Genomic DNA, 57,671 nt, shown 5'->3' with positions numbered 1-57,671 from the left:
CCTAAAAATAATCAAGTTGATCAAGTAATGAGTACTTTTGGTCAAGGGATTGGTGTCAGTCAGTTTCAAATGTTGCGTATGTTTAGCGCATTTGCTAATAATGGAAATATGCTTCAGCCACATTTTATTAAACAAATAGTAGATTCAAAAAGTGGAGAAGAGACTCTATTCAGTCCAGAGATTGTAGGGCAGCCGATTTCGGAAACAACAGCTGAGACAATTTTAGAGTATATGCGTGATGTAGTTGAAAGTGAAGATTATGGAACAGCGTATGGGGTATATAACCTTGAAGGATATAATGTTTCAGCAAAAACTGGCACAGCGCAAATAGCTAATCCGATACAAGAAGGTTATTTAAGAGGGCAACATGAATATTTATACTCGAGCGTTTTATTATATCCTTCTGAGCAGCCAGAGTACATCTTCTACTTAACAATGAAACGACCTGAAAGATATGATCGAACTACTTTAGCAAAAATTGCCAATCCATTGATGGAATATTCAATGAAATTAGAATTAGACAGTAGATAATAATTTATTCGTATAAAATAAATATTTTACGCTATTAAAATTTTTTGGATTTTCAAAAAACTTTAATTTCTATAACAAATCTCTCACAATTTAAGAATAAAATTGAGAAAATGTTAAATAAAATAAGAAAGGAATTGTTATGGAAAGCATTAGCTCTTTAGTTCCTATTTTACTAGGAAGTGATATGAATGTTTACGGGATGGCTCGAGCTTTTCATGAAGCGTATGGTATTTGTTGTGACGCCTATGCTTCGCAACAGTTGGCCCCTACGAAATACAGTAAAATAGTTAGAGTTCAGTTAGTTGAAAATTTTCAAAATGAAATAATTTTTATTAATACTTTAAAACAATTAAAAGAAACAATTTATACAGATGCTAGTAAAACATACCTTTTAATTCCTTGTGGCGATGTATATGTAAAATTAGTTTCAAAATTTAAAGCTGAATTGGAAAATGATTATACGTTTAATTGTAATAATCTTAAACTGTTCAATACACTTTCTGACAAAGCAACTTTTTATGAAATATGTGAACAATATGGATTGCCATATCCCAAAACCCAAATTGTTTCAATGAATAAAATCGATATTGAAGAAATTATCAATTCTTTGGATAGTTACCCCGTTGTTCTGAAACCTGCCAATAGTATTCTTTGGTTATCAACAAAATTTGAAGGGAAAAAGAAGGCTTTTATAATTAAGACCAAACAAGAATTACATTCTATCCTTCAAAAAATAAAGTATTCTAACTATAGTGAGAAAATGATTATACAGGATTATATTATAGGCGATGACAGCTACATGCGAGTTGTAAACATTTATGTAGATAAAGGTGGAAGAGTTCAACTAATTTCTATGGGACAACCGCTTTTAGAAGATCCTTCTCCAGAAGCTATAGGCAATTATATGGCGATATTACCAGATTATGATGAAGCACTATTTCTTCAAATTAAGCAATTTTTAACTAGTATTCATTATAAAGGTTTTCCTAATTTGGATTTGAAGTATGATGAAAAAGAAAATAATTTCAAAGTATTTGAGATTAATCTACGTCAAGGTCGAAGTAGTTATTATAGTACACTGAATGGTTATAATCTAGCCAAAGTATTAACAGAAGACTTATTTTATAATTTTAAAGACGAAAAATTAATTGGTTCCGATGATCAGCTTCCCACTAAAATGTGGCTTGCAATACCAAAAAGGTTAATGACTAAATATGTCCCCGACTCTCCCAGTAAGAACTATGCTTTAGAGTTGATTAAAGAAGGGAATTATGGTTCGACAGTGTTCTATAAAAAAGATTTTTCTATTCGAAGATGGGTCTTGATGGCATATATGTATTCTCTTTATCGAAAAACTTATAAAAAGTATTTTGAAATAAAATGACACTATATTAAAAGATTGAAAGTAGGTAAGGAAATGAAAAAAATAGTTAAAGGTCTACTGCTAGCACCAATTTTATTCACTTTGGTAGCTTGTACGCCAGATGAACCACAAGAGAATGATAATACTGAAGTAGGACAGAACACCCAAGGAAGTGAAGGATTTTCAGCTAGTGAACGTGATCCTGAACGCACATTAATTGTTTATTTCTCTATGCCTGAAACGGGCGGAACGGATGCTGTTGCTGGCTCAAGTCGTGTAGTTACAGAAGAAGAGGAAGTACTAGGTAATGTTCAGCAAATGGCTTATTGGATTGAAGAAGAAACAGGTTCTGATACATTCCAAATCACAACCATAGACGAATACCCAGGTGACCACGATGAATTAGTGGCGCAGGGAGAAGCAGAAAATGAAAGTAATTTTAGACCAGAAATTGCCAATCATATTGAGAACTTAGAAGACTATGACACGATTTTATTTGGTTATCCAATTTGGGTTTATGATCTGCCAAGTGTTATTTATAGTTTTCTAGACGATACTGACTTTTCTGGGAAAACAATTATACCATTTAACGCACATGGCGGAAGTGGATTTATTGATACAAGAGAAATCATTGCCGAACTAGAACCAAATGCAGATGTTGAAATTGATAATGGTATTACTATTTCTAGAAATGATGTTCCTGATGCACAACAAGAAGTACTCGATTGGTTATCAGATATTGGATTTTAAGACAAACTAGAAATGAAAATTGACAAATAAACGACTTGTGGATGTAAAATCTATAGGTCGTTTTCTTTATTACTCATATAAAATAGATGAATATGTAAAAAGCATCAGCTCAATCAACAGAATAAAAATAATAGCTACTCTCAATAAAAGACGTAGCGAAAAAACTATGATTATGGAACTTTAATCAGTTATTTAAAATTCAAAAAATTTTATTGAAAGAAGGCAATAAATTGATTGAGACAAGAATAAATAAATTGAAATTTAATGCAAATACGTTAAAAATAATAGCTGTAATAGCGATGATTATTGATCATTCTGCATATTGGTGGGTTTCGAGTGGCTCGACTTCGTATCTTGTGCTAAGTGGAATAGGTCGAATTGTCGCTCCAATTATGTGTTATTTTGTTGCTGAGGGATATTTTTATACTTCGAGTAAGTTGAAGTACTTGGGTCGAATGTTTCTGTTTGCATTAGTTTCACATTTTCCATATGTCCTTTATTTTGATATGGATTGGTGGAGTGGTACAAGTGTCATATGGACCTTGTTTATGGGATTATTGGCATTAACTATTTTGAAGTCGCCAAAAATTCTATCAGTAGAAAAATTAATATTGATTATATTTTGTCTAATGTTAGTTAAAGATGCAGATTGGAATTATATAGGTGTATTATGGATTCTTGGTTTTGGATTTTTTCGCGGACGATTTTCATTGCAAATGGTTGCTTTTGTCGTGATTGGTTTTGTCTTATATCTATTACCATCTTACTTACAAGAAGAATCATTTATCTCCTTGCGTTTAGGTATGCTGTTATCCATTCCACTTCTTGCACTTTATGATGGCACCAGAGGGAAAAACTCGACTGTAATTAAGTGGGGATTTTATATTGCATATCCTTTGCATTTACTTATTCTGTTTATTCTTAGAAATTTGATTTGAGGGATGGATCAGTATGAAGAAATCTCGACTAATCAATATCTTCTTGTCGTTGACACTACTAATTTTTATTCTGTTAATTATGATTTTTTTTAAACAAAAAATAGAGAACAGTTCTTCAACTGATGAAGTTGCTTTTTCTGAAAGAAATGATAGTTCAGAAATTATGAGTAGTTTTGAATTAACTTCCTCTGATGAAGCAACTAGTTCAAGTGAAGTGCCTATACCTAATTCATACCAAGGTCCGTTTGAATTACCTATTCAAAATTCAACAGGTTATGCTTCTATTCAGCTTGAAGTAAAAGAAACATCCAATGTTAATAGTAAAACAACAGCTAGCTTAAATGCTGGTGAAGGATTTAAGATTTTAGAGGAAAATGCGGACTGGTGGCGGATTGAAACAGATAATTTTAAAGGATGGATATTGCATCGATATGCCTTTATTAATTTACCAGATGTTATTCCTAGTATTATTTACAATAATACCAATAGTTATTCTTCTATATTCCGTTCTCATGAGGAGTACTTACTATGGTAAAAATAAAGAATATTTATCAAGACAAAGCTACAAAAAAATGGTATTTCAGAGTGTATTTAGGAACAGATCTGGATGGAAAAAGAATTCAAAAAACGAAACGTGGATTTTCAACTCAAAGGGAAGCAAAACTAGCATTTGACAAATATATGCTAGCTCATGGATTTAGCCAATCAATTACTAACCAAATTGGATTTTCTGGAAAACAAATGACATTTGAAGAATTCTATCGTGTTCGATTTGTTAAATGGTATGAGAAACAAGTAAAACGTCAAACTGTTGAGAATGCTCAGTTTATTTTTTTTTTATCATTTACGGATTCAAGATATTACTACAAAAGATATTGAGGATTGGATGTTTGAACTAAGCCAAACAATCTCTAGAAATGCTAGACTTCAAAAAGATAAATCTACTTTATCAAAAAGTTATATCAATCGTATTCGAGGACATTTGAAAATTGTTTTAGATAGAGCTGAAAAAGAAGGCTTGATTGATAAAAATCCGGTAAATGAAGTTGCATACTTACCAATAGAAAACCAAAAAGTTGATTTTTGGGAAATTAGAGAGTTTAAAAAAGTTATGCAATATTTTGATCGAAATAGTATACAGAGTAAGCATAGAAAACTAGTCTATGAATTACTATTTTATACTGGTCTTAGAATAGGAGAACTTTCTGCCTTAGCTTGGAAAAATGTTAATTTAGAAAAACACCAAATTACTGTGGAAAGAACTTTAGTTTATTCAACTAAGAATGAATGGTATTTTTCAACTCCTAAGACAAATAATGCGTATCGCACAATTGGAATTGGACAACAACTCTCAAAAAAATTAAATGATTGGAAACAATTGCAGAAATTGTTAGGAAATTTTGAGTATGTTATTCAACTAGATGGTACGTTTACACCGCCTTATTCTTTTGCCAGTTGGTTAAAAGAAGCAGCAATAGAGGTTGACATTAAACCAATTAAGTTACATTCTTTAAGACATTCTCATGTAGCCTTTTTAATTGAAAAAAATGTACAACCTTTAGCCATACAAGAGAGAATGGGGCATTCCAATATTCAGATTACTTTAGGAACTTATGGACACCTCTATGCAAAAGCAGATGAGCGTGTCATAGCAGCATTAGATTCTTCACAATCAGAGGATGTTATTTTAGAAGTAAATAACGAATTGGTGTTAGTCTGAGTCTTCCAATTTTCTTCCAGTGCTAGTAGAAAGGTTATTAAATCAACGAAAAAATGTAGATTTTTCCAGTTGAAGATGTATAGGAAATAGAAGGTTCTTTAAAAAACGGCTTTTTAGCCGTTTTTTTGTATTCATGAGTTGATGAGATTGAAATCTTCAGATGACGTGAGACTGTCGAATTAGTGAATCCCGATTTTTATTTGTAATATATAGAAGCTCAAGATGGTAATTTAGAGCATTATGAATGAATATTTATACTGAGGAATTAAAAAAGGAATGTATTTAAAGAATAAGATCTCGTCAGCTTAAAAAAATTGATAATATCTTTCGAGATTAAGAGGACAAAAACTAGAAATTAAATCTATTGATTTAGGTGGTCAAGCTAACTAGTGATTAATCACAATACATTTTTTAAAAGAAAATGAAGGAATAGATACTCCAACATAAAGAAAAACAAGACCAAAAATATCCGAATAAGTTAGAAGAAAGGTCACTAAACCTAAGTGAAATTGTGACGAAGACCATTTGGACTGCCCTAGCAATTCTTCTATTATTCGGATATTTTATCGTTCAACGACGTATATCATAGTCCTTTGAAAAACTACCTGCACTGATTTCTCATAGAAGTACAGAATTCTAAAAACTATTTCTAAATTTTAGTGGACTAACACCTAAAAATTTTTTGAAAATTTTACAATAATAAGAGGCATCTGTAAATCCGGATTTTGTTGCAACCGCATAAATAGGTAATGATGTACTCTTCAATAAGTCTTTTGAAATTTCTAATCGATATAAAATAAGAAATTCACTGAAACTTATGTTCAATTCTTTTTTAAATAATCTACTTAGATACTGAGGATTCAAGTATAGAATTTCTGCCAATGTTTTCAATTGGATATTCTCAGTATAGTTTTCTTCCACATATTTTAATGCTTTTCTGATAATCTCATTTTTACCAATTTCGTTCATTTTTTCTGGAGAACTAATCGTTAGGTTTTCTTGATGTAAGGTTTCTAGTATAGTATTAATCGATTTTTTTAGTTCTTTTGTACGAATTGGTTTCACCAGATAGTCAGCAACTTTGCTATTAATAGCTTTTTGAGCATGTTGAAAGTCTGAATAGGCTGTTAAAATAATTGTTTTAACATTGGGTGAAAACTCAATGATTTTTTTTTGAGCAGAAAGACCATCTAATTCTGGTAGACCGATATCCATCAGTATAATATCAGGCTTAAACTGCTCGGCTAGTTTGATCGCTTCATACCCACTTGTAGCGGTACCCACTATGAGTATTTCTTTATAATTTTTCTCAATGATTTTTTTAAGAGCCTCTTTTTCTAGGTTTTCATCTTCTACAATAAGTAGTTTAGTAGTCATTTATGATTCCCTCGCTTTTATCAAACTGTTTGATGTCCGTAAATGCTGGAAAGGTGATTCGTACAGTAGTTGAATACTTTGCAAAATTTTCAAAAGTTAGACCATATGGATTACCAAAATGGTCCTTAATCCGTAAATGAGAATTGTTGACACCTAATCCAGGATGTTTTTTCTCAGTTGAAAATTTTAAAATACTTTTTTTGATAAAATTCGGTATACCAATTCCTGTATCGCTCACATCTAGAATAATTGTATCATTTACTTTTTTTACAGAAATAATGACTTTCCCACCTTTGAGAAGAGGTTCGATACCATGTATAATAGCGTTTTCAACTATAGGTTGCAAAATCATATTAGGAATACAGTAACGGTTGATACTATCATCAGTGATTATTTCGTAATCCAATCGTTCTTGATATCGTGTCTTTTGTATATAGAGGTATCTTTGAATGTTGGCAAGTTCAGATTCTAATGTAGGAAATTCTTCAGTCTGTCGTAAATTGTATCGTAGTAAATCAGATAAATTATAAATCATTTCTTCAGTCATTTCAGCATTTTCAGTTAAGGCAATTCTTGCGATACTGTTTAAAGTGTTGAACAAAAAATGAGGGTTGATTTGGGCTTCAATTGTTTTTAATTCAGCATTTTTCAGTCGTTTTTCAAATTCGAGTTTTTCATTCGATTCCTTGAGTAATTTTTGCTGAGCGATCGATTTCATGCCCATTTCTATGAGATAATTTGCAATCACCTCATAAAAATCGATGCAATCTTGTAAGTACTGTTCTTCAACTATTGCAATATTATTAACAGCTTCCTGGAGGCGCTCTTTATTTATATTTAATTCACTGGAGATTTTATCTACATTAATAGACTGTCTCGGATCTGTATCTGTTTCTTTACTTACTAATACTTGCCCGCCTAATACTGCTCCTAAAAGTTTTCCTTCCACTATTATTGGTACACAACAATCCTTTAAACCGAAAGAACAATCATAACTAATAGACTTATTTTGATGGAATGCTTTTTTTTCAGCTATTGCATCGCATTCCATGCATCTTTTGGCACCTACTTCTGTTGATCTAATCAAGTCGCAAAAGGAAGTGAAATTATTTAGATTTCCAACTGGTTTTCCTTCAGCATCAACAGTTACAACAGAAACATCAACTAAGTTAGATAATTTTCTCTGAACATTTTGCAAGACAGAAATATCGATCACATCAACCAAGTGTAATTCTTCACTTGTAATCATTAAAAATTCCTCCTATAGAGTTTCCTTATTATCAATTATAGCAGAACATTTTTTAAAAAGAATTGGGTTACGGAAGTTTTCTAAAAATTTAAAATGTCATGATTATTATATATGGTCTTAACAGTTATATTTAATTGGTCAAATACGTTAAATAATTAGTTAACAAACAACAATTTTAGAAAACGTTTTATCTGTATGCTTGTATTGTTAAATATATTTTATTTAGGAGGAATTTTTTATGGGACAAGAAGCATTAGGAATGGTAGAAACACGAGGCTTGATAGCTTCCATCGAAGCAGCAGACGCAATGGTAAAGGCAGCGAACGTGAAATTAGTAAAAAGTGAAAAAATTGGTTCAGGTTTAGTAACCATGCTTGTTAGAGGAGATGTTGGTGCTGTAAAAGCTGCAGTAGATGCAGGTACTTCAGCTGCTCAGGCTGTGGGCGAAGTGGTAGCCACACATGTGATACCAAGACCACATTCAGACATTGAATCAGTTATTTTAGAAAAAGAATAATAAGGAGTGTTGAGAATGAATGAAGAATTATTAGAAAGAGTTCTTTCGGAAGCTCAAAAAAGAGTAAATAATCAGACAGAATCTACTAATGAAGGAAAAGCCGTACATTTGACAGAATTTGTTGGAACTGCCATGGGCGATACGATCGGTATGGTAATTGCCAATATCGATTCACAGCTTCATGAACACATTGGCTTAGATCCCAAATATCGATCTATTGGATTTTTGAGTGCTCGTACTGGAGGAGCGCCACATGTTATGTCTGCAGATGAAGCAGTGAAGGCAACGAATACTGAAATTGTAAAAATTGAGATGGCACGTGATACAAAAGGCGGAGCTGGACATGGAGCGACAATTATTTTTGCTGCCGAAGATGTTTCAGATGCACGTAGAGCAGTTGAAATCACGTTGTCTGCTGTAGAGAAAAACTTTGGTAACATCTATTCAAATGAAGCAGGTCACATTGAGCTTCATTATACGGCTAGAGCTAGTCAAGCACTTGAATTTGGTTTTAATGCTCCTGTCGGAAAATCTTTTGGGATCATTGTAGGAGCTCCAGCAGCCATTGGACTATTGATGGCAGATACTGCAGTGAAAACAGCCAATGTTGAAATTGTTACTTATGCTAGTCCTAACGAAGGTACTGCTCGATCAAATGAAATAATTGTAACGATCACAGGAGATTCAGGGGCAGTAAAGCAATCTTTGATCAGTGCACAAGAGGTCGGTCTAGCCTCTTTGGAAGCATTGGGAGGTACTGCACCATCGTCTTCAACACCCACTTTGGTCTAGTCTGGAAGTGATTGAATGAAAAAGCAAATTTTTTCTGATGAAGCATTAAGAAAAATAGCACAACAACTTTTGTGTGAGCTCCAAAAGGAGAAAGAAGAAGTTAAGAATGACAAGAAAATCCCAGTTGGAATTTCTAATAGACATATTCATTTGTGCCAAGCTGATATTGAAATTTTATTTGGTAAAGAGGCTGTTCTAGAACACCAAAAAGATTTAGGGCAGCCAGGACAGTTTGCCGCAAAACAGACTGTTACAATCGTTGGGCCAAAGAATAGTATACACAATGTTCGTGTTCTTGGACCAGCAAGAAATGTTTCGCAGCTGGAAATTTCAAAAACAGACTCATTTCAACTAGGAATCCATCCTCCAGTGAATGAATCAGGGGATTTAACAAATGCGGCTTCAATTTTTGTGGTAGGACCAAAAGGAAGTGTTTTTTTGGAAAAAAATGTAATCATAGCGAAAAGACACATTCATATGTCTCCAACAGAAGCTGAAAAATTTAATGTCACTAATGGACAGTTAGTACAGATTCGTACGTCAGGTGAGCGTGAAATAATTCTATGTAATACAGTGATTCGAGTTAGAGATGACTTCAGACTGGAGTGCCATTTGGATACTGATGAGGCTAATGCGGCAGAGTTAAATACTAAAAATTCATTCGTTGAAATTATTCAAGCAAGATGAGGTGATAAGTATGATTGGCATAGAGCAACTCATAGAAAAAATCATCAACGAGCTTCAAATTCGAAAAAAAAAAATTTTGGTCGTATGCTTCGGAAGTAATTTAGAAGAGTCCATTATTTATGATCTTTTGGAGAGGGAGTACTTGAATTGTCAATATGAATTTGTTTTTTCAGACGCCTATAAAAAAAATTTTGATACGCGTAAATGGGAGCAATTAGGAAATACGATTGAAACCTATGACCAAAATATCCAGAAGCGACTTCAGTCTTTTGATTTGATTCTGATTCCTTATTTGACCCGAAATAGCCTAGCAAAATTAGCTGTAGGAGTTGCAGATACAGATCCGTTGTCAATAGTTCTTCAATGTTTATTAAATGGAAAGCAGATTTTGGCTTCCAACCATTGCTGGAATTTGGATACTGATAATGCTGCTTACAGAGAACTAAATAATAATTTTTTTCTGAAGAATCTCTATGAAGAATATCAAGCCAATTTATTAAATATGGGTGTTGATAGTTTGCCTTTGACAGCTTGGAAAGAAGCTGTTGAAAATTTCTTCGAAGAAGATGATTCACCGATCAAAGAGAACAAACAAATAGATTATTCTACAGACAAAATATTTACATTGAATGATGTAAAAGAAAATCCTGGCAATTTCAAACTATCTAAAAATAAAATGACGGATTTGGCAAAAGAATTTTTGCTAGATTTGCAAAATAAGGAGGAATGATACGTGTTATACGATAAGGACTTGCAATCGATTCAGGAAGCGAGAATTGCTATTGCAACAGCAAAGCAAGCTCAAGAAAAATTGGCTGAAATGACTCAAGAGCAATTAGATAAAATCGTTTGTCATTTGGCTAAAAAAGCAAGTGAAAATGCTACTTATTTAGCGGAATTAGCAAATAAAGAGACAGGATTTGGCAATGTTCAAGACAAAACACTTAAAAATAAATTTGCCAGTGAAAGTGTCTACGAGAATATCAAAGAGCTGCAAACAGTTGGGATTTTGAAGGATGACAAAGAAAATAAAGTACTTCATGTAGGGGTTCCAATGGGAGTGATTATTGGATTGGTCCCATCAACCAATCCAACGTCAACCACGATTTATAAGTCATTGATCTCAATCAAGTCTGGGAATGCTATTGTATTTTCTCCGCATCCTGGGGCAAAAAATGCCATTTTAGAGACGATAAAGATTTTAAATCAAGCGGCTGATGAAATCGGTGCCCCTAAAGGCATCATTTCGTCATTAACTACTTTGAGTGGTAAAGGAACAGAAGAGTTGATGAAGCATCGTGATACAGCCTTGATTTTAGCAACTGGTGGAGAAGCAATGGTCCGCGCAGCTTACAGTTCTGGAAATCCGGCTATTGGTGTTGGTCCGGGTAATGGCCCGGCATTCATTGAAAGAACTGCAAATATCCCAAAAGCTGTTTCAGATATCATCACGAGTAAAACATTTGATAATGGAGTGATTTGTGCATCAGAACAATCAATTGTAGTAGAGGAAATCATTGCAGACAAAGTAATCGAAGAATTTAAATTGAAGCATGCTTATTTTCTTTCAAATGATGAAAGCACAAAGCTGGCTGGTTATATTTTACGAGCAAATGGAACGATGAATCCCCAGATTGTAGGAAAAACCGCAGTAAAATTAGCTGAAATGGCCGGAATCAATGTACCGAATGACACAACTGTTTTGATTTCTTCACAAACGGAGGTATCGAAAGATAATCCATACTGCAGAGAGAAACTTTGCCCAATCTTGGCATTTTTCAAAGAGCCTGGTTGGATGGAAGCCTGCAGTCGATCAATCGAATTGTTAAACGTTGAAGGAAAAGGTCATACATTGTGTATTCACTCTCAAGATGAAGAAGTGGTGAAAGAATTTGCATTAAGAAAACCAGTTTCAAGAATGTTGATCAACACACCAGGCGCTTTAGGAGGTATTGGTGCGACGACTAATTTGGCACCAGCTCTTACCCTTGGATGTGGTGCGGTTGGAGGAAGCTCAACTTCAGACAATGTAACACCGTTCAATTTAGTGAACATTCGAAAAGCAGCGTATGGTGTAAGAGATCTTTATGATTTGAGAGAACCAGAAATCATTGATGAAAAACCATCGATACCGATTCAACTGGACGAGGATGTCTCTGAGTCTGAAATCAAAGAGCTGATTCAAATGGCCATTCAAAAATTATCAAAACTATAAGGAGGAAAAGCAGATGAATGAGTTTTCGATTCCGTCTAACGTAGTTTTTGATACTTCTATTGAAAGTTATTTCAATAATTGTCAAATGAATAAAATTTTTATTGTCTCAGATCCCATGATGATCCAACTAGGATTTATCAAAACAATTACTGAAATTTTGAAAAAGAACAAATTAGAATTTTTCATTTTCAGTGATATAACACCGGATCCTACTATCGAAACAATTGCGAAAGGTTTACTTGCAATGAACGACTTTGCCCCCAAGTGTTTAGTTGCAATTGGTGGAGGTTCAGCGATCGATACTGCGAAAGGTATGGTTTTGTCCAACTTTCAAATTGATCAAAACTATAAAAAACCGGAATTCATTGCCATTCCGTCCACAAGTGGCACCGGTAGTGAGGTAACTTCTTTTACGGTAATTACAAATGGGAAGGATAAGAAACCGTTTGTTGATAAGCGTCTGATACCAGATGTAGCTTTGCTTGACGTGAACTTGGTAAAATCTGTACCAGCCAAAATTACTGCAGATACGGGAATGGATGTCTTGACGCATGCTATTGAAGCATATGTCTCTACTAATTCTAATTCATTTACAGATGCGCTATCAGAGAAAGCAGTATCTTTAGTTTTCGAAAATCTGATTACAGCATTTAATGAACCTGAAAATTTGTATGCAAGAAAAAAGATGCATGAAGCTTCAGCTATTGCGGGAATGGCATTTACAAATAGTTCGTTAGGAATCAATCATAGCTTAGCACATGCGATTGGAGGACTTCATCATCTTCCCCATGGTAGAATCAATGCCATTTTGTTACCTGCCGTAATTTCTTTCAATTCAAAATCAGAAAAAGTTGGAAAATATCAAAATTTAGCAAAATTATTAGGCTTACCATCAAATACACTGGAAGAGGGAGTTAATAATTTAAAATTAGCTATTTCTTATTTAAATGAAGCGTTGGGAATAGAAAAGAAATTTTCCAGTTTTTCTATTTCTAAAGAAAATTATGAAAATGTTGCTAATGAAATAGCTGAATTAGCTCTAAAAGATGATTGTACTAAAACAAACCCTAAAAATCCTTCAATAGAAGAATTCAAACAAATCTATCTTTCTCTATATTAGATTTGTTTAAGGAAGAGAGTGAAAAATCAATGAACAAAGCTTTATATGGAGAATGTTTGGCAGAGGCGATAGGAACATTTGTCTTTGTATTGTTAGGTTTGGCTTCAGTAGCTATATTGATAGTGACTGGAACAGATATTTCATATGGAGAAATGGCAGTTGTATGGGGGATCGGGGTATCGTTGGGTATTTATATCGCTGGATTTGTTTCTGGCGCACATTTGAATCCGGCAGTTACGATTTCTCTTGCAATATGGGCCAAATTTCCTTGGAAAAAAGTGGTTTCCTACATCATCGCACAGACTATTGGTGCATTTGTTGCAGCTGCGACAGTATACGGATTGTTTAGATCGGTGATAGTCAATTATGAAGTCTCTAATAATATCGTCAGAGGAACAGCAGATGGTGTTGCTACATCAGGAATCTTTGCTACATCAGCAGGAGTAGACGTAAGTATGATCAATGCATTTTTTGTAGAATTCACTATTACAATGATACTGATGCTAGTCATTTTTTCCGTAACTGATGGAAAAAATGGAGGTGCACCTACTAGTGGACTACCGGCCATCGTCATAGGATTGACGGTAACGATTTGTGGACAGGCTTTTGGCACCTTGTCAGGATTTGCAATGAATCCTGCAAGAGATTTAGGGCCTAGACTGTTCACTTTGATTTCAGGATGGGGATCTCAAGCGTTGGGAGAAAGTTTCTATGGACTGATTGTACCGATTTTCGGTCCGATTTTAGGAGCGATATTTGCTGGACTCATCTACTTTAAATTAATTGTTCCATATTATTCTAAAACAGAAGCATAGAGAGGAGAACAAACATGACAGAAAAAAATGCACGTATCGATCGATTGATCGACCATTTATTTGAAAATGATCCAACTGTAGAGTCGGAAAGAGCTCTTTTAATTACAGCATCGTATAAAGAAACTGAAAATCAACCTATTATTATTCGAAGAGCGAAAGCTTTAGAAAAAATCCTTAAAAATATGAGTTTGGTTATTCGACCTGAAGAGCTGATTATTGGAAATTTAACAACCACTCCTAGAGGAACTCAGATTTTCCCCGAATTTTCTAATCAATGGTTAGAAGATGAATTTGATCGTATTGAAAAAAGAAAAGGTGATGTCTTTAAAATCTCAGAGCAAGTAAAGACAGAACTATCTGAAGCGTTTAAATACTGGAAGGGTCGCACTACTAATGAGTTTGCAACGGAGTTAATGTTTCCAGAAACCGTAACAGCAATGAATGCCGGAGTATTTACTGTAGGTAATTACTACTTTAATGGAATCGGACACATTTCTGTAGATTATCGCAAAGTTCTTGAGGTCGGCTTAAAAGGAATTAGAGAAGAGACATTGGCAGCATTCAATGCTTTGGATGCAGGTGATCCAGAAGCAGTCACTAAGTCTCATTTTCTTGAAGCGGTGCTTATTTCGATCGATGCAGTGATTGAATACGCTCATCGTTTAGCTAAATTAGCAAGCAATGAAGCAAACTCAGTAACTGATATGAAAAGAAAAGATGAATTGATCAAAGTCAGTGAGATTCTTTCTAAAGTACCGGAAAATCCAGCAGAAAACTTTTACGAAGCACTACAGTCATTTTGGATCATTCAGGCTGTTATTCAAATTGAATCTAATGGACATTCGATTTCTCCAATGCGTTTTGATCAATACGTTTATCCGTATTATTTACAGGATGTTGAAAACGGAAATCTTTCTGAGATGGAAGCTCAAGAATTACTAGATTGTTTATGGGTGAAATTTAATGACGTGAATAAAATTCGAGATGAAGCTTCAACAAAAGCATTTGGTGGATATCCTATGTTCCAAAACTTGATCGTTGGCGGTCAAGATGGAAAAGGCAGAGATGTAACGAACAAGCTTTCTTATGCTTGTTTAGAAGCAACCTCTCATACTAAACTACCTCAACCATCAATCTCTATTCGAGTTTGGAATCGAACACCAGAGACTTTGATTCATAAAGCTGGTGAAGTATCTCGATTAGGTTTGGGAATGCCTGCTTATTATAGCGATGAAGTGATTATTCCAGCGCTGGAAAATCGTGGTATCTCTTTGGAAGATGCGCGTGATTACGGAATTATTGGCTGTGTTGAACCACAAGTTGGAGGGAAAACGGAAGGTTGGCATGATGCAGCATTCTTTAATATTCCAAAAGTCTTAGAAATTACAATGAATAATGGCTATTCAGATGGTCAAAAAATTGGCTTGCAAACAGGAGATATTTCTTCTTTTCAAACTTATAAACAGCTGGAAGAAGCGTTTGAAAAACAGATGAAATATTTTGTTAAATTGTTGATCAATGCAGACAATTCAGTGGATGTCTCACATGGACAACGAGCACCATTGCCATTTTTGTCTTCAATGGTTGATAGTTGTATTGAAAAAGGAAAATCACTGCAGGAAGGTGGAGCGAAATATAACTTCACTGGTCCTCAAGGAGTTGGGATCGCCAATGCAGGAGATTCTCTAATGGCAATTAAAAAATTAGTATTTGAAGAAGGAAAAATGACTTTGCCTGAATTGAAACAAGTGTTAGACAGTAACTTTGGTAAAGATGAGATTCAAGCACAATCAAATCCGAAAGAACATTTATCAAATATTGATCTATCTGATCTTACAAGTGATAAATTGGTTGAATTATTGAAATCATTACTTTCCGGCAATGACGATTCAATAGAAAGTAAGCAAGTCACTGTTGATAAGCAAGAAGCTGTAGATGGAGAATATATTCGTCATTTATTGATCAACGGGGCTCCAAAATTTGGAAATGACGTTGATGAAGTAGATGAATTGGTGCGTGATGTCGCTTTGATTTATTGCGAAGAAGTTCAAAAATATAAAAATCCACGTGGTGGAACCTTCCAGCCGGGATTATATCCGGTTTCAGCTAATGTTTCATGTGGTTTAGAAACAAAAGCTTCTGCAGATGGTCGTTATGCTGGAGAACCACTTGCTGACGGTGTTTCACCAACCTCAGGAAGAGATCAGAGTGGTCCTACTGCAGCATTAAACTCTGTTTCAAAATTAGACCATCACATTGCTTCCAATGGTACCTTACTGAATCAGAAATTTCATCCTTCTGCACTGCAGGGCGAAACAGGATTGAAAAATCTTTCAGCATTAGTACGAGCTTATTTTGATCAAAAAGGAATGCATGTTCAATTTAATGTTATTAGTCGAGAAAAATTAAGAGATGCGCAAAAAAATCCAGAGAAATATAAGAATTTAGTTGTTCGTGTTGCAGGTTATAGTGCTCACTTTGTTTCATTGGATAAATCTATCCAAGAGGACATTATCGCAAGAACAGAACAGGCTTTTTAAAATAAGGATAGTGAGGTGGAACAAGTGAACGGAACAAAAGAAAAAAAAGGCATGATCTTCGATATTCAGCGTTTTTCTGTTCATGATGGTCCTGGTATTCGAACAATCGTATTTTTTAAGGGATGTCCTTTGCGTTGTGAATGGTGCTGTAATCCAGAAAGTCAAAATTTCCATCAAGAACTAATGGTTATTCCGAAAAACTGTATCAGTTGTGGACTATGTGCTCCCGCTTGTCCTTATGGAGCGATAACTTATACACCAGAAGTGACTATTGACCGAGAAAAATGTGTGAATTGTGGAAAATGCACGGAGGTCTGTTATAGCGAAGCGTTAGTAATGTCAGGAAATGAAATGTCTGTTTCAGAGTTGATCACCGAACTAAAAAAAGATGAGATCCATTATCGGAAATCTAATGGTGGCATAACATTATCGGGTGGAGAAGTACTAGGCCAACCGGATATGGCAGCAGAATTATTGGCGGCCTGTAAAGAACAAGGGTGGCATACTGCAATCGAAACGACAGGTTTTGCCAGACAAGAAACTTTAGAAAAAGTTCTCCCTCACACAGACCTAGTTTTGTTGGACATCAAACATTTAAACAGTGTGAAACATCGAAAATATATTGGACAACCCAACGACTTGATTTTGAAAGCAGCCAAAACTATCTCAGAATTTCCTGATATAGAATTAGTTGTTAGAATTCCTGTGGTACCAGGATTTAATGATCAACCAGAAGAAATAGCGCAAATTGCAGTAATCGCAAAATCTTTGCAGGCTAGTAAAGTCCATCTGCTACCCTATCATCCGTATGGATCCAATAAATATGATCATTTAGATAAGGAATATTTATCAGAAGATTTGGAGGCTCCATCAAATGAAAAAATGGAGATTCTTAGTGAGTTAGTTGAAGGAATTGGAATAAACTGCCAAATTGGTGGGTAATAAGAAAGGTGGGGAATCTGGTTTGAAAAAGATAATGGACGGAAATTTTGCAGTTGCTTATATTTCTTATGGATTTTCAGAAGTAGTTGGACTCTTTCCGATTACCCCATCTTCAAAAATGGCTGAACTTGTTGAAGAATGGTCAGGTAAGAATAAAACAAATATATTTGATGATGTAGTCACAACAACGATGATGGAGTCAGAAGCTAGTGTTGCTGGGAGTATGCATGGATTGCTTAAGTCGGGAATCCTGACTACAAGTTTTACATCTTCTCAAGGATTATTATTGATGATCCCTGCGCTATATAAAATGGCTGGTGAATTACTTCCAGGTGTTCTGCATGTTGCTTCGCGCTCAATTGCTACATCTAGCTTAAATATCCACGGAGATCATAGTGACGTGATGGCTGTCAGACAAACTGGAGCAGTCATGCTTTCTTCAGGTAGTGTACAAGAAGCAGCATTATTTGCTGCAGTAGCACATCAAAGTGCTATTCAAGGAAGACTTCCAATCGTTCATTTTTTTGATGGATTTGATACAAGTCACGAAGTAAGAAAAATAAATGTTCCAACTTATGACGAGCTAAAAAGACATGTGGATAGTGAAGCTATTGATTTTTTTAAAAGCCATTCGATGTCAAATTTTTCTCCGAGAGTGAGCGGTTCGATCCAGTCTCCTGACCTATACTTTCAACAGCGAGAAGCAGGTAACATAATGTATCAAGCAATGGAAAAGCTAGTAGAACAATCAATTGAACAATTCAATCCATTGTTTGGTACAAAATGTTCTACGGTTGATTACTATGGTAGTCCAGAAGCAACATCTGTCATTGTTCTCATGGGTTCTGCTCAGGAAATAGTGAAAGAGGCAATTGATTCAGAGTTTTTGAAGTCTAAAAAGATTGGGGTTGTGACGATTCATATGTATCGTCCTTTTCCTAAGAAAAAATTTTTAGACATTTTACCAACTTCTGTTGCAGAGATTGCCGTTTTAGATCGAACGAAGGAGCCGGGAGCAACCGGAGAACCACTACTTCTTGACGTTCAAAAAACGTGTTCTGAATCTGAAAGAAAAGTGAATATCAGTGGAGGAAGGTATGGTCTCGGAGGAAAGAAAATCACGGTTTCTCAGATTTGTCGGCTATTTTCAGAATTAGAAAAAACAAATAAAAAAAATGAGTTTACCCTTGGTATTACAGATGATGTAACGAAACTGTCGTTATCTACTTTTGATTTAAAGCAAAAGAATAATAATCATTCATTGTTAATAGAATTTTTGGGACTTGGCGGAGACGGAGCAATTTCAGGAGCCAAGGATTTCATTAAACTGATAGGAGAGAATACATTACTAGATATCAAGGCTGATTTTGAATATCCAGCAAGCAAAGCGAGAGACTTGACGATTGGGCGCTTATTGGTGAGCAACCAGAAAATTCAGTCTACTGATTACGAAGAGCCGTGGGACTTTATCGTGTGTGATCAGTTGCAATATTTAAACAACTATCAGCCCCTTGAGCAAATGAAAAATAATGGAGTGCTAATATTAAATTATAGTTTTACAGCAGATAGTTTGGAAAAGCAATTAAGTAATGCTGCTAAACGTTCATTAGCAAAGAAAAACATTGAACTATATGTTCTCCCTGCGAATAAGATTGCTAGAAAATTTGAGCTTGGACCAAAGATCAATACGTTGATGGTAAGTGCACTGTTATCAAAAATAAATCTTTTGCCATATCAAGAGTCTATTGAAAGGTACAAAGAACTACTAATGACTCACTCTTATATGTCAGTTGAAGAATACAGGGATTCAGTATTTACTGCGATTGAAGAAGGAATTGACAGTATGTATCAATTGCCAGTGAAGCAAAGCTGGCAGGATCTTAGTACAGAAAAAGCAAGCAACTCTGAAAAGAATTATGAAGCTAAAATCATTGAGCCGATAAAAAAACGTCAAGGAAACTCTATCTCTACACACGATATCATTGAAGCAAAAATGATCGATGGATCAATTCCTATGGGGAAAACTGAATTTTTAAATATAACTTCAGTTGAAGAACTTCCTTGTTGGAATTCTAGTCAATGTTACCAATGTAATCTATGTGCTACGGTTTGCCCACATGGAGTTATTCGACCTTTTGTCCATTCAGTAGAAAGTGGTGAAGGGAATTATCGCAAGAATACTGATTATGATTATTCTATCGAGGTCAATTATGAAAAATGTACAGGATGCTCCTTATGCGTTGAAGCTTGTCCAGCAAAAGGAAAAGCGCTTCAAATGAGAGAAATTGATGTTAGGAATATGGACATTCATAGAGAAAATTGGCTGAATACGGTTCATGAAAATGATAATTCAAAACTGATTTCTGAAAATCTGTCTTTAGACGAATCGCAATTTGTAGCACCTTTGATGAAGTATTCCACGGCTTGTGCGGGATGTGGTGAGACCCCTTATGTAAAACTATTGACACAATTGTTTGGGGAAAGATTGAGTATAGCCAATGCGACAGGATGTTCCTCTATTTGGTCAGCAACTGCGCCTTATGCTGCTTTTTATCAGACAAAAGATCAGACTGGTCCAGTTTGGGCAACGTCTCTTTTTGAAAATAATAGTGCATTTGGATATGGTATCGATCTAGGATTCAAAATCCAGCATCAGAAAATTTATAACCTCCTTGATGAAATTAAAAACGATAGACAGTATGCTGTATCTATTAGAAGATTAGCCGAAGAAATTTTAGAAACAGATGGGGAAAAAATTACTTCAATAAAAAGTTTTATAAAACTAATACAGTCTTCTTCTAATGAAAAATTAAAAAAAATCACTGACATGAAGCACTACCTAATAAAAAGGAGCCACTGGTTAATTGGTGGAGATGGCTGGGCGTATGATATCGATTTTGGCGGTTTGGATCATTTGATTTCTAAAGGTGAAGACTGCAATATTCTCATTCTAGACAATGAGGGATATGCGAATACTGGTGGACAAGTCTCAAAAGGTACGCCAATTGGAGCAAAAGTCAAATTTGCATCGAAAGGGAACCGTTTTTCTAAGAAAGATTTTGGTTATTATGCCATGCAGTTTGACAATGTGTTTGTGGGTCAAATCTCGTTATTTTCCCATCCAGCTCATGCAGTTGAAACGTTAAAAGCTGCCGAGGAACATGAGGGAGTTTCTATTATTATTTCCTATAGTCCATGCGTGTTGAACAAATCTGAATTATCAGCTGTCCAACTAAGTAAAGCTGCCGTTAAAAGTGGTTACTGGCCAATTTTTGTCTATCAAAATGGAAAGATGGAACTAAGCAGCTCACCACCAGATATTGATTCACTTAAGCATTATTTTAAAGCTCAAACAAGATTTGATTATCCAGAGTTCAATCAAGAAATTTTATTGAACTATTTTGCAGAAGCAAAAAAAAGATATTTCAATTACACTTTATTAAAAGAAATTGGCGAGATAAAGGGAAGTGAGAGGAATAGAAATGAGTGATGCTTTGGGAATGATCGAAGTGAATGGTTTAGTGATAGCGATTGAAATAGCTGATATTATGGTAAAGTCCGCGAATGTTGAACTTGGAGATCTAGCTCGTACCAAAGGTGTAGGATGGATGACTGTAAAAATTTTTGGAGATGTTAGTTCTGTCCAACATGCTATAGACACGGCAAAAAAAATTGCTGTAAGTAAAGATGGTTACGTTTCGAGCAAAGTTATCCCAAGACCTGTAAAAGGATTATTGGGAAATAAAGATTTGCAATCTGAGACAGATATCAGCGAATCCATTGATCGTGAACAAAATGAAGCTGAGAATGAATGTCAGGATCAACAAATCGATTCTGAAGAAGAAACGAACAATGGACTGTTCTTGACTGCAAACAAAAATGAAGGATCCAAAAAAAAGTTGAAAAATAAACTAAGAAAATTAAAATTTTTAGGAGGAAACGTAGATGAATGATGCATTAGGAATGGTTGAAACAAAAGGCTTTATTGGTGCAGTAGAAGCTGCAGATGCGATGGTCAAATCCGCTAATGTTCAATTGATAGGTTATCAGCAAATTGGTTCTGGTTTGGTGACCGTTTTAGTTAGAGGTGATGTAGGAGCAGTGAAGTCAGCAACTGATGCTGGATCGGCGGCAGCTTCTAACGTAGGTCAGGTAATTTCTGTTCACGTTATTCCTCGTCCACATGGAGATGTTGAGAAGATATTACCCAAATTATAATAGACTATAGAGGACTTTCATGTTCTCTATAATGCTTTAGAAATCTTTCTATGTATTATAGAGAACAAGAGGGAAGGGGATTTGATGAAGCAAGATCTAAAAAAAGTGAATGATATTTTGGTGGCTGTTCAAAATACAAACAATCAGAGAAAGACATCACTAAAAAAAGAAAAGAAAATCAAAGCCGGGGTGGATTTGGGAACTGCATCAATCGTTTTTATCGTGTTAGATGAAGATGATACACCTGTTATTTGCTTCTCAGAAGAGACTAGTGTAGTTAAAGATGGCTTAGTTGTTGATTTTTCTAAAGCAGTTCAAATTGTAAAAAAACTAAAAGAAAAAGCAGAAAAAGCTATAGGTCGACCAATTCTTTGTGCGGCGGGTGCGATTCCACCAAAAACTACTGGTAATAACAGAAATGTGGTGGGACATGTAATTGAAGCAGCCGAAATGGAATTGTCTGGTATTTATGATGAACCAGAAGCCGCAGCAAAAGTTTTGAATCTGATAAATGGAGCGGTTGTTGATATTGGAGGTGGAACAACAGGAATCAGTATTTTTGAAAATCAGCATCCTGTTTATTCTGCGGATGAACCAACAGGTGGTCATCATATGAGTCTCGTATTAGCAGGTAATTATCATGTTGATTTGGTTGAGAGTGAAAAAATCAAACGTGACAAAGAAAATTATAATTTAAATTTTCGAATACTTCGACCAGTAGTTGAAAAAATGGCAGTACTTACGCTAACGTTTATTCAAGACTATGGAAAGCCCGTGGATGAGTTGTATTTAGTCGGTGGAGCAACGTTATTTCCACAATTTGAAGAAGTCTTTGAAAAAATAACTAAGATAAAAATAATGAAACCAATTTATCCTCAACTTGTTACTCCGATAGGCATTGCCATGTTGAGCCAAGAATTTTAGAAAGTAAGGTGAACCAAAATGTATATAGGAAAAGTAGCTGGAAATGTTGTATCTACTCAAAAACATTCCTCATTGATTGGCTATAAACTACTAATTGTTGAACTACTGGAGAGAAATAATCTCGAAAAAACAGAAGAGATAGTGGCAGTGGATCTGGTCGGTGCCGGTAAAGGGGAATTTGTCTTGGTTGCCAAGGGTAGTTCTGCTCGTATGGCAACCAACAATTCAGAAGCACCTATAGATTGTGCAATTATTGGAATCATAGATACTTTTGAATGAAGGGAGTAATATTATGAAAATAGTAACATCTGAATCTGTGACAGAAGGACATCCGGATAAGCTCTGTGACCAGATTTCTGATAGCATTTTGGATGCATATCTTAAGGAAGATCCAGAGGCACACGTTGCAATAGAATGCATGATATCTAAAAATTTACTTCTGATTGCAGGTGAAGTGAAAAGTTCAGTTAAAATACAGGTTGAACCGATTGCTAGAAATATACTGATGAACGTTGGCTATACTTCTAATGAAATTGGAATAGACGCTCAAAAATGTATTGTACTTACAAATGTAAATCAGCAATCTACAGATATTGATTTAGGAGTGGCAAAGGAATCAGGAGAAGTCGGGGCAGGAGATCAAGGAAGTATGTATGGCTATGCCTGTTCTGAAACGGATGCATACTTGCCATTATCCATTTATTTGGCACATTCTTTAGTAAAAAAATTAGATGAATTACGACATTCAAAGGCTATACCATTTTTATTGCCTGATGGAAAAGCTCAAGTTTCAGTGGCTTATGATGAATTTGATAAACCTATAAAAATTACAGATATTGTTTTATCAGCACAGCATACCGAAGAGACACCGATTGAAAAGGTAAGAGAGGTTCTTCTAGAAAAAGTGATCAAGACAACCGTAGATGCTTCTTTGATAGACAGTACAACTCGTTTTTTGATTAACCCAACAGGAAGATTTGTAATCGGTGGTCCTTTAGGAGATACTGGATTAACAGGAAGAAAGATCGTTGTCGATACATATGGAGGAGTTATTCCGCATGGCGGTGGAGCTTTTTCTGGAAAAGATTGTACAAAAGTAGATCGATCTGCTTCTTATATGGCAAGATACATTGCCAAAAATATTGTAGCAGCAGGTTTAGCCCAACGTTGTCAGGTAGGCCTTTCTTATGCGATTGGCTATAGTAGTCCAGTAGCACTGGACATTGATACATTTGGAACTGAGTCTGTTTCTTCGGACCTTTTGAAAATACTTGTATTGAAAATATTTGATTTGTCACCTAAAGGGATCATAGAGATGCTCTCTTTAAATACTCCTGTCTTTAAACAAACTTCAGTATATGGACATTTCAATAGTAATACTAATTTTTCTTGGGAGAAAATAGATCAAGTTAAAAGTTTGATCTATAAAATAAAGAGAATAGAACATAACAAACTATAAAGTAAAAAAGGATTTTATTTTTGTGTGAGTAATCAGTAAGTAACGATGTACTTGCATTGATTCGATTTGAAAAAAACATTGAATCTACGAAAAAAGTAGTAGATTCAATGTTTTTCTTATTCAATAAACTTTAAGAGATTCTTTTTTCAACTTCAGCTAAGGAGGGGATGGAGGTTTGTCCACCTATTTTTTGCACAGAGAGCGCAGAAGCTCCAGAAGCTAATCTTATGATTTCCTCTAATGATTGTTTTTGATGTAATCCAAATGCAAAAGCACCATGGAATATATCTCCTGCACCGGTAGTATCTAGGACTTTTGAAGTAAATGCTGGAAAATGTTGAATTTGGTTATTTTTTTTGAACAGACTGCCGCGATCACCTATTGTGACAACGATAGTATTTGGATTTAGCTCAGATAACTTGGAGAAAATATTTTGAATTTGATCTTTATCAGTAAGATCTACTGATAATTGAGTATATTGATAAGCAAAGTCTTCTGAGCAAACAAGATAGTCAACGGCTTGAAATAATTCAGACAGTTCAGGTTTATACGTTCCAGCATCGATGATCGAAATAGCGTGTGGATATTTTTTCAAGGCTACCAAAGAGATATGCAGTTCGTGACCATCTACTAAAATAACATCTGGATCATTTTTAGGCCAAACAATTTCAAAAGGGCTATCTCTTAATGGCGCATTTAAAATGGTTCGGTTGCCATTGAGAGAATTGACGATAATGCAACTGACACTTGTTGGCTGGTCGTCCATCACATGAATAGTTGAAGTATCTGTTCCCACAGAGGATAAGCTAGACAAAATCTGCTTTCCGAATAAATCATTTCCGACACGAGCGATTAAAGATGTCTCGAGTCCCCATAAAGAGCACAGAAAGGCTGCATTTGCTGCTGGGGCCCCCATACATTCCTGGCGATCATAGATTCGATACTTTTGATTCTCAATAATTTGTTGTTCTAAGGAAAATGTTAAATCGTAAACTGCTTGACCTATACATAATATACTCATGCTTTTCCACTCCTTTTTTGGTCCGCTCTGCGCCAGTATCATGATTTTTTTGATGTTCGCTTTGCCTGTGATAGGAACTTATCTGTTCACAGAATGGATCGAACCCATCGTTGATCAGTCTGTTCTGAGTCCAATTGTCATTGCCATGACGCAGGCTCCTAATTTTGTACAAGATCTTCTGGTTGGTGATTATGGATTGATCACTTTAGGCTCGTACTCCTTTTTATGGGTATTTCCAGTTGTTTTTTTACTTAGTATCATGACGAGTCTGACAGAAGAAACAGGGCTGCAGGAGCATTTGACCACTGCACTTGATCCATGGTTACGAAAAATTGGCTTGACAGGAAGAGATCTGTTGCCTGTGATCACCGGCTTTGGTTGTAATGTTGTAGGTGTTTTTCAAAGTAGAGGATGCAGCAGCTGTACTCGAACAGCCTGTGTCTCTTTGATTGCCTTTGGTTCAGCTTGTAGTTACCAGATTGGTGCAACTCTTTCTATTTTTAATGCAGCGAAGAGTCCTTTTCTGTTCATTCCCTATCTTTTTTTACTGTTTTTTGTTGGAGCGATCCATACAAGGATCTGGAATCGTACTGTAGCAGTTGACCTTGCACGTGTTGCACCACTGCCTTATATCCAAAGAATCAACTGGCAAACCTTCTGGTGGAAAATCATTGGCTCGAGTAAACAGTTTTTAGTTCAGGCGATGCCCATTTTTCTGATTATTTGTATCGTAGCATCGATGCTACAATTACTTGATTTGTTGAATCTGTTCAATTGGTTTGCGTTTCCTCTATTGAAGCTTTTCTCTTTACCTGTTGAAACAGCACCTGCTCTGATTTTTTCTTTTATCAGAAAAGACAGCCTACTTATTTTGAATGAAGGTCAAGGAAGCCTGATGGCAAGTCTGTCTGTGTCACAGCTGTTCGTGTTAGTCTATTTAGCTTCGACCTTGTCTGCATGTCTGGTAACGATTCTTACGATCGGAAGAGAGTTGGGATGGAAAACTGCAGGTTCGATTGCTGGAAGACAAATCATTACCAGTATTTCAAGTGCAGCACTTCTGGCTTGGATTTTATATTGAGAAAATAGGTTGTTTGAAATGATTCTATCTGGAAGGAAGATCCATGAATTACAGGGGAATGAGCTTGTCATTGATCCATTTGATCCGAAACAGATCAACCCAAACAGTTACAATTAACGACTACACAACGAACTGGCTGTTTATAAGGAAGACACTTTGGATATGAAAAAAGAAAATCAATTGCGGTATATCGAGATTCCTAAAGAAGGTTTGCTTTTAGCACCCAACCAGCAAAGTCATGTAAATTAATACAAAGTTTTTTTGAAAAATAGAGAGCAATCTACATGTTCACTGTGGATGATTATATCCCTCAAGATCCTTTAGTTCGTAAAGTTTTAGAGTGATTCAATTTTTATATAACAGTTTCGAAGATCAATTAAATTAGTGAACAAAAAAACGAATGAAGTCTAATAGATGCTTGTTTTGTGTGATAGTATATTCGTATCATCGGTATAAAAGCGAATAAATCAACCTTTTCTAAGATTGACGGACAATTGTGAATTTGTTACGATGCATTCAACTTAGAAATACAAAACACGTTGATAAAGAAAGTAGCTTCTTTTTCTTTTACAAACAGAGAGTCCTAGTAGCTGAAAAAGGACGTTTAAGAGAAGAAGTGAAAATGGCTTTTGAGTGGTTCCGGTGAATCGAAAGATAAGTTGGAAACGGATGCTCCCGTTAAAAAGGCACAAGTATAGATTTTTGTACTTGATAAGGTGTTGATTGTGAGGTCAGCATGAATATAGGTGGTAACATGTATAAACCAATACATCCTTGGAAGAGACTATTCTTCTGAGGATTTTTTTGGTTTTAACAATAGTTGCTTACTAGAATATTAGTACAAGGAGGGGGTGAAATGGCAGGAACTGTATTATCAGATATTAGACACTACTATCAAATTTCGCAAGAAGAAGCAGCGCTTATACTCAATATTCCTTTGGAGGTATATAGATATTTGGAGAAGCAAGAAAATATTAACCGGAAAATTGAAAGTTTAACTGGTAAATTGATTGTTGTTTCTTATCTTTTCTTCTATTCAAAAAGAGATTTTACGAAAGTTTGAGAGCTCAAAAATAAATATTGATTCATACTAACCCTACCAAGAGATAATTGATGTTTTTTATACATAAAAGGGAGGGATAGTTATTTTCAAAAAAGGAGAAGAGTCTTTGATTGACATTTATAATGATATAACAGAATTAGTAGGAAATACCCCACTTTTAGAATTTCGACAATTAACCAAAGGAATAGGAACATCTGCAAAAGTCATTGGCAAGTTAGAATTTTTTAATCCCAGTGGCAGTGTGAAGGATCGAATTGCTAAACAAATGATTACTGAAGCAGAAAAAACAAACAGATTGACTAAAGGTGACAAAGTTATTGAAGGAACAAGTGGAAATACTGGAATTGGTATCGCAGCAATCAGTGCAGCAAGAGGGTATCAGTCAATCATTGTCATGCCGGATAATATGAGTAAAGAGCGCATCGCCATTTTAAAAGCTTATGGGGCAGAAATTGTTTTAACTCCTGGAGAAAAAAACATGGCAGGAACAGGAGAAAAAATTGCTGAAATTATAGAAGAATACCCCAACATCTTTCAGACGGAGCAAAGTGCTAATTTGGCAAATCCCGCTTCCCATTATCAAACAACCGGACCAGAAATATGGCGAGATACTGAAGGGAAAATCGATATTTTTATCGTAGCTACCGGTACAGGTGGAACAATTTCTGGAGCTGGAAAGTACCTAAGAGAAAAAAATCCAGCAATTGAAATCGTAGCAGTAGAGCCTGCTGGTTGCCCAGTTCTTTCAGGAGGAGAAGCAGGATTTCATAAAATTCAGGGAATAGGTGGCGGAATGATCCCACCAGTTTGTAATCAAGAAATCTATGATGAAGTCATTCCTGTTACTGACAAAGATGCTTATGAAACCGCTGTAAAATGTGGGAGAATAGAGGGTGTATTAATTGGAATTTCTTCAGGAGCAGCGCTTTTTGCAGCAATACAGGTGGCTAAAAGAAAGGAGAATAGAGGGAAAACGATTGTCGTGATAATAGCAGATAATGGAGAACGTTATTTATCTTCAGATTTATATGAATAAGGAGGAATTCGATGAAAAAGAAGGCTAAAGAAATTTTAGTAGCAGTGGTATTGATACTTGTATTTTTAGTTGGTTGCTCAACAAACGTAGCGGAGGAGAAAAAGGATTCAAATACACAGAATAAGGAAACGGCAACGATTGACAAGCAAGAAATAGAAACGTTGAAATATGGTATTACTCCGGGAACGATTCGGACAGCAATCGTTTTATTGGCGGACCATTTGGGTTACTTTGAAGAAGAAGGCGTAGATGTAGAATTTGTAGATATTTCAGATGCGCCAGCAGCATTGACTTCAATTAGTGCTAACAAAGGAGAAGTCGATATATGGGGAACCGGGATTGTACCGGGGCTGAATTTTATTGCCAATGGCTCTGATTTGACAATTTTTGCTGGAACCGCTGCAGAGGGTGGTGCAATTATTGCTAAAAATGAAGACATTGATGCCTACAAGGATTTATCAGCCTACGAAAACATTAAAATTGCAACTGTCAGGGCGGATACTGCATGGGTAACAGGAAGAGAAGTATTGAAAGAAAAAGGGATCGATGTCGACAGCATTGAAGTAATTGAAGTAGATGGTCAAGTAGCTGTTGCTCAGGCAATTGCCAAAGGAGAAGCCACATTAGGTTTTCTTCCAACAGAATTTGCCAAAAAATTTGAAGACCTTGGCGTAGGAATCGTTTATGAAGTGGGCGAACTAGCACCACTATATGTTTGCTGCCGTCAAATCACTTCGACAGCCTTATTAGAAGAAAAAGAAGATGCATTTGTGAACTTTCTGACTGCAAGCCTACGAGCTTCTGAATATTATGAAGATGAAGCAAATAGAGCAGAAATCATTCAATTTTTAGCGGATTATTCTAATCAAACAGAAGAATACGTCAATGAATATCTGTTTGAAAATCGAACAATCATGACTGTCGATCCCAATAAAAATGGTATAGACACCTATTATAGCTCTTTGGTAGATGCTGGTTACTTTGATGGGGATGTTGATATCAATGAACATGTAGATACCAACGTTTATAAGCAAGCTTTGAATCGAGTGGTTCAAAAAGAACCTGAAAATCCATTCTATCAATCTTTGGTGACAATTTATAATCAGAACAATAGTTAAGTAGGGATGAAGTATGAGTAAAATCAGAATAGAAAATTTAACAGTTGTTTATGAAGAAAACGGCATAAAACATGCTGCCTTGGAAAATATTAATCTGACCGTTCAAACAGGAGAATTTGTATGTATTCTTGGCTCATCAGGATGTGGGAAAAGCACTTTGTTAAGTACTTTAGAAGGATTACTGCCAGCTAGCAACGGAAAAGCATTCCTTGATAATCAACCAATCAAAGGACCGGGAATAGATCGAGCAGTTGTTTTTCAACACTATTCCCTCTTTCCGTGGCTGACAGCAAAAAGAAATGTCATTTTTGGTATCAACCAAAGTCAAAAGCATAAAAAACGTCATGAAAAAGAAGCAATTGCAGAAAAATATTTAAGGAAAGTTGGCTTACAAGAAGCAAAAGACAAATATCCTGCCCAGCTTTCTGGCGGAATGCAACAGCGAGTTGCCATTGCTCGGGCAATGGCAATGGATGCGCCTATTTTGTTAATGGATGAACCATTGGGAGCAATCGATCCTAAGCATCGCGAAGAGATTCAACAATTGGTAGCACAACTGTCAAAGGAGGAGCAGAAGACGGTCGTGTTTGTGACCCATGATATTGATGAAGCCATTTTGTTGGCTGATCGAATTATTTTTATGGAGCCAAGACATATAAAAAAAGAAATCACAATCAATTTGGAAAGACCGAGAGTCAGAGAAAAACTAATGCTTACAAATGAATATCATCAATTAAGAAAAGAGATTTCTTATTTATTTTACGAAAAAAATGATAAACCGACGAAAGGAAGGGATTTCTTTGAAACGACTTTTGACTAGAGGCAATTTCTTGTTTTTGTTTCTGTTGTCTTTGATTCTTTATTTTCCGTCTCAAGTGGGAGAAGAGAATCCCTTAGCTTTTATCATTGCTATTAGTGTGATTGAAGGATGTTACCTATTTTTTTATTTTAAGAAGAATGATCAAAGCACAACCGATGCCGATGTGGTTAGTCTGATCTATCTTTCTTTAGGAGCATGGGAAGTGATAGCAAAATTGGGAATCAGTCACCCGGTGTTGGTTCCTTCTCCAGAAAGAGTGTTTTATGTATTTATTGATCTTTGGCAGGATATGCTGTCAGGATTATTTAGTTCACTCAACCTTCTGTTATGGGGAGTCAATTTAGCTTTGATACTAGGGATTTCTTTTGGACTATTTGTTGGTTATTTGAATAGACTTAGAAAAGCAATCATTCCAATTGTTCGAGTGATTAGTCCAATTCCCCCGTTAGTTTATACGCCCTATGTTGTTGCAGTTATGCCTACATTTAAGATTGCTTCTATTTTTATTATTTTTTCAGCGGTTTTTTGGCCAACATTTTTGCATATGATTCGACGAGTAGGAAGTGTCGATCGTAAAATTATTGATTCTGCGAAAAGTATGGATGTATCCACCAGCACGATGCTTTTCAAAGTTATTCTTCCCTATACATTGCCAGATATCATTGGTAGCTTAGGTACATCAGTTACCTCTGCAATGATGTGTCTGACTGGTGCTGAACTCCTTGGAGCGAGTTCAGGCTTGGGTTATTTTGTAAGAAAGTACTCAGATTTTGCTGATTATACAAAGGTGATTGCTGGAATTATTTTTATTGGAATTTTTGTGACAATCCTTTTTTCAATCATTCGCTGGATCGAAAGAAAAACCATTAAATGGTCCTATTAACAAGGAGGAAAATACTATTAACAAAGAACTTAGAACAGATGGGCGATTTATTCGTCAAAACAATCAATTTACCACTCCATTTGGAGAAAAATCAGAGGAATTACCGATTACCCCTCATAAATATCGTTTGATTTGGGCGCCAGTTTGTCCATGGGCTCATCGGATAGTCATTGTCCGGAAGCTTCTTGGATTAGAATATGTGATTAGTTTGGGAACGCTAGACCCCATCCGACCTACTGGAATTGGTAGAATTGACTGGGCTTTTACATTGGATGAAGATCAGAGAGACCCAGTCTTACAGGTGCACTATTTAAGTGAATTATATAAAAATAGTGACCCTAATTATTCTGGTAGACCTACAGTTCCAGCAATAATAGATATTCAGTCTAAAAAGATTGTTCAAAACGATTACCATAACTTGACTTATTATCTTGAAAGAGAGTGGAAAAAATTTCATTGTGTTGATGCACCTGACCTATTTCCTAAAGCGTTAGAGTCAGACATTCGCAGTTTGAATGAGGTGATTTTCCATGAAATCAACAATGGGGTCTACAAAGCAGGTTTCGCTCAGTCTCAGGCATCTTATGAAGCTACTTACGAACTGGTATTCAATCGTTTAGACTGGTTGGAGGAACGTTTGTCTAAGCAACGTTATCTTCACGGTTCGCAAATAACGGATAGTGATATTCGCTTGTATGTGACGCTTGTGCGTTTTGATGCGGCTTATTATGCAGCTTTTCATGTCAATAAAAAGAGACTGATTGATTACCCAAATCTCTGGTCATATACGAGAGATTTATATCAGACCCCCGGCTTTGGCGATACAACAGATTTTGAAGCAATTAAGAAACACTATTTTTTATCGTTGCATATTACAGAAGAAACAAAATCAAAAATCTTGCCTAAAGGACCAGATGTATCTCTTTGGAATAAAGCGCATGATCGAGAAGAAAAATTTTCGTAAAAGATGAGGGTTTTGAGTAACTATTGATTTCAATTGTAGTGAAGCGACTTGTTGGAAAGCGAATTATTTATACAAAGAAAAATAAGGAAAGCGTGAAATGACAATGACTGAAAAAAAGAGGACTAAAAATATTGCTACTTCAGAAAATATTCATGAAATCAGTTCAACTGGAGCATTTGTTCGTCAAAAAAATCGTTTTGATACACCATTTGGCAATCAAGAAGGAGAACTACCAGTCGAAGCAGGACGTTATCGTATTTTATGGGCAAAGATTTGTCCATGGGCACATCGAGCAATCATTGCTAGAGAATTATTAGGTTTAAAAAATGTATTTAGTGTTGGTACAGCTTCTCCGATTCGTACAGAAAAAGGCTGGGATTTTTCATTAAATGAAGAGGGGGTTGATCCAGTTTTAAAGATAGGCTATTTGACAGAGATTTATGCTGAAACGGATCCAAAATATATGGGGCGGGCAACAGTTCCCACTGTTGTTGATATTATAGAAAGAAAAGTTGTCAATAACGACTATTTTCATTTAACAAACTACTTGGAAACTGCTTTTCAACCCTTCCATAAAAAAGGAGCACCGGATCTTTATCCAGAAGCTTTGCGAGAAGAAATCGATGCCTTCAATGATGTCTTATTCCATGAAGTCAACAACGGAGTCTACAAGGCTGGTTTTGCTCATTCACAGAAAGTTTATGAGGAAGCCTATGATATTTTGTTCAATCGTTTGGATAGTTTAGAGAAACGTTTAGCGAACCAACGTTACTTGTTTGGAAATCAACTTACAGATGCGGATATTCGTTTTTATGTGACTTTGGTGCGGTTTGATGTAGCGTATTATTCAGTTTTTCGTACCAATCGCAATCGAATCATAGATTTTCCGAATATTTGGAACTATGCTAAAGATTTATATCAAACAAAAGGTTTTGGTGATACGACTGATTTTGAATCCATAAAAAAAGGCTATCAGCTAGGAGATCCCTCAACGAATCCTTTGCAAATTTTAGCGAAAGGACCGGATGTTTCGATTTGGAACGAACCACATGATCGAGGAAGATTCAGCTAGAAGTGCGTTAAAAAATACAGGACAAACAATTTAAAAAAGCGGGTGAAGCGTTTGAGTTTTAAAAAATTTGTTACATTCAAAAACGAAATAAATAACGATGGCAGTGTAAGATTTCAGAAAAGTTTATTTGATCAACCTTTTGGAGACAAACCCGGAGAACTTAAAGTACTTCCCAATAAATATCGACTTTTGTGGATGCCAGCGTGTCCACATGCCCACAAGGTGGTGATTGTTAGAAAGCTATTAGGTCTCGATTCAGTTATCAGCCTAGGTGCCACAGGTCCTTATCGTACACCTGATCCTCATTCGTGGGTATTCAGTAATGATCCAGACGGAAAAGATTCAGTATTAGGAGTTAAAAGCATTGGTGAAGTCTACCTCAATGCCGATCCTACTTATAAAGGACGACCGACTGTTCCAGTCATTGTAGACATTGAAACAAAGAAAGCCGTTAACAATGATCATATCTGGTTGACGATTCAATTAGAAACAGCTTGGAAAGCATATCATAAACCAGATGCTCCTGATTTGTATCCAGAAGAGCATCAAGCAGAAATTAATCGTTGGACGAAAATTATTTATGAAGAAATCAATGCAGGTGTGTATGATGTTGGTTTTGCTCATACTCAGGAAGCTTATGAGAAAGCGTACGATCGTTTGTTTGCTAGATTGGATGAACTTGAGCAGCATCTGAGTGATAAAAAATATTTCTTTGGCGACCAATTGACAGATGTGGATGTTCGTCTGTATCCAACGTTGGTTCGTTTTGATTTGGTTTATTATCAACTCTTTAGAGCAAATAAGCGACGAATTAAAGATTATCCTCATTTATGGGCATATGCGCGACGACTGTACCAGATTCCAGCATTTCGAGAGTCAACGGATTTTGAGTTTATTAAAGACTCTTACTATCGTTCACTACATTTACGTAAACTCTTTGGCAATGAATACAATCGCTTGCCGAAAGGTCCTTCACTTGACGAATGGGATTATTCAGATGATACCGATGAAATTTAGGAAATAGTTATAATTCAAAAGAATGTAGATGCTCCTAGAAATTTATTTAAAAGAGTTTATGGCTGATTTGATTGGTAATGTTTCTTTTGTGATTCATTTATTATATATCATTTTTTTTAATTTGTTTCTTTACTATAAAAAGGAAAAGAAAACTTAGTGAATATAAGAATTTAAGCAAGATAGAATATTTCTATCATAAGAACGAAAAGTAGAATCCTATTTTTTAGATGATTGACGGACAATTGTGAATTTGTTACGATGCATTCAACTTAGAAATACAAAACACGTTGATAAAGAAAGTAGCTTCTTTTTCTTTTACAAACAGAGAGTCCTAGTAGCTGAAAAAGGACGTTTAAGAGAAGAAGTGAAAATGGCTTTTGAGTGGTTCCGGTGAATCGAAAGATAAGTTGGAAACGGATGCCCCCGTTAAAAAGGCACAAGTATAGATTTTTGTACTTGATAAGGTGTTGATTGTGAGGTCAGCATGAATATAGGTGGTAACATGTATAAACCAATACATCCTTGAAAGAGACTATTCTTCTGAGGATTTTTTTATTGGTTTCAGTAAATGTTGTCGTTAAAGCCTACAAGAAAGGAGAGAAACCGAAAAACGATTTTATTTAATACTCGTACATCGTTAGTGACTGTATGTAATAGACGTAGGAACAGACTTTCAATTTATTTTAAGAGCAATCATTATTTTTTAAGTGACATTTTTTTTAGAGAATGAACAGAAATACATCATGTAAATACAACAGTAAAGGAGAACAGCCAAATGAAGGAGAATAAAGTTGAAACCAGCCATTTTCAAGAAGAACAAACTGTGGATGAAACAAAAAACAGAGTGGTTCCAACTCATCAGCCAAGGTTTGATAGATTCAAAGATTCTAACCATAGTGTAGAAAGACTCCAATTAAATAATGAGGCGTATCACCAATTTGACAACTGGTATCTTGGAAAAACGCTGGCTTTGTTACAAGATGGTTTGAATGAGCACTGTATTGAAATTGACTCTATTGATATATAGCTAAGTATAAATGTTTAGAAGCAAGTAGTGTGGTGATCCTTACACACGTTACCAATAAAAACGGTCATAAATACTATAACAGTGAAGAAAGAGGTAAAAATGATGAAAAAAAACATGAGAAAACTAGCCGTATTAACAGCAATTACAGGATTTGGACTGACAATTCTTGCAAGTTGTGGATCTCAAGAGAGTGAAGCATCAGGAAGTGTAGATACGAACGAATCAGGCAAGACAGTCATCAAGGCAGAAACTATGGGATTACCTGCACCATTTATTGTTACAAATGATGATGAAACATTGGATGGCTATGATGTAGCAGTATTAAATGCATTGTTTGAACTTGATTCCTTTGCAGAGTATGAGCTTGATCTTCAGGTAAGTGAAAGTGCACTGATAGATGCACAGCAGGGAGTTGTAGACTTTACTGTAAATAATTGGAGTTACAACGAAGATCGAGCAAACAGTTACTATTTTTCTTATCCGTATACTAAATCTAGATATTCGATTCTTACTGAGAAAGGCAAGCCTATTCATTCTTTTGAGGAACTGGCTAAGTCAGATCTTGTTATTTTTGGAGGAGCAGGAGGGAATACGACAAATGCAATAGAAAGATGGAATGAGAATAATCCAGACAAGCAAATTGAAATCGAGTATACGTCAGAAGATCTTTCTGCGAAATTTCAGAAGATTGGTGCTGGTGGGTATGCAGAGATTCATGATAATCCAGTATTAGTTGCCTATGAAGAAGCCTATCCAGAACTATTTGAACAAATTGAAACGACGGAGCTTTCAGAGGAAGAAACTGCGAATATCACAGAAAGTACCACGTCCCATCTTCTTTTTGGGAAGACATCCCCACATGGAAAAGAGTATCAAGAGTTGTTTTCAGAAGGAATTTATGAGCTGTATCAAAATGGTACGCTACAGCAACTTTCTGATCAGTATATTGGTTCATCAGCCAGTGTCGTTCCAGACGAGAGTGATTTCAACTATATAAACTAGAAAGAATCGTTTGGAGGGAAAGGTTATGACGGCTAGATTTTCGGATTATTTTAATTTTGAACTGGTGTTTGAAAGAATACCAAAACTGATAAGATATTTGCCAATAACATTGGAACTTACTGTTGCATCCATGTTAATCGCTTTGTTTTTAGGACTTTTGATTGCGATTGTGCGAGTGAAGCAAATAAAAATTTTAAATCAGATTGCTTATGTGTATTTGTCTTTGATACGGGGAACACCGTTGATCATTCAGTTATATATTTCTTATTATGGGATTCCCGCCATTTTGCGAATGATCAATCCACAATCTAATATTACAACTATTCCGGGAGTGGTATATGCCTTTATTGCCCTAGGTATTTACGAATCTGCATTTACATCTGAAACGATACGGGCAGCTATTCAAGCAGTAGACCGTGATGAAATAGAAGCCGCAACAGCAATGGGAATGAACTACGGACAGATCCTCCAAAGAGTGATTATCCCTTCAGCATTGGAGATTGCTGTTCCGGGATTGATCAATTCCTTTATAGGATTAATGAAGGGAACGTCTCTTGCATCTGCTGCTGGAGTGGTAGAAATCACTTATCAAAATGCGATACTTTCAGGAAGAGACTATCGGTATTTAGAAGGATATGTAGCATTAGCCCTTATCTATTGGGTTCTCACATTTGTTTTGGAAAGAATCCAGAAGGTCGTAGAGGAAAAAATTAGAATTCCGGAAAAAGCTCCGGCGTTAGTTAAAGAAGAGGTGAGATGAAGGGATGCTAAAAATTGAAGGATTATCTAAGGAGTATGAAGGCAATGTTGTGTTAGACAAAATTGATCTTGAAGTCAAAAAAGGAGATGTTATCGGAATTATTGGCCCTTCTGGAACAGGAAAGTCAACCTTACTTCGGACGATCAATTTGTTGGAAAAACCTGAGGAAGGGAAAATACTTCTGGATGATATATCGCTAGAATTTCCTTTAAAAAGCGCGGACCGAAAAAAAGTGTTTGAGCTCCGAAGTAGAACCGGAATGGTCTTTCAACGGTTTAATCTGTTGAAACATAAGACAGCACTTCAAAATGTGATGGAAGGTCTGATCACTGTACAAAGAAAAAGTAAAGAAGAAGCGGAGAAACTAGCCCTTGAGGCATTAGCACAGGTTGGCGTAGCAAAATGGAGAAATCATTATCCTAAGCATTTATCAGGGGGACAGCAACAGAGAGTAGCCATCGCAAGAACGCTTGTGATGCGTCCAGATGTCATTTTGTTAGATGAACCTACTTCGTCATTAGACCCAGAGCTAATTAGTGAAGTACTGAAAGTGATCAAAGAAATTGCGGACAAAGGATATACCATGCTTCTTGTCTCGCATGAAATGAATTTTATCCGCAAGGTATCAAATCGTGTTCTTTTCCTGGACGGCGGACATATTGTGGAGGACGGTTCTCCTCAAGAAGTATTTAATTATCCGAAGCATAAGCGAACGATCCAATTCTTTCAAAAAATGGATATTCTTGCCAATCATGAAATTGAGACAAAACAGAGACAGGTGATTTAAGGAGAAGCTATTTACCAAAATTTATGAAGGTTAGCATGGTTAACAGATTGAAGAATTTAATAAAAAATAACTAATGACTACAAGGAGAGAGTTCAATGACAACTAAAAAAGAAATCGCAGAGGAAAATACAGAAAAAATAAAGTACACTGATGAACTAGCAACCTATTTTGCTAAGGAAGCTGGCATAAGACCAAGAGGTCTTGAAACTGTCTCTGAACAGGATGAACAAGGAGCTTTTGTCAGACAACCTAATTATTTTACGGATGCGATTACTTTAGAAGAGGCAGAGAAAGACAAATACATCATCTATTGGGCGCCAGGATGTAATTGGTCAAATCGTCCAGTGATTGCCAGGGATATATTAGGATTGCAAGACGTTATAAAAGATTATCAGGTAGCACATGTCGGCGAAAAAAGTGTTTATGGATGGGGATTCCCAGAAGAAACTGATTTTAAAGACCCTCATACTGGCGTATATTTTTTATCAGAATTATACAAGAATGCAGATCCAGATTACAAAGGACGTTCTACCACGCCAACTTTTGCTAACATTCCGGAAAAGAAAGCCGTCTCGAGTGATTATCACAGACTAACGAACCATATTGAAGTGGCTTTCCGAAAATTTCAGCCTACTGATGCACCAGATCTTTATCCCGTTAACTATCGCAAGGAAATTGATGAATTTAACGATTGGCTTTTTCCTCATGTCAATAATGGACATTATCGTCAAGCTTTCACCAATGTTCCTGAGATCTATGACGAATCACAAGTCGACTTTCATGCAGCATTGGAAAAACTAGATGAGCGCTTAGCAACAAATCGGTTCTTGTTTGGCGATTATATCACTGACTCTGATATTCGTGCTTATGTGACTTTGATTAAATGGGAAACCGATTTTTATGTCTATGTAGGTCCACAGCTAAAGAAAATTTCTGCCTATAAGAATATCTGGGGCTATGTAAAAGAACTCTTTAATATCCCCGAATTTAAACGCTACACCAATATTCCTAAGAAACCTAAAGACGCAACTGGCTGGATAAGCTATTTAGAAAAAGTTGGACTCCGTGATTTTGATACGTGGTTGGCTTCAGATGGTTCAAGAAAAGTACTTTCTTCAGATCCCGAAAACATCTACTTGAGACATCCAGAGGGAGAAACGGTAGAAGAGTATCAAACACTGATTTCTCAATCAAAATGGAATTCTTCAGATCAGACAGAAAGAGCGGATTGGCATTTTGAATTATCAACAGATCCAGCGATTAATCCATTAAAAGGAAAATTGAAGAACTAAGGCGGAAAAATCATGATTATTTCTTACGAAGAAAGTATTGAAACTATTGATTATATCCAATTAAATACAGTGCTTGGAAAAATTTTTGAAAGCAAAAAAACCAGAGACGTTTTCTATACACAAACTGTTTTTGAAAACAGTCAAAATGTTGTATTTGCTTTTGATAATAGCCAATTGATTGGAGTGATTCGTGCGATCTCAGATGGTGATTGGGCAGTGATCTATGACTTTGGTGTCCTCAAAGAGTACGAGGATACTGAAGTAAAAAAAGAGATCCTGTCACGTCTGATCAAACAATTGAAGGGACAGCATATTTTCACGAATGCTGTTCCTGGAACGATAGCATTCTATGAACAGAATGGTTTTCAGAGAACCAAAACAGCATTTACCTATGTTGGATTTGAACAAAACGAGAGCCGATCAACTGAATATTTTCTCCCTGTAGGTTATCGTTTTGAAAATGAATTTTATGAAGTGGAGTTCCCTTTTGCACCACGTCACCTACCAAAAAAGAAAAGAAAGGTTGCTCTTTCTTATCATACAAGTAGAAAGGCTGTGGATTATCAACGTGTTAATGAAATCATCAGACGTGCCTTTGGTGAAGAACAGCTCCAAGATTTAGATGTGGAAGAAGTAGCGAAAACAAAACAACTTTTTGAAAACAGTCAATATGTATCCTTCGCTTATGATGGAGACCGACTTGTTGGCGTAGCCAGAGCTATTACGGACAGGTTGGAAGAAGCGTATGTTCAGAATGTGGCTGTCGATCCTGAATATCAGGGTCATGGAATTGGTTGGCAAGTGACCGTAACATTATGCGAAGAGATCCTAAAAGATGGGCTAAATCCATTTCTTCACACTCATCCTGGTGCTGTAGGATTTTATAATCGAACAGGTTTTCTAAGAAATAAGACTGCCCTAGATTACAGAGGAAAAGAGGAAAACAGTTCATCTATTCCTACAGCAGTAGAACAAGGATTTTACCTCCCCACTGGTTATCGTTTCATAGATGAAACAGTTCTTTAAATAATTTCGAAGCCTCTTTCTTGTCACAGATTGCCTAAATGCAACCAAGACGAGAAAGAGGATTTTCCTTTAGTCGTAAATTTGAAGTCAAGATTCAATGAACGCAATTCTCTGGATAAAGCACTTTGGTTTACATCCAGATCAGGGACCAGAAGCGAAGCCACGTTTGTCACAAAAATTGGAGACTTATAATCAGACAGTGAAAGAGCATTATAATGCACGATCGACAAAAAAGAATCGACATCTTTGAGCAAATGATCGTTGATTGGAGTGAATAGACCTATCCCGGAAGGTATCAGAGAACGGGAGATGTGTTTTGAAAGGATTGACGAAGCTATTACAAATAAAGAAGGGGCGCTCGCCCCTTCTTTATTTGTCTTTTAATGCGCCATGACTGATGTAGTCCTTGATTTCCTCGTGGAGGAAGTGAGAGATGACGGTTCGGATCACGACTAGTGCAGCGAGTTTGACGATATCTTGGAAAGTTGGGTAGATGATCGACTCGATGATATCAGCGGCAATCAAAATTTCTAAGCTTAATAAAATATAGCTGCCAAGAAAATTTTTGATAATATTCATTCGCTTCGCAGTTTTTAGTCGACTGCGATGTCTAGTCTCAGATCGCACAAGGTCGATCGTAGCCAAAAGAACACCCCAGACCAGAATCAAAATAGACAAAACATTTAAAAGCAAAACAATAACTTCAAAAAAAGGGGCTAAATATTCCATGAGGTACTGAGCGAGATGCATGTTTTTTCTCCTTTACAGATTCATTTATCTTAAGGATACAAAATTTTTCTTTAAATGGAAAGTTTCTTCGAAAAGAAAAGCTTGAAATCCCGAATAAAAAGCAAGAATTTCAATTATTGAAAAAAGGTTTTATTTTTTGCTTGACCTTCACGTAACGAAAAGGTTTATGATAAGGATGTCAGGAGGGGAATAAATGGAATACACGATCAAAAAAATCGCTCAATTATCTGGTGTCAGTGCACGGACGCTGCGGTACTATGACGAGATCGATTTACTGCAACCAGCACGAGTTAGTTCGTCCGGCTACCGTATTTATGGTCAAAAGGAAGTCGATCGGCTGCAACAGATCTTGTTTTATCGAGAATTGGATCTGAAGTTGGAGGAGATCAAAGCCATTTTAGACAATCCGGACTTTGACGTTGAACAAGCGCTGCTCAAGCATCAACAGCAGCTACTAGCCAAAAGAAATGAGATCGATCGATTACTGGCAACCGTTCAACAAACAATGAAACATTACAAAGGAGAGATTAACATGTCTGACAAAGAAAAATTTGAGGCATTCAAACAACAAAAAGTAACAGAAAACGAAAATCGTTACGGTGAAGAAATCCGTGAGAAATATGGGAAAGAAACGATTGAAAAATCCAATCAAAAATACCTGAATCTAACAGAGGAAGAAATGCAGGAAATGGCAGCTACCGAGAAAGAAATGTTTGCCAAGATCGAAGCCTATTTGATTGATCCGGACATAGAAAGCGATACGGCACGAGCAATTTATGAACTGCACAAGAAATGGTTGACGTTTTCATGGCCGAAATATTCGGCAGATGCTCACAAAGGCTTAGGACAAATGTATGTGGGAGACGAGCGTTTCACCGCTTATTATGATAAAAATGGGATTGGAGCAGCTAAAGCTCTAAATGATGTTATTCAGTATTATGCATAAGTAGATGCTTGAAAAAATAGTATAAAAAAGATGAGACGAACATTTCTGTTTGTCTCATCTTTTTGTTTAAATTAAACTGTTTAGATTGGTTTGCGCAATATCCAAATCGCCAGCAACCGCAGAATGGATCATGTAGCCTTTGTAAGTATTAACACCACGATACAAAGAGGAATCGTCTTTAAGTACCTGTTCAAGAGACGCAGAAGCCAGTTTTTTAGCGAAAGGCAGTGTGGCATTGCTTAGCGCATGAGTAGCTGTTTGAGCGACGGCTCCCGGCATATTGGCTACGGCATAGTGAATGACCCCTTCTTCGACATAAGTTGGATCATCATGCGTAGTTGTTTTAGATCCAGTCTCAAAGATCCCGCCTTGATCGATAGCGATATCAACGATTACTGAATGATCGGACATGTCACGAACCATTTCTCGAGTAACCAGTGTTGGAGCTTTTCTTCCTGGAAGCAAGACGGCACCAATCACTAAATCAGCCTTTTTGACTTGTTCATGAATATTAAAGACATTAGACTGGAGTGTTTGGATTCCGCCATTGAATTGAGCATCCAATTCTTTCAAACGGTTGATGTTTACATCTAGAATCGTCACATTTGCTCCCAGACCGTAAGCGATGTGGGCAGCGTTCGTTCCAGCAACACCACCACCGATAACAACGACATTTCCTTTACGAACACCAGGAACTCCTGCCAACAGAATACCTTTGCCACCTTTAGGGCTCTCCAAAAACTCTGCGCCGATCTGCGCAGCCATTCTGCCAGCGATCTCGCTCATCGGTGCCAGTAGAGGCAAGCTCCCATTATCAAGTTGGACATTTTCATAAGCAACGGTATTGACTTTGGCTTTTAACAGAGCCTCAGCGACGGGTTTGTTTGCTGCTAGATGTAAGTAGGTGAACAACAGGAGATCTTCGCGGAAATACACATACTCTTCTTCTAAAGGTTCTTTGACTTTGACGACCATCTCTGCGGACCAAACCTCTGCTGCTGTTTCGACGATCGTTGCTCCAGCACGCTCGTACTGTTCATCGGTAATGGCAGAGCCATAACCAGCATTAGTTTCTACCATAACGACGTGACCTTCCTGGACCAATTCATAGACACCAGAAGGGGGCAATGCGACACGGTTTTCATTGTTCTTGATTTCTTTGGGTATTCCGATTTTCATACCAATCACTCCAATTTTTTTCATCTATCATAAGTATAAATTAAAATAAAAGGGATTACAAATTCATGTGAGGTAGATGTAAATAAAAAAAGAGCTACTTTTATTCAGCAGCCCAGTAATTTTGGATTTGATCTGCCAGTTCATCTGGCGAATAATCTATTTGATAGTGTTCTTTTTCAGGTGAATCCAATGGGTCAAGCACATGTAAAGTTCTATCAGTCGCTTGAACGAGAACAGCAAAATGCTCATTGACTTCGAAGGTATTTGGTTTGAACGAAGCAATGACAGGTTCACCTGCTTCTAGGAATTCTTGAGCGCGATCAAAATTATCTCCTAAACTTTGGATGGAGAAGCCATTATCCGCAGCAGCATTTTTGAAAAATTTCCATTTCAAATTTTGATCAGCTGTAAAATAGTCGTCATAGACCCAGTCATAAAATTCAAAATAGTCGTAATCAATATTTTGTAAATAAGCTTGCAGCATCATCATAGAAGTAAATCCGCTACCGGCTTCTCCCATTATCAATTCTAGGTTATAATCGATTTCTTCAAATTCCCAGCGTTCATCTGTCTGTAGATAGAGAGGAACGTTAATCCCTTCTGCAATCAATTGTTCTGTCGCACGATAGGAAAACTCAGTGAGAGGTCCCTCGTCTCCATAGTAGTAGTAGTCAGTATCTTCTTCCCAGTATTCGGGTTCATTGCTTGCGACATTTTTTATGTTGAAGCTGGTGATCCCGATAAAGATCAAAATTATTCCTAAGAGGATAAATTTCCAATTGATTTGTTTCTTTTTCATCAGTACTCCCCCTGACTCTTTTTCTTGTTTCTATTGAAGCACATCTTGAGTAGATGCGCATCCGTCTTGAGAAGGAAGAGTCGTATCAACTTTTTTCTTCTAGTTCAAGACTGAGTGTTTCCCATTCTTCCATCAGCTGTAGTTGTTTGTCTTGCGCCTCTTCAATGGTTTGATTTAGTTCGTTTAATTTAATATGATCGTTCAATATTTCTGGTTCAGTCATTTGGAGCTCAGAAGTCGCAATGTTGGTTTCAAGTAGGGCTAGCTCTTCCTCGATTTTTTCGATTTTTCGTTGCAGATTTCGCAGGATTTTTTGCTGTTCTTTGCTTTGCTGGAAAGATTGTTTTCCTTGCGAAACGGAAGCGATCTCTTCTTTTTCTTCCAAGAGCAGAGCAAGTTCAGCTTCCTCCTGTTTCTTTTCCAAATAGTAATCGTAATCTCCAAGGTACAATTTACTTCCGTTTTCAGACAGTTCAATGACCTTTGTTGCGATTCGATTGATGAAATAGCGGTCATGTGAGACGAAAAAAAGGGTGCCTTCATAATCGATCAGTGCGTTCTCCAATACTTCTTTGTTGTCGATGTCCAAATGGTTGGTTGGCTCATCAAGAATCAAGAAATTTTCGCGATTCATTGCCAGTTTAGCCAGAGCCACACGTGCTTTTTCACCACCGCTCAAAAGAGTGATCGGTTTTTCGACATCTTCTCCTGAAAAAAGAAAACCGCCCAGTATGTTGCGGATCTCGACTTCCGGAGTTGTCGGATGAGCGTCCCATAATTCTTGTAAAATCGTTTTTCTATTGTTGAGAGTCGCTTGTCCCTGATCGTAATAGCCGATCGAGACATTGGTTCCCAATTGTGCCTTCCCACGGAGAAAGGGTAGCTCGCCAATGATCGATTTCAATAAAGTCGATTTGCCGATACCGTTTGGACCGACAAGGGCGATGGCATCTTTCCGACGTATATCTAAGTCGACCGGTTCAGACAAGACTTCATCCGATGTATAACCGATCGCAGCATCCTCTAATTGAAGTACGATATTTCCTGATTCTTTGGCAATGTCAAACAAGAAATGAGCGGACTTTTCGTCGCCTTGAGGGCGATCTAAGCGATCCATTTTTTCTAGCTGTTTTCTACGACTTTGTGCTCGTTTAGTGGTAGAAGCACGGACTAGATTGCGGGCTACAAAATCCTCCAGCTTATTGATCTCAGTTTGTTGTTTTTCGTACGCTTTCCAGTCACTGGTCAACTGTTCAGCTTTTAAATCTAAGTAGCGGCTGTAGTTTCCTTTGTAATGGCGCATTTTTCTTCGGCTGATTTCATAGATCTCTGTGACAACTTTGTCTAAGAAATAACGGTCATGAGAGACGATTAAAAGAGCGCCAGAGTAATTTTGTAGGTAGCCTTCCAACCAGGCAAGGGTTTCGATATCCAAGTGGTTGGTTGGTTCATCCAGAATCAGAATGTCTGGACTTTGCAGCAGCATTTTTGCAAGTGCCAAGCGGGTTTTTTGACCACCTGAAAGAGTAGCGATCGGTTGCTCATAAAAAGAGTCATCAAACTTGAAGCCATGGAGGACCGAACGAATCTCATTTTCATATCCATAGCCGTTTTGCTCAGAAAAATCATGCTGCAGACGATCATATTCCTTTAGGAGTGCTTCGTAACCAACTGTATCCGGCGCGGCTTCACTAATGTCGAGCTCTAGCTGATGCATACGTTGTTCCATTTGACGTACTTCTTTGAAGGCGTCCAACATCTCTTGCCAAACAGTCGCATCAGAAATCAGTCCTGTATCCTGTGCTAAGTAGCCGAGAGAGGCGGTTTTATTTTTTGCAATCGTACCGGCATCGGGAGCTTCGATACCAGCAATTATTTTGAGTAAAGTTGATTTTCCAGCACCATTGCGTCCAACAAGTCCAATACGGGCTTTGCTGCTGATCTCCAACTGAATATTTTCAAAAAGAACCTCTGCTCCAAAAAGGCGAGCAATCTGGTTGGCTTGTAATAAAATCATAGTATCCTCGTTTCTAAATTCTTCATATATCTGTAATAGTCGAATCAGTGTTAGTCTATCATATTTTACAGGACATAGCGAGATGACGAAAATGCCCTTTTGAAAATTAGTTGTGAAAAAATGTCATTTTTTGAGCAATCAAATTGCTTTTTTCTTTTACTTTTTATATGATACTCATTGTAATAGTGAAGATTTCACAAACGGAGGTCTATAAAGTGAAAGAAAATCAAATACCAAAGGCAACGGCTAAGCGTTTGCCACTCTATTATCGCTATTTGCGAATTTTAAATAATGCTGGAAAGCAAAAAGTATCATCAACTGAATTAAGCGAAGCTGTTCAGGTGGATAGTGCGACCATTCGTCGTGATTTCTCTTATTTTGGAGAATTAGGAAAACGCGGATATGGCTACGACGTGGAAGATTTGATGCAGTTCTTTGCCAAAACATTGAACGATGATCAAATGACCAATGTTGCATTAGTCGGTGTAGGAAATCTCGGCAGTGCCTTGCTGAAGTACAAATTCCATCAAAGCAACAGTATTCGTGTGAGTGCAGCATTTGATGTAAATCCGGATATTGTTGGACGTATCGTGGACGGAATCCCGGTTTATCCAATGAGCGATATGAAAGAACAGATCGCGATCCAACAAATCGATATTGCGATTCTGACAGTTCCAGCGACACGTTCACAGGATGTAGTCAATGAATTAGTGGAATCAGGCATCAAAGGAATCTTGAATTTTACACCTGCGCGTATCACAGCTTCAAGTGATATTCTGATTCAAAACGTCGATTTGACGAATGAACTACAAACTCTGATCTATTTCTTGCATTCCGGTGCAGAAGAAGTTGTCAAAACAGAAGAATAAAAAAATGTCCCCGTCGATCGCGACAGGGACATTTTTAGTTGAACAGATCGTCATAAGTAACCGATAGATCAAGTGACTGATAATTTTCCATGGATTTTTCCAGCTTGTTAAAATCGATGAACCTTGCCTGCCGATGAATTTCTTTACCATTGAAAAAACCTAAAATCACAGGAGCAGTCATCACTTGAAAGGCACCGGCAACTTCAGGATAGTGTTCTGCCTCCAAGTGAAGAACTGGGAATGAATGGTTCTGAAATAGCTTTTCGATTCGTGGTTTCACCGCATGACATACACTGCAGTTTGCCATTGATACATAAAGAAGCAGCAAGTGCCCTTTGGTAATTTGTTTTTGCACGTTGTCAAAAGTCGTCGTCTCCATAACCGTCCTCCTTTTGCCTTTACTTTAGGACAGGAACAAGACTTCGTCAATGATTTGTTCGCAGGTCTTCACTCAGTGAAATATTGTTTGAGAACAAGAAGATGATCTCTTGCGTATTTTAAAACAAAAGGTCTTTCGAAAAGGCATCAATGAAAAGATAGTGAAAAATTCATAGAATTGTCATAAAAATGAAGTATAGTAAAGGTAAATCAAAGTATTTGTTTGTAGTTTCTGATGATGTCTAGTACAATGTATAAGGAGAACTTACAAACTTAAATGAAGAAAGAGGTGTCGTATTGATGGGGTTTACAGATGAAACAGTACGTTTTGATTTTGATGATAGTCGAAAAAGAGAAGTAAGTGAAACATTAGCGATTGTATATCGTGCGTTAGAAGAAAAAGGGTACAATCCAATCAATCAAATTGTGGGTTATTTACTTTCTGGAGACCCAGCTTACATTCCTCGTTATCAAGAGGCTCGTAATTTGATTCGTCGCCATGAGCGTGATGAGATCTTGGAAGTGTTGATTCGCTTCTACTTAGAAAATCATGGAGTCGATTTGTAATGAGAATCATGGGTTTGGATGTTGGTTCACGAACAGTCGGAGTGGCAGTCAGTGATCCAATGGGATGGACTGCACAAGGTGTAGAGATCATTCGCATCAATGAGGATCAGGAACAATTTGGATTCGAGCGCTTAAAAGAGCTGGTTGATCAATATGAGGTGGAACGATTTGTTGTCGGCCTTCCTAAAAACATGAATAATACGATTGGGCCCAGAGCAGAAGCATCGATGGCATATGGCGAAAAAATCGAAGCATTATACAGTATTCCTGTGACCTATCAGGATGAACGTTTGACAACAGTTCAGGCAGAAAGAATGTTGGTAGAGCAGGCGAATACCTCTCGTGCCAAACGTAAGAAAGTCATCGACAAATTAGCTGCCGTGATGATTTTGCAAAACTATCTTGATGGTGCTGGAAAAAAACTGTTTTAAATTTAAATGTAAGGAAAGAGGAATAAATATGTCAGAACATACACATGACCACGAAGGACACGAACATATTACTTTAGTGGACGAGCACGGAAATGAAACATTATACGAGATCTTATTGACGATCGACGGACAAGAAGAATTTGGACGCAATTATGTGTTATTATATCCAGCTGGAGTTCCAGAAGAGGAAGAAGTAGAATTACAAGCCTACGCTTACGTTGAAAACGAAGACGGTACAGAAGGCAATCTGGAACAAATCGAAACAGACAAAGAATGGGATATGATCGAAGAAGTGTTCAATACATTCATGACTGAAGAAGAATAAGCATTGACAGAGACAAGGCAGACCTTGGAAATAAAAAAGGTCTGTCTTTTTTTTATCCTTAGATCGTTTGTTCCTGTCACATATTCATGCTATGCTTACAGCAATATTTTAGGAGGAGTGAAGCAGATGAAAACAGTCGGTTTGATCGGCGGGATGAGCTGGGAAAGTACCGTGACTTATTATGAACAAATCAATCAATTAGTCAATCAACGATTAGGAGGTTTGCATTCGGCCAAGATTCTTTTAGCTAGTGTTGATTTTGATGAGATCGAAAAACTGCAATCACAAAATGAATGGGAAAAAAGTGGTCAAATACTTGGAGAAGTTGCTAAGAGTTTGGAAAAAGCAGGAGCAGAATTTTTTTTAATTTGTACCAATACCATGCATAAGGTCGCAGACCAGGTCCAAGAGGCGGTAACAATCCCTATGCTGCATATCGCAGACGCAACAATCAAAGAATTGAATCAAAACAAAATTACCAAAGTGGGATTGTTAGGAACCAAATATACGATGCAGCAAGATTTTTACAAGCAACGAATCCTTGCTTCTAATATTGAGGTACTTGTGCCTGAGTCGGAAGATATAGAGAAGATCAATCAAGTGATTTTCAATGAACTTGTCTTAGGTGAGATTACTCCCGAGTCCAAACAAGAGTATCAAATCATTATTGAAAAATTGATCGCAGCTGGTGCACAGGGAATTATCCTCGGATGTACAGAAATCGGTTTGTTGATCCAGCAGGATGACGTGACGATCCCGATTTTTGACACGACAGTGATCCACTCAAAAGCAGCAGTGGATTATGCTTTAAATGATTCGGAGCAACTAAACTAGTGAGCCTGTTTGTAATCGCTAAACAAAAGAAATGTTAGCAAAATATTTCTTTTATTTACCACTCTTTTCATATTTGTTGTTGACATTGAATTGTTTCTAAGGTAAATTACTTTTTAAGCAAATAAAATAATTCGTCTGTTGAAGAGAAGAGTAGTTTTGTCGATCTTTTTAGAGAGGTTCTGGTTGGTGAAAAGAACTAAGGGAGAGAAGCGAAGATGGTCTCTGAGGATAATCCATCGATAGGTAGGTGGGTTCGGTCTGGCCGACCGTTAACATGGACACCATTTCTTATAGATGATGAGATGGGTTAAGGAAAGCTGATGCTTTCAAATAAAGGTGGTACCACGGTTATACGTCCTTTTGTCAACTCGTTGACAAAAGGACTTTTTTTATTTTATTTGATAAATAATCAAATAGACAATACAAATAGGAAAATAAAAGGAGCGATTGAGATGAAAAAGGGTTGGAAAAAAATTATCGGTTTAAGTTTATTAGGTGCAGTGTTTCTAGGTTTGGCAGCTTGTGGAAATAGCGGTGATACTTCAGAGACAGGAGCTGCTGAAGGTGGCAATGAAGAACCAAAAACGATTGTTGTAGGTGCCGGAGCAACACCGCACGCAGAAATTTTAGAAGATGTGAAAGGTCGTTTGGCTGAAGAGGGTTACGATTTAGAGATCAAAGTGTTTGACGATTTTGTATTGCCAAATACAGCATTAGCAGATGGCGATCTGGACATCAATTTGTACCAGCACGAGCCGTTTTTGATCAATTTCAACGAAGAGCATGATACAGATCTGGTTGTTGCAGGCGATACGAAATACTATTTCTTGCCTTTAGGTATCTATCCTGGACAAACATCTTCTTTGGATGAACTGGCAGACGGCGCAAAAGTTTCAATTCCGAATGATGCAACTAATGGGGGCCGTGCCTTACTGTTGTTACAGGATGCAGGATTAATCCAATTAAAAGAGGACGCAGACATTACGGCAACAGTGAGTGATATAGTAGAAAATCCTAAAAATTTGGAACTTGTTGAACTAGATGCTGCTCAAGTTGTTCGTTCTCTGGATGATGTGGATATTGCTGTCATCAATGCCAACTACGTTTTAGGTTCTGACTTGAGTGTCAATGAGGATGCATTGCTGACTGAAGCGAAGGATTCACAAGCCGCAGAAACCTATGCTTGTGTAGCAGCTGTTAAAGACGGTGCCCAAGACGATGAAGCGATCCAAGCATTTCTTGCAGCTTTAGGATCTGATGAAACAAGAGAATTTATCGAAGAAACCTATCAAGGAGCGGTCATTCCAGTATTTTAATCAAGCTCTTAAAAAACGCCGAGAAGTTTTCGGCGTTTTTTTTTTTTTTTGAGAAAAAATAGCATGACTACGAATGACCAATCAATGAATAATCGATCATGACCAAAATACCGAAAGTTCAGAACTAGCTATTTTATTTACTTGAGACGATAACAAGAAAAATCAGTCAGTTTTCCCAGTAATCAAAAAAATTTTATTTATTGTTATTTATAAATTTTTTTTATTAAAGTAGGGAAATTATAAATATTCAAAGAAAATCAACCTGATTTGATGATATAATCAAAGTGAAAAATGTAGTAAATCGCGCTTTATTCGCTGCGATGTGCGTTAGATGATTGGAGGTGAATGATATTGGATCAGTGAAGGGAAGCCGTTTTTACAGAATTTTTGAAGAACTGTTCCAGATGGATAGTTCTTAAGCTATTTTATGAATAAATATACATGATTGGTTGTTTTTCGTTAGTTTTCTTATAGTATTTTAATGTTTATTCAAAAAATAAGATGATTAAGGAGGCGATTTAGAAAATTAAAACTATTTTAAAAAAAAATAGTTGGCTAAAAAGAAGAATGGAAGTTTGATTTATCAGAGGATTTGTCTTTTTGTTACCTGTCGAATGATAATATAACAATAAATTGTAAAAAATAAGTTAAAATAATTAAAAAAATGTTAAAATCATGATAAACTATCGTTAATTAAAATTTGAATGCTTTTAATTGCTTTGTGAAATTATGGATGATTAACAAAATGTCTCGTTAGAAAGGATGGCGAGGTCATGTTAGAGAACATGAAACAGAGTGCAAACTTTCCAATGTTTGTGAAAACGCGGGTCGCAGAAATAGAGAATAAATATTCAAAAATTGATAGAGAGTGGCTGATACTCCATTTTAAGATGGCAGTTTCTTTCTCTATTGCTGCTTTTTTTGTAGAGAGTTTGCTCAGTCTGTATGTCAGCCAAACGAGTTTGGTCACTACAACACTGCTGAGGTTTTATTTGAAATATTTGATTCTTCCTACGGTAGCTAACATGCTATTATTATTTATTTGTGCCTTGCTCATGAAAAATCAGCAAGTTTCCCAAACACAACGGATTTACATCGTTTCATTCACCACCACCTTGATTAGTTTTGTGTTAACCACCACCCACAATATCTTCACACCGATTTATATTATTTATTTGATACCAATTGTTTTGACGGTCATCTATACGGTGCCACGATTGACAAGCACAATCAGTATAAGTAGTCTTGCTTTGTTTTTTCTTTCAGAATTTGTTTTGATCTGGGACCCAAATAAAGAAACGATTTTTGAGAGTCCGATACGGTTGACGGAAATTATTTTGCTATTTGTCATAATGTTGATTTTTTCGATCATTTGTATCATCAGCGTACGGTTTCTCCAGCAGAAAAATAGCGCGAGTATCGAACTGGAAATGGAAAGACTTGCTCTTGAACATCAGCTACGGTTTGATGAACTGACCGGCATTTACAATCGTTCAGGCTTGAATGCTGCTTTGGAATCAATTGAAGAAAGTAATGGGGAAGATAGCTATATTTTAGCAGTTGGCGATATCGATTATTTTAAGAAAATCAATGATCGTTATGGTCATCATACGGGTGACATGTGTTTAAAAGCCTATGCTGAAACGCTAAAAAAAGTGGCTAAAAACTGTATGGTTTTCCGATTTGGTGGGGATCAATTTTGTTTGCTTTTTCAAAATATAAGTATGGATGAAGCGAGAGCTGTCTGTACAGAGATTCAGAAAGAAGTCCGTGACTTTCAAATATCCGATACGATTGTTCTCTCGCTGACGACTAGCTTTGGTTTAGCAAAGTATAATCCAGATGCAGGCGTAACAGAATTGTTTATTCGTGCTGACTATGCCTTATACAGTGCGAAAAAAGAACGGAATAAAGTGGTGATTTTTCAAGCAGATCATTAGAAGGAGGAGGGGATGTGTATGGCCGAGCTGCTCAACGTCAAACGACGGGAAATGAAGTATCGAATTTCGCTGGAAACTTCTTTGCGAACGCAGCATTTTTTAAAGAGTGTCTTACCGGAGGACAAGCATAACGGCTTGGATGGATATGTCGTTCGATCGCTGTATTTTGACAGTATTTATCACGATGACATAGAGGAAAAACTGGATGGGATCGAAAATCGAAAGAAAATTCGTCTGAGGATCTATTCTCCAGAGGACCAGGTAGCGAAGCTAGAATTAAAAGCTAAGTTTGGGAACTGGCAGCAAAAGCGGTCGTTGCGTCTAACGAAGGCACAAGCTTTGAGGTTGATCGACTGCGAGTATGGAGTACTAAAGGAAATCGATCATCCTTTAGCAGACGAGTTGTATCTTATGATGTACAAAGGTGTCTATCGGCCACAGGTGATTGTCCAATACAATCGTTTTGCCTTTATGCTGGACAGTAATGACATTCGAGTGACATTCGATCAGCAGTTGGTAGCAAGTGAGAGCAATCTTGATTTGTTTGGTGATGGATCTGGCTATTATCCAGTAGGATTTCCAGATGATGTTACCTTAGAGGTTAAGTACAACCATTTTTTATTTTCTTATGTTAAAGATTTGTTGGATGAAATCGACAAGTCAGCTTTGTCTTATAGTAAATATGTGATGTCACGTTTTATCAGTCACACGCCAGAATAATGTAAAAGGAGAGGTTGTTATGAGAGAAGTGTTATTTGAGTTGTTGAGTGCCAATCAGGGAGCGTTGACTATTCAAGATGTCTTGTTGAATTTTTTTATTGCTGGGGTTCTAGGACTGGTAATCTACCTGTCTTATCGTATTTCCCATTCGAATGGTGTCTATAGTGCCAAATTCAATGTGTCTCTAGTCATGTTGACATTGATTACAACCCTTGTAATGAATGTCATTGGTAACAATATCGCCTTGTCTTTAGGGATGGTTGGAGCCTTGTCCATCGTTCGTTTTAGGACAGCGATCAAGGATTCTCGCGATACTGCTTATATTTTTTGGGCGATTGCTGCAGGGATCTGCTGTGGTGTGCAGGAATATGTCATTGTTTCAATAGGTTCAGGTATCATCTTTTTATTCCTAATTTTGTTTGGATCAGTGAAGAGCAATGAACGTTATCTGTTGATCTTGCGGGGAGCATCCAGTGCAGAGAGCACCGTTGAAAAAGAAATCGAACAGCTTTTCTTAGGAAAAGTTCGTTATCGCGTAAAAAATACGACCAATGAATCGTTGGAATATATTTACGAATTATCCGAAAAACAATTGAGAGATGCAGACAAAAAAGTAGAATCTTTAGCTGTTCATCTGAGAAAGATTCCCGGTTTGCAAGCGGTAAACCTGGTCAATCAAAATGATGAAATGAATCGTTAGGTTGTGATCTTATGAGACAAAATCGTATACAAACAATTATTGCAATTTTCGCTTTGATTTCTGTAGGTACGATCGCGACTGTTTTTACAAACAAAGGAGCAAATTTGTCTAGCAGTATTTATACTGAACCATTGGCAGCAGCACCTGTCATTAGTGACCCCTTGACCGGAATCCATGAAAATTGGCTTGTTGATGAATCATTTGAAACGCATTTGCCAATCCTGATCATTGATTCTGGAGGAGAACGACCACCAATCAATACGGCCGATGACGGGACTGGAACCATGCGTCCCATTCCTGGATTGGAGCCTTACCGATCGGGATCGATCAAACTGATCGATACGGGGGCGATGAACCGAATCACGGATTCACCAAAACAAGAAAGCTTGATGGAGATCAAGCGACGTGGAAACAGTTCAATGATCTACGAAAAGGCACAATATTTAGTGAAATTAATGACTGAATCAGGACAAGATAGATACGTGGATTTTTTTGGTATGGGGGCTGAACGTGAATGGGTAATCAATGGCTCTCTGATGGATAAAAGCATGATGAGAAATTATTTAGCTTATCGGATAGGGAATGATGTCATGCCTTATACACCAGAATCAATTTTTACAGAAGTGATCTATCATGAAAATGGGCAATATTACTATGAAGGTGTGCATTTGCTGATGGAGAATATCAAACAAGGAGAAGAGCGAGTGGCTATCGAAGCCGCAGCCAATTCAGATTATTTCCCACCATATATTCTGCGACGCGATCGTGACGATGATGAAGATATCATTCTGGATACTTGGGCAACACAAAATCAATTGACCACTAGATTTTTAGGCGTGATTTACCCCGGGCAGAGAAATATTACGCAAGAAGACATCGACTATATCACCAACGATGTAAACAACATTGAGCAAATTCTTTTTTCAGATGATCCGGATATCTTTTCTACCTATCCCAGATATATCGATGTCCCTTCGTTTATTGATTATTTTCTGATCAATGAATTTTTTACAAATTATGATGCGGGGGTTCATTCTACCTACATGTACAAAGATAAAGGACAAAAATTAAAAATGGGACCCATTTGGGACTATGACGGTGCAATGGATAATTATAAAACAGAACCCTTAGAATATGAAGTAACAGCTTTCCAGACTCATCCTTGGTTTGATCGTTTGATGACGGATGAAAAATTTATTGATCAAATGCAAAAGCGCTACGCTGAGTTAAGAAGAGGACCTTTTTCAGATGAAAATTTTATAACTACCGTCGATATGGTAACCAATCATCTTGGAAGTGCGATCGATCGGGAATGGACAAGGTGGGGTCATATTTATACGGGGTTCAATCGGCACAGTCTGCAAAATTTTGAATCAGATACTTCTCTTGTTAGAAATGCTACGGAGCACCGTGTGGAGATGTACCGGTTGAAAACCGCAATCTTAAAACATGCAGGTGCGACAGGCAGTCATTTGGACAAATTACAAAGAACGACAACAATGAATACAGGCGTGAATTACTACATGCCATTGATTTTGCTTGCTGCGGTATTGATCTTTGCTATCCCAGCATACTATGCATCCAGAAAGTAGAGGTGACAGGAATGGCTTTTGATACGATTTCATTTATTGCTTTGTTTTTGCCGGTCACTTTGCTTTTCTATTATGCAACTGTCCGATATTTAAAAATCCAACAGCTTGTTCTTTTAGCAGCTAGCTTGAGCTTTTATTGGCTGGGTTCGGAAGGCTGGTTGTCATTTTCTACTCTCTTGTTTGTGATCGGCTGGAATTGGCTAGGAGGGCACCTCATTGAAAGGCAACAACGAAAGAAAAAAAAGAGCATCCTACCAGTTACTTTGATCGTAGGTGTCGATATACTGATATTTAGTCTGTTTCGTTTTACTGCTATTTTTCAGACAAACGGCTGGCAACCGTCTGTTGACTGGTTGATTCCATTGGGGTTGGCTTGGTTTATCTTACAAGGGATCGGCTATTGTATTGAGGTCTATTTGGGAGAAACCGCCGCTGACAAAAATATCCTACACTTTGCGATTTATGTCTCTTTTTTTCCTAAATTAATTCATGGACCACTGATCGACTTTTCAAAAATGAAGGAACAAATTGGAGTGGGGATATTTGATATTGCACAAGTTGGGGCAGGTGCGCAACGTTTTATTATTGGTCTGTCTAAAAAATTATTGATTGCCGACCAGCTAGCCTATTTTATCAACTATGTATTTGTACAATCTGCGATTGATAGTGTAATCACTCAACCACCGGTCACTTTGGTTTGGCTAGGCCTATTTGTCAATGGGGTACAATTGTATTTTATACTCTCAGCCTATGCAGACATGGCGATCGGTTTGGCAGGAATGCTAGGAATTCGCTTGCCAGAAAACTTCAATCATCCATTCAAAGCAACATCGCTGACAGATTTTTGGCGCAGATGGCAGATGACAGTGATCAGCTGGTTTAGAAAATATTTCCTACGATTGATTAATTTAGAACTCAATCGAGATCAGATCACGATCAATTTACTCCTGACTTGGCTGTTGATCGGTCTGTGGTTTGGCTTTGATTGGAATCATGTCTTTTGGGGGGCACTGAACTTTGTCATTTTGATCGCCGAGCATTTCTTCTCTTTTTCAGAGAGAGTCCATTCGCTCCTGTTTCGACGGGTGTACACAGTATTGCTGGTCTTGATCGGTTTTGTTTTCCTAAGAAGTGAGTCATTGTATCATACAGGACAATTTTTAGGAGATCTGTTTTGGTTGAATAACAATGGTTTTTATGACGCGCGTGTAGCGGTATTTTTAAGAGAACTCTGGTTACCATTATTGATTGGTGTTTACCTGATGTTCGTTCATCCATTTTTAAAGGAACGAGAATACAGCGCCAAATGGAAAAAGCAGGCACAATGGCTACGCTTTGGTCAAATGATTGGGATCATTCTTTTATATATTTTATGTTTGCTGTTTATTTTACTTGATTTTGGACTAGGACAGACCTTGGTTTAACTAGGGTAACTAAAGGATGAGATGCGATGAAAGAAAAAAAATTAGACACATGGATTTTGTTTGTGGTCCTTTCACTTATAACAGTCACACTGGGAATCTTTTTAGGCACCCAGTCCTATAGCGAATTGCGGAAGCTGTCCAAAGAAGAAAATATTTTTACACAAACGGTCTTGGAAGAAGAACTTTTGGATCAGATTCCCTCTGAACAAACGCTGAGGGACGTGTATTCCCTATTGCTAGTTGCTCAGGGGAAAAATGAAGCCCGCAATTTTTATGTTTCTAAAACGAAAGACGGTTATCTGCAACAGATGAATTACTTCTCAGAGATCGATCTAAATATTCGAACCTATGCTGCACGAATGAAAGAGCTACAAGAGTCCTTAGCAGATCCAATAACAGAACTTCTTTATGTAGGGACTTCCGGGAAATACATTCACGGAGTCAGTCAAATTCGGAAGGGATATCCGGAAAATTTGCCTATCCAGCGCAATTTAGATGAGTTTTTTCTAGAGCTTGCCTATCATCAGGTAGACAGTTTGGATTTGAGAAAAGCCACACAGCTAGAGCGTATGACTTACGATAAGTATTATTATCGTTCTCATAGTGTTTGGACGGATCAAGCGGCATTTGCTACAGCAGTAGCTATCATGGAAGAGTTGAGACAACGGAATCCAGAAGTTTTTGTGTCTGATTCTCAAGCTATAAACTTGGGAAATTATCAGGAAGAGATTTATACTAATGGAATCCATGGAGACTTG

The 57,671-nt window shown here is 36.9% G+C and carries 58 protein-coding genes and 3 other annotated features (2 of these 61 cut by a window edge); of the genes, 50 read left to right on the top strand and 8 right to left on the bottom strand.

The genetic code is table 11. The features are described from left to right. The 7 genes from ACWODM_RS07525 to ACWODM_RS07495 all read left to right on the top strand — a co-directional run. Positions 1 to 531: the 3' end of a penicillin-binding transpeptidase domain-containing protein gene (locus ACWODM_RS07525; RefSeq protein ID WP_455320759.1), read on the top strand. It extends 1,299 nt beyond the left edge of the window; the window shows 531 of its 1,830 coding nt (coding positions 1,300-1,830); the start codon falls outside the window, past its left edge; its stop codon occupies positions 529 to 531. A 139-nt stretch (positions 532 to 670) separates the two neighbouring features. Beyond that, positions 671 to 1,915, top strand: a complete 1,245-nt coding sequence (locus ACWODM_RS07520; protein WP_455320758.1) for a carboxylate--amine ligase — start codon at positions 671 to 673, stop codon at positions 1,913 to 1,915. A gap of 33 nt (positions 1,916 to 1,948) precedes the next feature. After that, positions 1,949 to 2,644, top strand: a complete 696-nt coding sequence (locus ACWODM_RS07515; protein WP_455320757.1) for a flavodoxin — start codon at positions 1,949 to 1,951, stop codon at positions 2,642 to 2,644. Positions 2,645 to 2,874: 230 nt separating this feature from the next. After that, positions 2,875 to 3,582, top strand: coding sequence for a TraX family protein (locus ACWODM_RS07510; RefSeq protein ID WP_455320756.1), 708 nt, complete (start codon positions 2,875 to 2,877; stop codon positions 3,580 to 3,582). 13 nt (positions 3,583 to 3,595) lie between these two features. Continuing rightward, positions 3,596 to 4,117, top strand: coding sequence for an SH3 domain-containing protein (locus ACWODM_RS07505; RefSeq protein ID WP_455320755.1), 522 nt, complete (start codon positions 3,596 to 3,598; stop codon positions 4,115 to 4,117). Then, positions 4,111 to 4,461, top strand: coding sequence for an Arm DNA-binding domain-containing protein (locus ACWODM_RS07500; RefSeq protein WP_455320754.1), 351 nt, complete (start codon positions 4,111 to 4,113; stop codon positions 4,459 to 4,461). The genes ACWODM_RS07505 and ACWODM_RS07500 overlap by 7 nt, the downstream gene beginning before the upstream one ends. 7 nt (positions 4,462 to 4,468) lie before the next feature. Continuing rightward, positions 4,469 to 5,302 (top strand): site-specific integrase, encoded by an 834-nt coding sequence (locus ACWODM_RS07495; RefSeq protein WP_455320753.1) that lies wholly within the window; start codon positions 4,469 to 4,471, stop codon positions 5,300 to 5,302. A gap of 636 nt (positions 5,303 to 5,938) precedes the next feature. Here ACWODM_RS07495 and ACWODM_RS07490 read toward each other — a convergent pair. Continuing rightward, complete coding sequence (locus ACWODM_RS07490) at positions 5,939 to 6,679, bottom strand: response regulator transcription factor (RefSeq protein WP_455320752.1); 741 nt, start codon at positions 6,677 to 6,679, stop codon at positions 5,939 to 5,941. Continuing rightward, positions 6,669 to 7,928, bottom strand: coding sequence for a sensor histidine kinase (locus tag ACWODM_RS07485; RefSeq protein ID WP_455320751.1), 1,260 nt, complete (start codon positions 7,926 to 7,928; stop codon positions 6,669 to 6,671). Before ACWODM_RS07485 ends, ACWODM_RS07490 begins: the two co-directional genes overlap by 11 nt. A gap of 238 nt (positions 7,929 to 8,166) precedes the next feature. Here ACWODM_RS07485 and ACWODM_RS07480 point away from each other — a divergent pair, with 238 nt between their 5' ends. From ACWODM_RS07480 to metK, 15 genes are all read left to right on the top strand, one after another. Further along, positions 8,167 to 8,445 (top strand): BMC domain-containing protein, encoded by a 279-nt coding sequence (locus ACWODM_RS07480; protein ID WP_455320750.1) that lies wholly within the window; start codon positions 8,167 to 8,169, stop codon positions 8,443 to 8,445. A 15-nt stretch (positions 8,446 to 8,460) separates the two neighbouring features. Then, positions 8,461 to 9,237 (top strand): propanediol utilization microcompartment protein PduB, encoded by a 777-nt coding sequence (gene pduB, locus ACWODM_RS07475; protein ID WP_455320749.1) that lies wholly within the window; start codon positions 8,461 to 8,463, stop codon positions 9,235 to 9,237. Positions 9,238 to 9,252: 15 nt separating this feature from the next. Further along, positions 9,253 to 9,924, top strand: coding sequence for a phosphate propanoyltransferase (gene pduL, locus ACWODM_RS07470; protein WP_455320748.1), 672 nt, complete (start codon positions 9,253 to 9,255; stop codon positions 9,922 to 9,924). 10 nt (positions 9,925 to 9,934) lie between these two features. After that, positions 9,935 to 10,654: a hypothetical protein gene (locus ACWODM_RS07465; protein WP_455320747.1), complete on the top strand. Its 720-nt coding sequence runs from the start codon at positions 9,935 to 9,937 to the stop codon at positions 10,652 to 10,654. 3 nt (positions 10,655 to 10,657) lie between these two features. Further along, positions 10,658 to 12,139 carry an acetaldehyde dehydrogenase (acetylating) gene (locus ACWODM_RS07460; protein ID WP_455320746.1) on the top strand — a complete coding sequence of 494 codons (1,482 nt, stop codon included), beginning with the start codon at positions 10,658 to 10,660 and terminating at the stop codon, positions 12,137 to 12,139. Positions 12,140 to 12,152: 13 nt separating this feature from the next. After that, on the top strand, positions 12,153 to 13,259 hold the full coding sequence (locus ACWODM_RS07455; RefSeq protein ID WP_455320745.1) for a 1-propanol dehydrogenase PduQ: 1,107 nt from the start codon (positions 12,153 to 12,155) through the stop codon (positions 13,257 to 13,259). A 29-nt stretch (positions 13,260 to 13,288) separates the two neighbouring features. Beyond that, positions 13,289 to 14,074, top strand: coding sequence for an MIP/aquaporin family protein (locus ACWODM_RS07450; protein WP_455320744.1), 786 nt, complete (start codon positions 13,289 to 13,291; stop codon positions 14,072 to 14,074). A gap of 14 nt (positions 14,075 to 14,088) precedes the next feature. Next, positions 14,089 to 16,614, top strand: a complete 2,526-nt coding sequence (locus ACWODM_RS07445; RefSeq protein WP_455320743.1) for a glycyl radical protein — start codon at positions 14,089 to 14,091, stop codon at positions 16,612 to 16,614. 24 nt (positions 16,615 to 16,638) lie between these two features. Next, on the top strand, positions 16,639 to 17,556 hold the full coding sequence (locus tag ACWODM_RS07440) for a glycyl-radical enzyme activating protein (RefSeq protein ID WP_455320742.1): 918 nt from the start codon (positions 16,639 to 16,641) through the stop codon (positions 17,554 to 17,556). A 22-nt stretch (positions 17,557 to 17,578) separates the two neighbouring features. After that, positions 17,579 to 21,046 (top strand): pyruvate:ferredoxin (flavodoxin) oxidoreductase, encoded by a 3,468-nt coding sequence (gene nifJ, locus ACWODM_RS07435; protein ID WP_455320741.1) that lies wholly within the window; start codon positions 17,579 to 17,581, stop codon positions 21,044 to 21,046. Next, positions 21,039 to 21,509 (top strand): BMC domain-containing protein, encoded by a 471-nt coding sequence (locus tag ACWODM_RS07430; protein ID WP_455320740.1) that lies wholly within the window; start codon positions 21,039 to 21,041, stop codon positions 21,507 to 21,509. The genes nifJ and ACWODM_RS07430 overlap by 8 nt, the downstream gene beginning before the upstream one ends. Beyond that, positions 21,502 to 21,774: a propanediol utilization microcompartment protein PduA gene (pduA, locus tag ACWODM_RS07425; protein WP_455320739.1), complete on the top strand. Its 273-nt coding sequence runs from the start codon at positions 21,502 to 21,504 to the stop codon at positions 21,772 to 21,774. The genes ACWODM_RS07430 and pduA overlap by 8 nt, the downstream gene beginning before the upstream one ends. Positions 21,775 to 21,858: 84 nt before the next feature. Next, positions 21,859 to 22,698, top strand: coding sequence for an ethanolamine utilization protein EutJ (gene eutJ, locus ACWODM_RS07420; RefSeq protein WP_455320738.1), 840 nt, complete (start codon positions 21,859 to 21,861; stop codon positions 22,696 to 22,698). 18 nt (positions 22,699 to 22,716) lie between these two features. Beyond that, a complete protein-coding gene (locus tag ACWODM_RS07415; protein ID WP_455320737.1) occupies positions 22,717 to 22,977 on the top strand; it encodes a EutN/CcmL family microcompartment protein in 261 nt (86 codons plus the stop codon). A 13-nt stretch (positions 22,978 to 22,990) separates the two neighbouring features. Next, positions 22,991 to 24,157: a methionine adenosyltransferase gene (gene metK, locus ACWODM_RS07410; RefSeq protein WP_455320736.1), complete on the top strand. Its 1,167-nt coding sequence runs from the start codon at positions 22,991 to 22,993 to the stop codon at positions 24,155 to 24,157. A gap of 130 nt (positions 24,158 to 24,287) precedes the next feature. Here the strand turns inward: metK and ACWODM_RS07405 are convergent, their stop codons facing one another. Then, a complete protein-coding gene (locus ACWODM_RS07405) occupies positions 24,288 to 25,178 on the bottom strand; it encodes a carbohydrate kinase family protein (protein ID WP_455320735.1) in 891 nt (296 codons plus the stop codon). Positions 25,179 to 25,218: 40 nt separating this feature from the next. Between ACWODM_RS07405 and ACWODM_RS07400 the strand changes: the two genes are divergently transcribed. The 15 genes from ACWODM_RS07400 to ACWODM_RS07330 all read left to right on the top strand — a co-directional run bounded on the left by ACWODM_RS07400 (position 25,219) and on the right by ACWODM_RS07330 (position 40,126). Next, the gene (locus tag ACWODM_RS07400) at positions 25,219 to 26,259 is read left to right on the top strand and encodes a nucleoside recognition domain-containing protein (RefSeq protein WP_455320734.1); all 1,041 of its coding nucleotides are present in this window, start codon (positions 25,219 to 25,221) and stop codon (positions 26,257 to 26,259) included. Between the two features lie 530 nt (positions 26,260 to 26,789). Next, positions 26,790 to 27,038, top strand: a binding site (T-box leader). Between the two features lie 77 nt (positions 27,039 to 27,115). Further along, positions 27,116 to 27,322 (top strand): hypothetical protein, encoded by a 207-nt coding sequence (locus tag ACWODM_RS07395; RefSeq protein ID WP_455320733.1) that lies wholly within the window; start codon positions 27,116 to 27,118, stop codon positions 27,320 to 27,322. 106 nt (positions 27,323 to 27,428) lie between these two features. Next, positions 27,429 to 28,358 carry a cysteine synthase A gene (cysK, locus tag ACWODM_RS07390; protein WP_455320732.1) on the top strand — a complete coding sequence of 310 codons (930 nt, stop codon included), beginning with the start codon at positions 27,429 to 27,431 and terminating at the stop codon, positions 28,356 to 28,358. An 11-nt stretch (positions 28,359 to 28,369) separates the two neighbouring features. Continuing rightward, positions 28,370 to 29,476 (top strand): ABC transporter substrate-binding protein, encoded by a 1,107-nt coding sequence (locus ACWODM_RS07385; protein ID WP_455320731.1) that lies wholly within the window; start codon positions 28,370 to 28,372, stop codon positions 29,474 to 29,476. 13 nt (positions 29,477 to 29,489) lie between these two features. Next, positions 29,490 to 30,296 (top strand): ABC transporter ATP-binding protein, encoded by an 807-nt coding sequence (locus ACWODM_RS07380; RefSeq protein ID WP_455320730.1) that lies wholly within the window; start codon positions 29,490 to 29,492, stop codon positions 30,294 to 30,296. Then, positions 30,277 to 31,179 (top strand): ABC transporter permease, encoded by a 903-nt coding sequence (locus tag ACWODM_RS07375; RefSeq protein ID WP_455320729.1) that lies wholly within the window; start codon positions 30,277 to 30,279, stop codon positions 31,177 to 31,179. The genes ACWODM_RS07380 and ACWODM_RS07375 overlap by 20 nt, the downstream gene beginning before the upstream one ends. Continuing rightward, on the top strand, positions 31,175 to 32,143 hold the full coding sequence (locus ACWODM_RS07370; protein WP_455320776.1) for a glutathione S-transferase family protein: 969 nt from the start codon (positions 31,175 to 31,177) through the stop codon (positions 32,141 to 32,143). Before ACWODM_RS07375 ends, ACWODM_RS07370 begins: the two co-directional genes overlap by 5 nt. A gap of 130 nt (positions 32,144 to 32,273) precedes the next feature. Beyond that, the gene (locus tag ACWODM_RS07365) at positions 32,274 to 33,215 is read left to right on the top strand and encodes a glutathione S-transferase family protein (RefSeq protein WP_455320775.1); all 942 of its coding nucleotides are present in this window, start codon (positions 32,274 to 32,276) and stop codon (positions 33,213 to 33,215) included. A 51-nt stretch (positions 33,216 to 33,266) separates the two neighbouring features. Further along, positions 33,267 to 34,232 (top strand): glutathione S-transferase C-terminal domain-containing protein, encoded by a 966-nt coding sequence (locus ACWODM_RS07360; RefSeq protein WP_455320728.1) that lies wholly within the window; start codon positions 33,267 to 33,269, stop codon positions 34,230 to 34,232. A 278-nt stretch (positions 34,233 to 34,510) separates the two neighbouring features. Then, positions 34,511 to 34,759: a binding site (T-box leader), on the top strand. A 248-nt stretch (positions 34,760 to 35,007) separates the two neighbouring features. Beyond that, positions 35,008 to 35,259 (top strand): hypothetical protein, encoded by a 252-nt coding sequence (locus ACWODM_RS07355; RefSeq protein ID WP_455320727.1) that lies wholly within the window; start codon positions 35,008 to 35,010, stop codon positions 35,257 to 35,259. 102 nt (positions 35,260 to 35,361) lie between these two features. Next, positions 35,362 to 36,261, top strand: a complete 900-nt coding sequence (locus tag ACWODM_RS07350; RefSeq protein ID WP_455320726.1) for a transporter substrate-binding domain-containing protein — start codon at positions 35,362 to 35,364, stop codon at positions 36,259 to 36,261. 25 nt (positions 36,262 to 36,286) lie between these two features. Beyond that, positions 36,287 to 37,021 (top strand): amino acid ABC transporter permease, encoded by a 735-nt coding sequence (locus tag ACWODM_RS07345; RefSeq protein ID WP_455320725.1) that lies wholly within the window; start codon positions 36,287 to 36,289, stop codon positions 37,019 to 37,021. A 4-nt stretch (positions 37,022 to 37,025) separates the two neighbouring features. After that, on the top strand, positions 37,026 to 37,808 hold the full coding sequence (locus ACWODM_RS07340; RefSeq protein ID WP_455320724.1) for an amino acid ABC transporter ATP-binding protein: 783 nt from the start codon (positions 37,026 to 37,028) through the stop codon (positions 37,806 to 37,808). Positions 37,809 to 37,903: 95 nt separating this feature from the next. Continuing rightward, positions 37,904 to 39,100 carry a glutathione S-transferase C-terminal domain-containing protein gene (locus tag ACWODM_RS07335; RefSeq protein WP_455320723.1) on the top strand — a complete coding sequence of 399 codons (1,197 nt, stop codon included), beginning with the start codon at positions 37,904 to 37,906 and terminating at the stop codon, positions 39,098 to 39,100. A 12-nt stretch (positions 39,101 to 39,112) separates the two neighbouring features. Next, entirely contained in the window at positions 39,113 to 40,126 is a 1,014-nt protein-coding gene (locus ACWODM_RS07330; protein ID WP_455320722.1) for a GNAT family N-acetyltransferase, read from the top strand. 369 nt (positions 40,127 to 40,495) lie between these two features. Here the strand turns inward: ACWODM_RS07330 and ACWODM_RS07325 are convergent, their stop codons facing one another. Next, positions 40,496 to 40,876 (bottom strand): DUF1622 domain-containing protein, encoded by a 381-nt coding sequence (locus tag ACWODM_RS07325; protein WP_455320721.1) that lies wholly within the window; start codon positions 40,874 to 40,876, stop codon positions 40,496 to 40,498. Between the two features lie 193 nt (positions 40,877 to 41,069). On the opposite strand from ACWODM_RS07325, the gene ACWODM_RS07320 reads away from it, so the two are divergent. Beyond that, entirely contained in the window at positions 41,070 to 41,822 is a 753-nt protein-coding gene (locus ACWODM_RS07320; RefSeq protein ID WP_455320720.1) for a MerR family transcriptional regulator, read from the top strand. Between the two features lie 66 nt (positions 41,823 to 41,888). On the opposite strand, the gene ald is transcribed toward ACWODM_RS07320, so the two are convergent. The 3 genes from ald to ACWODM_RS07305 all read right to left on the bottom strand — a co-directional run bounded on the left by ald (position 41,889) and on the right by ACWODM_RS07305 (position 45,817). Next, positions 41,889 to 43,001, bottom strand: a complete 1,113-nt coding sequence (gene ald / locus ACWODM_RS07315) for an alanine dehydrogenase (RefSeq protein ID WP_455320719.1) — start codon at positions 42,999 to 43,001, stop codon at positions 41,889 to 41,891. Positions 43,002 to 43,101: 100 nt separating this feature from the next. Beyond that, entirely contained in the window at positions 43,102 to 43,800 is a 699-nt protein-coding gene (locus tag ACWODM_RS07310; RefSeq protein ID WP_455320718.1) for a C39 family peptidase, read from the bottom strand. Positions 43,801 to 43,885: 85 nt separating this feature from the next. Then, the gene (locus ACWODM_RS07305; RefSeq protein ID WP_455320717.1) at positions 43,886 to 45,817 is read right to left on the bottom strand and encodes an ABC-F family ATP-binding cassette domain-containing protein; all 1,932 of its coding nucleotides are present in this window, start codon (positions 45,815 to 45,817) and stop codon (positions 43,886 to 43,888) included. Positions 45,818 to 46,032: 215 nt separating this feature from the next. On the opposite strand from ACWODM_RS07305, the gene ACWODM_RS07300 reads away from it, so the two are divergent. Then, a complete protein-coding gene (locus tag ACWODM_RS07300; RefSeq protein WP_455320716.1) occupies positions 46,033 to 46,686 on the top strand; it encodes a redox-sensing transcriptional repressor Rex in 654 nt (217 codons plus the stop codon). A gap of 34 nt (positions 46,687 to 46,720) precedes the next feature. Here the strand turns inward: ACWODM_RS07300 and ACWODM_RS07295 are convergent, their stop codons facing one another. Then, positions 46,721 to 47,065, bottom strand: a complete 345-nt coding sequence (locus ACWODM_RS07295) for a thioredoxin family protein (RefSeq protein WP_455320715.1) — start codon at positions 47,063 to 47,065, stop codon at positions 46,721 to 46,723. A gap of 299 nt (positions 47,066 to 47,364) precedes the next feature. On the opposite strand from ACWODM_RS07295, the gene ACWODM_RS07290 reads away from it, so the two are divergent. The 11 genes from ACWODM_RS07290 to ACWODM_RS07240 all read left to right on the top strand — a co-directional run. After that, positions 47,365 to 47,631 carry an IreB family regulatory phosphoprotein gene (locus ACWODM_RS07290; RefSeq protein WP_455320714.1) on the top strand — a complete coding sequence of 89 codons (267 nt, stop codon included), beginning with the start codon at positions 47,365 to 47,367 and terminating at the stop codon, positions 47,629 to 47,631. Then, complete coding sequence (ruvX, locus tag ACWODM_RS07285) at positions 47,631 to 48,062, top strand: Holliday junction resolvase RuvX (protein WP_455320713.1); 432 nt, start codon at positions 47,631 to 47,633, stop codon at positions 48,060 to 48,062. The genes ACWODM_RS07290 and ruvX overlap by 1 nt, the downstream gene beginning before the upstream one ends. A gap of 28 nt (positions 48,063 to 48,090) precedes the next feature. Continuing rightward, entirely contained in the window at positions 48,091 to 48,387 is a 297-nt protein-coding gene (locus ACWODM_RS07280; RefSeq protein WP_455320712.1) for a DUF1292 domain-containing protein, read from the top strand. Between the two features lie 126 nt (positions 48,388 to 48,513). Next, complete coding sequence (locus tag ACWODM_RS07275; RefSeq protein ID WP_455320711.1) at positions 48,514 to 49,221, top strand: aspartate/glutamate racemase family protein; 708 nt, start codon at positions 48,514 to 48,516, stop codon at positions 49,219 to 49,221. 129 nt (positions 49,222 to 49,350) lie between these two features. Beyond that, positions 49,351 to 49,584 (top strand) — a binding site (T-box leader). A gap of 89 nt (positions 49,585 to 49,673) precedes the next feature. Further along, entirely contained in the window at positions 49,674 to 50,537 is an 864-nt protein-coding gene (locus ACWODM_RS07270) for a MetQ/NlpA family ABC transporter substrate-binding protein (RefSeq protein WP_455320710.1), read from the top strand. Positions 50,538 to 51,310: 773 nt separating this feature from the next. Further along, a complete protein-coding gene (locus tag ACWODM_RS07265; protein ID WP_455320709.1) occupies positions 51,311 to 52,477 on the top strand; it encodes a GGDEF domain-containing protein in 1,167 nt (388 codons plus the stop codon). An 18-nt stretch (positions 52,478 to 52,495) separates the two neighbouring features. Further along, entirely contained in the window at positions 52,496 to 53,197 is a 702-nt protein-coding gene (locus ACWODM_RS07260; protein WP_455320708.1) for a polyphosphate polymerase domain-containing protein, read from the top strand. Between the two features lie 19 nt (positions 53,198 to 53,216). Further along, entirely contained in the window at positions 53,217 to 53,897 is a 681-nt protein-coding gene (locus ACWODM_RS07255; RefSeq protein WP_455320707.1) for a DUF4956 domain-containing protein, read from the top strand. An 11-nt stretch (positions 53,898 to 53,908) separates the two neighbouring features. Beyond that, positions 53,909 to 55,489 (top strand): CotH kinase family protein, encoded by a 1,581-nt coding sequence (locus ACWODM_RS07250; protein WP_455320706.1) that lies wholly within the window; start codon positions 53,909 to 53,911, stop codon positions 55,487 to 55,489. An 11-nt stretch (positions 55,490 to 55,500) separates the two neighbouring features. Further along, a complete protein-coding gene (locus tag ACWODM_RS07245) occupies positions 55,501 to 56,913 on the top strand; it encodes an MBOAT family O-acyltransferase (protein WP_455320705.1) in 1,413 nt (470 codons plus the stop codon). Positions 56,914 to 56,939: 26 nt separating this feature from the next. Beyond that, positions 56,940 to 57,671: the 5' portion of an alginate O-acetyltransferase AlgX-related protein gene (locus ACWODM_RS07240; RefSeq protein ID WP_455320704.1), read on the top strand. The gene runs 456 nt beyond the window's last position; 732 of the gene's 1,188 nt are visible here — the first part of the coding sequence; its start codon is at positions 56,940 to 56,942; its stop codon lies beyond the right edge, outside the window.

This window comes from Enterococcus olivae, from assembly GCF_053760925.1.
This window is presented reverse-complemented; position numbering and strand designations above follow the sequence as displayed.

What these genes read in the sequence shown, in the direction of transcription:
- ACWODM_RS07520 (WP_455320758.1), top strand. Translation starts at nt 671, where the DNA reads ATGGAAAGCATTAGCTCTTTAGTTCCTATTTTACTAGGAAGTGATATG.
- ACWODM_RS07515 (WP_455320757.1), top strand. Translation starts at nt 1,949, where the DNA reads ATGAAAAAAATAGTTAAAGGTCTACTGCTAGCACCAATTTTATTCACT.
- ACWODM_RS07505 (WP_455320755.1), top strand. Translation starts at nt 3,596, where the DNA reads ATGAAGAAATCTCGACTAATCAATATCTTCTTGTCGTTGACACTACTA.
- ACWODM_RS07500 (WP_455320754.1), top strand. Translation starts at nt 4,111, where the DNA reads ATGGTAAAAATAAAGAATATTTATCAAGACAAAGCTACAAAAAAATGG.
- ACWODM_RS07495 (WP_455320753.1), top strand. Translation starts at nt 4,469, where the DNA reads ATGTTTGAACTAAGCCAAACAATCTCTAGAAATGCTAGACTTCAAAAA.
- ACWODM_RS07490 (WP_455320752.1), bottom strand. Translation starts at nt 6,679, where the DNA reads ATGACTACTAAACTACTTATTGTAGAAGATGAAAACCTAGAAAAAGAG.
- ACWODM_RS07485 (WP_455320751.1), bottom strand. Translation starts at nt 7,928, where the DNA reads ATGATTACAAGTGAAGAATTACACTTGGTTGATGTGATCGATATTTCT.
- ACWODM_RS07480 (WP_455320750.1), top strand. Translation starts at nt 8,167, where the DNA reads ATGGGACAAGAAGCATTAGGAATGGTAGAAACACGAGGCTTGATAGCT.
- pduB (WP_455320749.1), top strand. Translation starts at nt 8,461, where the DNA reads ATGAATGAAGAATTATTAGAAAGAGTTCTTTCGGAAGCTCAAAAAAGA.
- pduL (WP_455320748.1), top strand. Translation starts at nt 9,253, where the DNA reads ATGAAAAAGCAAATTTTTTCTGATGAAGCATTAAGAAAAATAGCACAA.
- ACWODM_RS07465 (WP_455320747.1), top strand. Translation starts at nt 9,935, where the DNA reads ATGATTGGCATAGAGCAACTCATAGAAAAAATCATCAACGAGCTTCAA.
- ACWODM_RS07455 (WP_455320745.1), top strand. Translation starts at nt 12,153, where the DNA reads ATGAATGAGTTTTCGATTCCGTCTAACGTAGTTTTTGATACTTCTATT.
- ACWODM_RS07450 (WP_455320744.1), top strand. Translation starts at nt 13,289, where the DNA reads ATGAACAAAGCTTTATATGGAGAATGTTTGGCAGAGGCGATAGGAACA.
- ACWODM_RS07445 (WP_455320743.1), top strand. Translation starts at nt 14,089, where the DNA reads ATGACAGAAAAAAATGCACGTATCGATCGATTGATCGACCATTTATTT.
- ACWODM_RS07430 (WP_455320740.1), top strand. Translation starts at nt 21,039, where the DNA reads ATGAGTGATGCTTTGGGAATGATCGAAGTGAATGGTTTAGTGATAGCG.
- pduA (WP_455320739.1), top strand. Translation starts at nt 21,502, where the DNA reads ATGAATGATGCATTAGGAATGGTTGAAACAAAAGGCTTTATTGGTGCA.
- eutJ (WP_455320738.1), top strand. Translation starts at nt 21,859, where the DNA reads ATGAAGCAAGATCTAAAAAAAGTGAATGATATTTTGGTGGCTGTTCAA.
- ACWODM_RS07415 (WP_455320737.1), top strand. Translation starts at nt 22,717, where the DNA reads ATGTATATAGGAAAAGTAGCTGGAAATGTTGTATCTACTCAAAAACAT.
- metK (WP_455320736.1), top strand. Translation starts at nt 22,991, where the DNA reads ATGAAAATAGTAACATCTGAATCTGTGACAGAAGGACATCCGGATAAG.
- ACWODM_RS07405 (WP_455320735.1), bottom strand. Translation starts at nt 25,178, where the DNA reads ATGAGTATATTATGTATAGGTCAAGCAGTTTACGATTTAACATTTTCC.
- ACWODM_RS07400 (WP_455320734.1), top strand. Translation starts at nt 25,219, where the DNA reads ATGATTTTTTTGATGTTCGCTTTGCCTGTGATAGGAACTTATCTGTTC.
- ACWODM_RS07395 (WP_455320733.1), top strand. Translation starts at nt 27,116, where the DNA reads ATGGCAGGAACTGTATTATCAGATATTAGACACTACTATCAAATTTCG.
- ACWODM_RS07385 (WP_455320731.1), top strand. Translation starts at nt 28,370, where the DNA reads ATGAAAAAGAAGGCTAAAGAAATTTTAGTAGCAGTGGTATTGATACTT.
- ACWODM_RS07380 (WP_455320730.1), top strand. Translation starts at nt 29,490, where the DNA reads ATGAGTAAAATCAGAATAGAAAATTTAACAGTTGTTTATGAAGAAAAC.
- ACWODM_RS07355 (WP_455320727.1), top strand. Translation starts at nt 35,008, where the DNA reads ATGAAGGAGAATAAAGTTGAAACCAGCCATTTTCAAGAAGAACAAACT.
- ACWODM_RS07350 (WP_455320726.1), top strand. Translation starts at nt 35,362, where the DNA reads ATGAAAAAAAACATGAGAAAACTAGCCGTATTAACAGCAATTACAGGA.
- ACWODM_RS07345 (WP_455320725.1), top strand. Translation starts at nt 36,287, where the DNA reads ATGACGGCTAGATTTTCGGATTATTTTAATTTTGAACTGGTGTTTGAA.
- ACWODM_RS07340 (WP_455320724.1), top strand. Translation starts at nt 37,026, where the DNA reads ATGCTAAAAATTGAAGGATTATCTAAGGAGTATGAAGGCAATGTTGTG.
- ACWODM_RS07335 (WP_455320723.1), top strand. Translation starts at nt 37,904, where the DNA reads ATGACAACTAAAAAAGAAATCGCAGAGGAAAATACAGAAAAAATAAAG.
- ACWODM_RS07330 (WP_455320722.1), top strand. Translation starts at nt 39,113, where the DNA reads ATGATTATTTCTTACGAAGAAAGTATTGAAACTATTGATTATATCCAA.
- ACWODM_RS07325 (WP_455320721.1), bottom strand. Translation starts at nt 40,876, where the DNA reads ATGCATCTCGCTCAGTACCTCATGGAATATTTAGCCCCTTTTTTTGAA.
- ACWODM_RS07320 (WP_455320720.1), top strand. Translation starts at nt 41,070, where the DNA reads ATGGAATACACGATCAAAAAAATCGCTCAATTATCTGGTGTCAGTGCA.
- ald (WP_455320719.1), bottom strand. Translation starts at nt 43,001, where the DNA reads ATGAAAATCGGAATACCCAAAGAAATCAAGAACAATGAAAACCGTGTC.
- ACWODM_RS07310 (WP_455320718.1), bottom strand. Translation starts at nt 43,800, where the DNA reads ATGAAAAAGAAACAAATCAATTGGAAATTTATCCTCTTAGGAATAATT.
- ACWODM_RS07305 (WP_455320717.1), bottom strand. Translation starts at nt 45,817, where the DNA reads ATGATTTTATTACAAGCCAACCAGATTGCTCGCCTTTTTGGAGCAGAG.
- ACWODM_RS07295 (WP_455320715.1), bottom strand. Translation starts at nt 47,065, where the DNA reads ATGGAGACGACGACTTTTGACAACGTGCAAAAACAAATTACCAAAGGG.
- ACWODM_RS07290 (WP_455320714.1), top strand. Translation starts at nt 47,365, where the DNA reads ATGGGGTTTACAGATGAAACAGTACGTTTTGATTTTGATGATAGTCGA.
- ruvX (WP_455320713.1), top strand. Translation starts at nt 47,631, where the DNA reads ATGAGAATCATGGGTTTGGATGTTGGTTCACGAACAGTCGGAGTGGCA.
- ACWODM_RS07280 (WP_455320712.1), top strand. Translation starts at nt 48,091, where the DNA reads ATGTCAGAACATACACATGACCACGAAGGACACGAACATATTACTTTA.
- ACWODM_RS07275 (WP_455320711.1), top strand. Translation starts at nt 48,514, where the DNA reads ATGAAAACAGTCGGTTTGATCGGCGGGATGAGCTGGGAAAGTACCGTG.
- ACWODM_RS07270 (WP_455320710.1), top strand. Translation starts at nt 49,674, where the DNA reads ATGAAAAAGGGTTGGAAAAAAATTATCGGTTTAAGTTTATTAGGTGCA.
- ACWODM_RS07265 (WP_455320709.1), top strand. Translation starts at nt 51,311, where the DNA reads ATGTTAGAGAACATGAAACAGAGTGCAAACTTTCCAATGTTTGTGAAA.
- ACWODM_RS07260 (WP_455320708.1), top strand. Translation starts at nt 52,496, where the DNA reads ATGGCCGAGCTGCTCAACGTCAAACGACGGGAAATGAAGTATCGAATT.
- ACWODM_RS07255 (WP_455320707.1), top strand. Translation starts at nt 53,217, where the DNA reads ATGAGAGAAGTGTTATTTGAGTTGTTGAGTGCCAATCAGGGAGCGTTG.
- ACWODM_RS07250 (WP_455320706.1), top strand. Translation starts at nt 53,909, where the DNA reads ATGAGACAAAATCGTATACAAACAATTATTGCAATTTTCGCTTTGATT.
- ACWODM_RS07245 (WP_455320705.1), top strand. Translation starts at nt 55,501, where the DNA reads ATGGCTTTTGATACGATTTCATTTATTGCTTTGTTTTTGCCGGTCACT.